A 54,532-nucleotide genomic window follows, 5' to 3' on the forward strand; every position below is an offset into this window, starting at 1 on the left:
TCGATATCTGGCAGCAAGTTAATACGGATGCTTTCGCCAGTCTGCCAATAATTTGACAACTGCAACATGGCAGGGCCAGAGAGCCCGCGATGGGTAAACAGTATTGGCAACTTAAAGGAGATACGCTCATTACTGGCAATCACCGGCAGACTGATACCCGCCAAAGCACGGATAAGATCGCCGGTTTTATCCGTAAAAGTAAAGGGTACGAGGCTGGCATCAGTGGAGATGAGCTGATGGCCAAACTGCTGCGCCAATTCATAGCCCAAGCCGCTAGCACCCATGGTTGGGATAGACAGTCCGCCTGTCGCCACTACTAACGATTCGCAGCGGTAGCCTGTTTGCGGCAGCTTAGCTTGATTGCCTGATTCTTTTCTCTCTTGCTTGTCTTTTTTGCTGAGTTGCTTGGTTGTCAGTAATTCAAATCGGGCATTTTTATCATTTTTAACCGCTTGAACGCTTTCAACCTGCGCATTTAGCTTTACTTGCACACCTACCGCGCTACATTCGTCAAGTAGCATGGTCAAAATATCTTGTGCAGAGTCATCACAGAACAGCTGCCCGTGCTCGCGCTCGTGATAGCGAATTTTGTGCGCTTCCACCATACCGATGAACTCCCAGCTGGGATAACGACTCAGTGCTGACTTACAAAAATGCTGATTGGCACCGATAAAGTGCTCAGGCTCGACGAAGTAATTGGTAAAGTTACAGCGTCCACCACCTGACATCAGGATTTTTTTACCCGCTTTATTGGCATGATCTAGGACCAATACGCGGCGACCACGGCGACCGGCCGTGAGCGCGCAATACAACCCTGACGCACCAGCGCCAATGATGATGACATCATAATAGGTATGAGCTTGTCCTGTACGCTGATTGTCCATTGCGATTGGTTCCATAAAGCGATAAGTTTAAAAAGGTAAAAATAATATGCCCAGCTTACTTTTATAGCTTAGGGTTTTGCCTATATTAGCCAAACATAATCTTTAGAGTGGCTATTGTCCATATTTAACCAGAGGTTACAAGGATTAAATCTCAAGGTCGTTAAAAGTCGCGATAAACACGTTGTTAGAAACAGCAAGAAAAATTGATATCAGCCGTGCGTGATCTATCGATATGACTTTTTACTGACTATAGATTTTATAGCGAGTCACTAATGATAAGTTGTGCAGCGGAATTGTTATGATTGAGCGTTGATGCCTTGCAACCGTTGCGCTAATTTGTCAAACTATCATTGAGTGTCACACATTATGGAAGATGACCCTTATTGCCTCTATAGCTACTCGTTATTGACGATCCGTTATACAGGTCATAATAATTAGAAGAGGACGATGACTATGACTCAAAAATCATTTCCCGTTGCAGCTGAGTTTACCGCTGCTGCCAATACGACAGCTGAGCAATACGCTGCAGACTATAAAAGATCTATCGAGTCGCATGAAGCGAACGACGCTTTTTGGGCTGAGCGCGCTGAGCTGATTGATTGGATCAAAAAACCCACCAAGATCAGCAACGTTAATTATGATTTAGATGATTTTCGTATCAAGTGGTTTGAAGATGGCGAGCTGAATATCTCAGTCAATTGCCTCGATCGACATCTAAAAAACAACCCTTACAAACCCGCTATTATTTGGGAAGGTGATCATCCCTCCCTACACAAAATTATCTCCTTCAAAGAATTGCATGCGGCGGTATGTCGCCTAGGCAACGCGATGCGTAAGCTTGGCGTCAAAAAAGGCGATCGTGTGACCTTGTATATGCCCATGATACCAGAGGCGATGATCGCTATGCTGGCATGTGCACGTATCGGTGCCATCCATTCTGTAGTATTTGGCGGCTTCTCTGCTGAGAGCTTGGGCAATCGCTTGATTGATAGCCAGTCCAAAATTGTCATTACAGCTGATGAGGGGCTGCGCGGTAATAAGCATACGCCGCTCAAAGCCAATGTCGATCGCGCCTTGGATATGGATGGCACAGACAGTGTAGAAAGAGTCGTTGTTGTGCATCGTACGGGTAACTCTGTACCGATGAGTGGTCGCCGTGATATTTGGTATCATAATTTGGTCGACGGTGAGTCAGAGCAGTGCGAACCTGAGGTGATGAATGCCGAGGATCCGTTGTTTTTATTATACACTTCTGGCTCGACAGGTAAGCCCAAAGGCGTGCTGCATACCACTGGGGGCTATATTACTTATGTGCTATCGACCTTTCGAGACGTCTTCGATGTCAAAGAAGATGATGTCTTTTGGTGTACAGCCGATGTCGGTTGGGTGACTGGTCATACTTATGCGACCTATGCACCGCTTGCCAATGGCACGACGACGCTGATGTTCGAAGGAGTGCCAGAGTATCCAACTTGGGCGCGTATTGGTCATATTATCGACAAGCATGATGTGACTATTTTATACACCGCACCGACGGCTATTAGAGCAATGATGAAAGAGGGGGATACCTTCGTTCGGGAGTCGGATCGCTCAAGCTTGCGCTTGCTTGGGTCAGTTGGGGAGCCGATCAACCCCGAAGCGTGGGATTGGTATTATCACGTCGTTGGTGATGGCAAATGTCCGATTGTCGATACGTGGTGGCAGACCGAGACGGGCGGTATTCTCATGGCACCAATACCGGGCACGGTCAATATGAAGCCGGGCGCTGCGATGAATCCGTTGTATGGCATCAGACCAGAAATCGTCGATAGTGACGGCGTGGCACTCGAAGGCTCTGCTGAAGGCAACTTGGCTATTAATAGTAGCTGGCCGGGACAGATGCGTACCATCTATAATGATCATAAGCGCTTTTTGCAGACTTACTTTACAGAGTATCCGGGTTATTATTTTACCGGTGATGGCGCGCAGCGTGACGAAGATGGACACTATTGGATTACCGGCCGTGTCGATGACGTGCTCAATGTCTCTGGACATCGATTGGGTACGGCAGAAATCGAAAGCGCCGTAGTGGCTCATCCTGCGACTGCGGAGGCCGCTATTGTCGGTATGCCGCATGATATCCGCGGTATGGGGATATGTGCCTTTGTCATTCTCAAGTCGGGTGAAGCTTCAAGCGAGTCGCTAAAGGCGGAGCTAAACCGTCATGTGCGTGCAGAGATTGGGCCGATTGCCAACTTGGATGCTATCTATATCGTCGATGCGCTGCCAAAGACCCGCTCGGGCAAAATTATGCGCCGCATCTTACGCAATCTTGCCGCTGGGCAATATGTTGGACTGGGGGATTTGTCTACCCTTGCAGACAGCTCAGTCATCAATCAACTGGTCGAGGTGGTCAAAGCCGAACGTGCGGCATAGTGGTCATGAGCACTTGATAAATAAAATAACATCTACTTTATAAATGTTCACATAAGCCATGCTATTAAAGGTAGCATGGCTTTTTTACGCAGAGGTTATTGATATTAGGGCCTATTAAAGGTTCAATATTATCTAAAAACCAGCCAATCAAAAGTAATATGCTATGCTTATAGATGCTACTTTCTGACGACTTATATTGAATCAACGATATTGTAAAAGGCCTACTGTCATTATGACTGATCATTCTGCACCCTCTGCGCATACCTCAGTACCAAAAATCGCCATTATAGGTGGCGGTTTGACGGGATTGTTTACGGCCACTTTGCTTGAGCGGGAATTGGCTAAGCGTCAAGAGTCAAAGGTACAAATAACTATCTTTGAAAAATCCCGTAGCGTGGGGCGTCTGGCGACTCGCTACCGTACCGATGAAAAGACGGGCAACAACTGGCAATGGGGCTTTGGCGCGCAGTGCTTTACAGTCAAAACAGACCGTTTTAAACAATTTATCCGTCCTTGGCTTGATAGTCGCCTATTGCAGCCGTGGCTTGCGCAAGTGGTTCACTTGACTGCTGCTAATGAAGATGGGCATATGCCTCAAATCGAGCCAAAAGAGCAGTGGGATACAAAGCATGCACGTTATATCAGCACCCCAAAAATGACCAGCTGGGGGCGTGCATTGGCCGATGAGTTGCAGCATACCTGCATAGCATTTAAAACCCGTGTCGCGCCATTACATAAAGCGCATTTTGTAGAAGAAAATAGTGCTGATAGCAAAACGGAACTGTTCGATGAAGAGGGCAACAGTCTTGGCGGCTTTGATTGGGTGATTTGTACCGCGCCAAATGCTCAGGCGCTAGAGTGGATGGCAGATAGCGGCTTTACGAGACAAGCTGATATTACTAAGCCAAAAATGCAGGCGTGTTATACATTGATGCTAGGCTGGGATGAGGTGCCACAGTTACCTGCGATCTTTACGAGTCAGGCATCAGTAAGATGGGATGTAGCTTACGTCAATAATTCGCCATTAGATAGAATATTCATTGAGCATCAAAAGCCTGCTCATAGTGCACTACTGCCAAGCGTGACTATCCATGCGCGTAATGACTGGTCAGAAACCCATGTCGATGAGGATATAGAGACCATAAAAGCGCAATTACTAACAGCGGCCAAACAAGCGCTGAATTGGAGTGCTCAAACCGCACCTACCCAGTTCGATTGTCATCGTTGGCGTTATGCAGCAACGATTGTCGATGATAACAAAAGTCTGGGTATTTTGGTCGATCAGCGGCATCAATGGATCGTGAGTGGCGATTGGTGTGGACACGGCAATATCGAAAGTTGCTACAAAATAGCAGCAGAGACGGTTAGGGCAATCACTAAAGGGATGTAATGATGAGTAAGGTTTGGTTAGTCTAATCAATTAATGAGCAATGCATCATGTCAAAAAAAACTATGTTCGTTAATAAAAGCACACAAAGCAAAAGCTGCGTGCTGATTAAAAATACTCGCATTCATTAACTTATCGAATAGTGCTTTTGGCTGGTTCATAGTAGTTTGATTCAAGGATTTTTACATCGATGTGGTCATGATAGACATCTACGTAAAGAAGAGGATTGTCATCTACTACTATTTTCTTAGCATACTGCGGTATGCTACCTGAGGTGAGAGATTTTTGCATCTTTGCTCGCGCCTCTTTAGTGCTAAACAAGCAGTCTGCCTCATCTTCTCTGTCTTCCTTATTGTAGACATAGAAGTTTGCTCTATCTTGCCTTAGAATACTGGCAACTGCGGTATTGCTATAGTTTTTCGCTAGTAATGCACCGCTTGAATTGTACTTATCACTATCGGAAATTCTGGTGGTGTAACTACACAGGTAATCGCTAGCATAAGAAGGGGTGATAAATACGAACAATGAAGCTAATAAAAGGGCTTTAGTTGTCAGTGATTTCATTGTCTCTACCTCTAATTGATAAGATATACTATTTTTAGCATATAAAAATTAAATTTCCAAACTATATTTGGTAGATGAAGCATTAATCAATAAATTACAGACAAAAAAAGAGCCCACAGAGGAGGTGCTGTGGGCTGAGGAAAACTGATCGTGTAGATGGACTACAGGGCAGTGATAGTAACTTGTTATTATTGGTTTTCTTGTTATTGGTTTTCTTGTTATTGGTTTTCTTTGCTATTGTTCAACTGAGATTAGGGTAATCATTGATAATTCAATGCGTATATATATCCGCTTACAATTCTAAGTGTACAACTGTTTTATTAGCCTCGCTATCATAGCGTAAATAATTCTTATTTGACTCTTTTGGTTACATGACATTACGTTTTTAGGTGATCTCATACATTGTCATGTTTTGAAAAACTTTTATTCAATGAATAGTCTCACTTACTCAATGACAAGTATTTATGGCGTACCAAGGTTAGGTGCAGTACATGGCGCTATAAGCATCTCAGCTTTTGTTAGTCAACAATTGGTGTTCTAAAACAAAGGTAATTGACGTTTTTGAGTATGAAAAAAAACAATACATAAAGAGATGGCATGACGACCTGCTGGAAAAATGCTAAGCTATCCGCCATTATTATGTCTCTACTAAACTGGGTTTGCCATGACTGACCATACGCAAGTGCATACGCAGGAACCGTCAAGTGCACAAAATACCAAAAGTATTTTTAACTTGCCCAATAATCTGACGATTGCGCGTATCTTAATGATTCCGCTATTTGTGGCGATTGCCTACTGGCCACCAGCCATGGGTATCGGGATGCCAGCCATATCGGATAACGTCATCGCCCGGGTTGGTATGAGTGAGTTCAGCGACAGCTTATTACGTCACTTACTATTGACTGGCGTGTTTATCTTAGCAGCGATTACTGATTGGCTAGATGGTTACTTTGCACGTAAGCTGAATGTGGTCTCCGCGTTTGGCCGCTTTTTGGATCCCGTCGCTGATAAACTCATGGTCGCAGCCGCCCTGATTATATTGGTACAGTGGCATCCCAATATCATTATGGCGATTGCTGCGATTGTGATTATCTCACGTGAGATTGCGGTGTCGGCATTACGCGAATGGATGGCGGAGCTGGGTAAAAGTACCAGTGTGGCAGTGTCTTATGTGGGTAAGCTAAAAACCACTTTTCAGATGATTGCTATCACGGTATTGCTACTCAACTGGGAATCGCTCGAAATGATCGGCTATGTATTGATGGTCGCGGCAGTGATTTTAACCTTGTGGTCGATGTTTATTTATCTAAAAGCGGCGTGGCCTTATTTAAAACAAAGCGGTTAGCTTTTTTTGATTTAACAGTCATTTGAGTCTGCACAAAAAACGCCAGTCGCATCGAGCCACTGGCGTTTTTTATTGTTTAAGTTTTAATATAGTGAGCGAAAAGTCATATCGATATATCAGCAATACCGTGGCGTTTTTAGGATATTTTGACCCTATGTGTAGTATCGCCAATTTATTTTAAACTTTGCTTGAATGTATTGTTAAGCTATACTCAAAATAGTAAACAAAATACAAGAGAACTGGATAAAGGTACGATGAAACGTCATCAGAATAAGGAAATAGACATGGCAATATACAAAAAACAGTCGGTCGCTGCCCTTTTATTGCTTGGGTTATTAAGCGGTTGTTCTTCATCGCCAAGCATGCAACAAGAAACAGCCGATGCAGCACAAAGTACACAAGCAGAAGCCTCGCAAGACATGGCTGCAAATCGACAGGCAGAAGCATCGGTACAAGACGCTACGGAGTCAGAGCGCTTGGGCACTCAGTGGGGTGATGATGTGGACTCGGCTGTGACCACTGTTGACCTACGTCGTACCAGTGACGAACCTATCGAGCAGATGCAAGTTGCTTATGCTGACAAAAATTATCAAGGTCGTGCCCTAAATAGTCGATCGTTAGTAGCGGGTAAAGTTGATTTTTCAGTGGCGATGGATACGGGTACTTTGCCTTTATATCGTGACGCTGGTAACTATTATCTGCAAGGAAAAGCAGGCGAAGCCTACCGTCTGGTGTATCGCAATAATAGTGCCAATACTTATGAAATCGTCGCTAGTGTCGATGGCTTAAATGTCCTCGATGGTAGCACTGCCAGCCGTTATGACAGCGGTTATGTGTTAGAGCCTAACGATGATTTAGTCATTGAAGGCTTCCGTAAGAGTCAAAGCGCTGTCGCCTCTTTTATTTTCAGCAAGCCAGATAACGCCTATGCCGCCAATACGGATAGTGGTTCTATAGAAAATACTGGGGTGATTGGCACGGTCATTTATGAGCTTTATGATCCTAAGCAATCGAGACCAAAATCAAAACAGCCACAAGCTTTCCCAGCAGACGATGGCTACGCGAAACCACCGCAATAGTCACGAATACAAGTAATAAAAACGCCAGTCGCATCAAGCCACTGGCGTTTTTTTATTTGTATCTCCAATTATTTTGCTTCTACTTAATCATGAAAATACTACAGCTCGATCGAAAAATTCTCACCTAAGCTTTTTTCGATAGCGGTATCTGTTACCGCTGCCGCCGTCATCTTAAAAGCGCTGGCAATCGCATTACCATTGGCCCAATACTCCGCGCCATGCGGCGTAACTTTTATCAGCTGAACTTTGGGGTCTTCTTTGCCTTGTTCAAAATAAGCGTTATACATAACCGACCATAGCTCATCGAGTTTTTCTTTATCTTCGACCAATTCAGCGGTACCAGAAATAGACAAATACTTATCATCGCCTTTCGTGGTATATGATAAATTTACTTCTGCATTTTGCTTAATGTTATCGACAGTTTCAGACGGCTTATGGCCGATAAACCAAATCTCTTTGGCACCAATACTGGTTTCAGTGGTATTCATCGGGCAAGAATGCAGATGGTTCTCGCCATTGCGTGTGGTCATCATGGTGTATTTAATGTCTTTTACCATCGCTTGAATGGTGTCCATTTGCGCTTGTTTATTCATAATAGTTATCCTTTACTATTTAAGATTTTAGGGTTTGAAAGTTATTAAAAAGTAACTAAAAAAGCGATGCCGATATAAATCGAAACGTTATAAAAATTACTTGTCTTTAACGACATTTCTTATAAATCTATAACCAGTTATCAATATAGCTAAATCAGCTAATAGAACTATACAGGTGGTCTGTAATGGGCTGTGAAGGTTTGTAAGTTTATAACGATAGACTTTTTAAGCACACATGATAATCAAAATTGACCCATAAAAAACGCCAGCAGGCAAAACCTTACTGACGATCAAAGTGCTCATGTTTTTTATATTAATAAAAGTCGTGCTAAGTAAGTTTCACGCTAAATAAAAATATCACAAGGCTATAAAATATTATAAAAGGTTATAGAGAGACGGAAAATTGCTCGCCGATACCTTCAGCAGTTTTGCCATCTTGTAAAGCAGCCGCAGCCATTTTGAACATATTGACAGTAGTGCTACCGCTTAACCAGCACTCAGCACCATGAGGAACGACCTTGATCAGTTGTACCTCTGGATCTTCTTTACCATGCTCAAAGAATGCATTGTAGACTGGCGACCATAGCTCATCCAATTTGGCTTTGTCGGTCGATAATTCAGCGTTACCACTGATAGAAACGTAATTTTTATCATCTTGGGTGGCATAAGATAGACCGACTTTTGGATTATCTTGAATGTCTTTTACCACGTCTGATGACTTATCACCGATGAACCAAATCTCTTTGCCACCAAGACTGGTCTCGCTGGTGGTCATTGGCCAAGCGTGCAAGTCGCCTTTGCTATTGATGGTGCTCATCATGGCAAATTTTACGTCTTTAATGACCGCTTGGATTTTGTCGATACTCTCTTGCTTACTCATGGTACATCCTTATATTTTTAAAATTATGATGGTTTTAAATTGAGGGTCTGCTTTTTATTTTGAATGACCAGTTATTCCGAATGATCGGCTGTTTCGAATCACCCGTTATTTTGAATACCAATCGCTATTAATTATTATCATTATTAGCTCGTTGTAGAATACCGATAGCACGCCACGCATTTATATAGGTTGCCCGTAATGCGATGTGAGTGTTTGTAAAATATACAATGATTGAGTAAAAAGCTGTCTGAGCCGTTAGCGCATTTTGTTGGCAATTTATCCTGCTTTTACCTGCTTATTACAGGGCTTCTTGTTATAATACGCAGACCATTTACTTTGCATGGCAGAGATGCCTTGATCTTACGGATTATGCCTTTATGATGACCATCGCCGGACAACCGTTTCTTACCGATTTTCAGACGCAGCAACTCATCAGTCAGTTCCAGCAAAAAACCAAGCTAAATGTCAGCCACATCCATACTCAGCAAGTTTATGTGCTATCACGGACGCTTGAAGGTGATGAGCAGAAAAAAGCGCTGGACCTGTTTGGCATTAAGCAAGATATCCAACTTGCCGCGCCGCAAGATAACCAATTACAAGTTATCGTTGCACCGCGTTTTGGCACCATATCGCCGTGGGCCAGTAAAGCGACCGATATCTTTAATAACTGTGATATTGAGATTAACCGTGTCGAGCGCGTCATCGTTTATACCCTAACGATTGATGCAAAAACAGACGGTGAGGTAGGTGCAACCAATAACACGTTACCTAAAGCCGCTGAGCAATTATTGTTTGACCGTATGACGCAGAGCTTGGTTTATGATTTAAATGAGGTGAATAAGCTGTTTGATGATGAGCAGCCAGCATCGCTTAATCATATCGATGTGATTGGACAAGGTCGTACGGCACTAGAAGCAGCCAATACAGAATTTGGCTTTGCGCTATCGAGCGAAGATATTGATTACTTGATGAATGCGTACGTCAATGAGCTAAAGCGCAATCCAACCGACGTTGAGCTGATGATGTTTGCACAGGCGAACTCAGAGCATTGCCGTCATAAAATCTTTAACGCTGAATGGACAGTCGATGGTGCAGTACAGCCGAAATCACTGTTCCAAATGATTAAGAATACTTATCAGTCGAATCCACAAGGTATTTTGTCAGCTTATAAAGATAACGCGGCGGTGATGGCTGGGGCAGAAGGGATGCGTTTTTACCCGATTCCTACCGATCCTCAAGATCCTAATTCAGCGCATCCGTATGGCTTCCATCAAGAAGCTATCGATATTTTAATGAAGGTCGAAACCCATAACCATCCAACAGCGATTGCCCCTTATTCTGGTGCGGCAACAGGTGCGGGCGGTGAGATTCGTGACGAAGGCGCGACTGGTCGCGGCGGTAAGCCAAAAGCGGGTCTAACAGGATTCCACGTGTCACATCTGCATATCCCAGAGCTTAGCGAAAAGTGGGAGCAGTCAGGTCAATTGAGTACGCAGGATTATGGTACGCCAGATCGTATGGCAACCAGCCTTGAGATCATGACCGAAGCGCCATTAGGCAGTGCCAACTTCTCAAACGAGTTTGGTCGTCCAAATCTATGCGGTTACTTCCGTAGTTTTCAGCTAGATACCTCTGCGGCAAAAGACGGTAGCGAGATGCGCGGCTATCATAAGCCAATCATGTTGGCAGGTGGTTACGGCAATATCAAACGCAATCTGATTGAAAAAAATGCAATCACAAAAGGCGATTTGCTAATCGTCCTTGGTGGCCCTGCGATGCAAATCGGTTTGGGCGGCGGTGCTGCATCGTCGGTCGATAGTGGTGACCTTGATGAAGGCTTAGACTTTGCCTCCGTGCAGCGTGATAACGCTGAGATGGAGCGTCGCTGCCAAGAAGTTATCGATCGCTGCTGGGCGCTCGCTGGGAATGATGTCGATGCAAGCAACAACAGCGCGGACATTAACCCAATCGTCTCGCTACATGACGTCGGTGCCGGTGGTCTATCAAATGCCATGCCCGAGTTGGTCAATGACCATGAAATGGGCGCGGTGCTCAATCTACGTCACATTCCGTCGTTAGAGGCGGGCATGTCACCGATGGCGATTTGGTCAAATGAAGCGCAAGAGCGCTATGTCTTAGCGATTCGCCCAGAGAGCCAAGCCCAGTTTGACGCTATTTGTCAGCGTGAGCGTTGCCCGTATGCGATTTTGGGTACAGCGACCGAAATCCGTCAGCTTAATGTCGCCGATGAATTGCTAGACGATCAGCCTGTCGATATGCCGATGCAAGTATTGCTCGGTGGTACGCCGCAGATGCAGCGTAGCTTTAACGTACAGGCAAACGAGTTGCCACCGCTTGAGCTTGGCGACGTCAATCTAGCTGAATCCATCAAAGATGTTTTACGTCATCCTACTGTCGCTAGCAAGTCATTCCTCATTAGTATTGGTGACCGCTCTATCACGGGTATGGTGGTGCGTGATCAATATGTTGGTCGCTACCAAGTCCCCGTCGCTGATTGTGCCGTTACCGCTTCAGGTCTTATAGCGTTAGATGGTCAGGTGATGACGGGTGAAGCGATGAGTGTTGGTGAACGTACGCCTGTTGCTTTGATTAATCCAAAAGCCTCAGCACGTCTGGCGGTTGGTGAAGCGATTACTAACATCGCTGGTGCGCGCATTGCACAGCTATCTGACATCACCATGTCAGCGAACTGGATGGCAGCCTGTGGTGAAGACGTTGAAGATGCGGCATTATTCGACGCCGTACATGCCGTCGGTGAAGAGCTTTGCCCAGCACTCGGTATCGCTATCCCAGTCGGTAAAGACTCACTATCTATGCGTGCTAACTGGACTGACAATGCTAACGATAATGGTGAAAACCAAGACAAATCAGTGGTCTCGCCAATGAGCCTCGTGATTACTGCTTTTGCACCAGTCGTTGACGTGGCAAAAACCCTAACGCCTGAACTTATTAACGGTGATAGCGCCTTCTACCGTATTGACTTATCTAGAGGTAAATTACGTCTAGGTGGCTCAATCCTTGCGCAAACGGCAAGTCAATTGGGCAATGAATGTCCTGACCTCGATAAACCAAGCGATTTAATCGATTTCTTCAACTTTATCCAAGCCGCCAGTCATAATGAGGGGGCACAAAGCGTCATCAGCGCCTATCACGATATCGGTGATGGTGGCTTGCTTGCAACGATTGCTGAGATGCAATTCACCAGTCGTCAAGGTATCAAGCTGTCATTAACTGATGATAACTTACTCGGTCAGCTGTTCAGTGAAGAGCTGGGTGCGGTCATCCAAGTCTTGCCTGAAAACGTCGCCGCATTAATGCAATTGGCAGAAGAATTTAACGTTAGCGATATGCTCAGCCTAGTTGGTCAAAGCTCGGAAGAAGACAGCTTAATTATCCAAACGCCTTTGCACATGGGTAATGAAACTCTAAGCTTTAGCCGTAGCGAATTACAACAAGAATGGAGTCAGGTCAGCTATCAAATCGCGCGTCGTCGTGACAATCCAGCTTGCGTACAGCAAGAATATGACTTGATTAGCGATGCTAGCCACCAAGGTCTTATCGCAGCGCCAAACTTTGACCTCAATCAAAAAGTCGAAGCACCCTACTTAAACAGCCGTGCTGATTCTGATAACAGCAAACCAAGAGTTGCTATCCTACGTGAGCAAGGCGTCAACGGTCAGACAGAAATGGCAGCAGGCTTTACTCAAGCAGGCTTTGAAGCGGTAGACGTACATATGAGCGACCTGCTAGAAGGTCGTATTAATCTACGTGACTTCGACGGTCTGGTCGCTTGTGGTGGCTTTAGTTATGGTGATGTCCTCGGCGCAGGCTCTGGTTGGGCAAATTCTATCTTGTTCCATGACGAGTTGCGCATGCAGTTTGTGCGATTCTTTGCCCGTCCGGATACCTTCTCACTTGGTGTCTGTAACGGCTGTCAGATGATGGCGCAGTTAAAAGACCTCATCCCAGGCGCGGAAAACTTCCCACGCTTTATCGCCAATAAGTCCGCGCGATTTGAGGCGCGTACGGTCAACGTCAAAGTCGAGCGCACCAAGTCTATCCTGTTTAAAGGTATGCAAGACAGCATCTTGCCAATCGCTGTGGCGCATGGTGAAGGCTATGCCACACTAGACAATACCCAAATCGACGGTATGGCAAAACATGGTCAGCTCGCCATGCGTTATGTCGATAGCCAAGGTCATCCAACCGAGACGTATCCGCTCAATCCAAACGGTTCGGTCGGTGGTGTCACGGGTCTATGTAGCACTGATGGTCGCGTCACTATCATGATGCCGCATCCTGAGCGTAACCTAAAAGCCTATAACCATAGCTGGAAACCAGAAGAGTGGGACGAAGACGGCGCGTGGATGCGTATGTTCCGTAATGCGCGGGCTTGGTTGCGTTAAGATAATTTGAATCAGTTTAGGTAATAAGAAAGGTGGGCTTCGGCTCACCTTTTTTGTGTTTGGAATTTGTATTGATCTAGAGTAGGTTGGTGTGGAGCTTGCGACACCCAACGATTTTAGGCTAAAAATGGAATGATGCAGTAGGGTAAGTTAGCGATAGCGTAACCCACCATCTGTGTGGCAAACTAACCCATCTACAGCCATTATGTAAATGTCGATAAATTTTTCCCAATAAAAAATTAGTATTAATATCTCAGGTTTTGGATAGGGAGCCATATGTTAGATAATTTCGGTAGTTTCTTAATTAGATTTCGTCCACTATCTCATCATATTAATAAAGAGCTTAAAGAAACCTTGTTTAAAAATGAGGCGTATCTAGATAACCGTTCTAGTTCTATTGAATCAAGTGTAGTTTCTTGGTCAAACTCTTATAAAAAATATCTATTTCTACTAGTAGTTTTATGCTTTGCAGTTGGTGGAAATACATATTTGTGGATGAACTATGTACCAACTTATGCAGGAATTAATTCAGATTCTAGTTGGTTAGGTATATTACTAACTGGTCAGATTACGATTATAGGTCTGATTTATCCGTTAGTTATTTCACTAGTTAGTATTTTATTTCAAGATAAAGCAGGTAAAAAGGTCATTTTTTCTTTATATCAGAAGTTTTCTGGTTTTATGTTTGCTGGTTTGAGTGGTCTATTATTGGCTATTGTACTTTCCTTTAGTTTAATTTTTAATGAATCCTTGTCAAGTCGTATTAGTTTAGTTTTAAATTCAACCTTAATATTTTGGTTTATCTTCAACTTATTTTTAACAATATGGTTTTTTGTAAAAACACTAAGTATTCTAGATGAAAACAAAAAAAATGAGTTTATCTTTCGGTTTGTAACAAATGAAGTGTGTAAATCCGATTTAAAACAGAGAATACGCAAGGTATATCTGGAAGACTTATATCAGAACGGACTATTAAAAGCTACTGATGTCGATGTATTAGACCCATCGAAAAATTCAATGCTGAATCAATATGATAAAGAAATTGGTTACATTACAGGTAAAGATAAAGAGTTGTACGACGTCTCACTATGGAAGTTGAATTTAGCGATATGGTTGCAAACTAAAGTTTTAAAACACTCTATAAACAAAAGAAGTCATGAATCAAGAAATTTTAAACTATACGTTTCTATCCCTGCATTTACAGGTAAAAATAAAAAAGTGACTCTTGCGAAATATTCAGGCTTTGACATAAACCCATTAGTAGCGTTTTTAATAAAAAATTCTGTGAAATATGAAAAGAAAAGCAATAAAACAGACATTAGCATATCATCTGCCTTAGAGGCATTTACTAGTCCTTTATATAATGCGTTAAGTAATAATGACGAAAAAGACTTTATTGAATCATTGGATAGACTAGCAAAGTATCACATACAACTAGCTGATGTTTTATCTTTTGAAAATAATAGCGGTGAGTCTGATAACTGGTTATTGCTAAGTGAAGGTGCTTGGAGTGGGTCATATTTTACAGGATTTATGAGGAATTATTATATTCTGTTGAAGCAAACAGTTGATAAAATTCCGAGTAATACACAATACTTCTATCATAGCTTACGTTTTTATAGAAGCATTTATTCTAGTCGAGAAAATATAAGTCATACCGAAACTAACGCTATTTTTGGAAATGTATTATATTTATGGGTTGCTCTTTTAAAATGGAAAGACCAATCTAATGGTTCTGATGTAATAATTGAAAGTAGTTTCAACGATGCTATACATAATTTTGTATCAGTTTGGGAGCAATGGAAGAATTTATATATTACATATAAATATAAATATAAAGATAAAGATACTACTAAATCGTATCCAGTATTGTTTGAGCATCTAAAAAATACATCTGAAATGGTGGTAGAGTCATTAAGAGTCGATAATGATCAAGCATTCGGTTGGTCTGTCGATATGTTAATTCACTGGAAGAATAGAACTTTAGATGTGCAGACTTATAAGGAAGAGTACTCATGGCATTCAGGAGTTATCGATATAGAAATGCTATTTAAAGAGAATTCTGACTTGTGGATTAAGATTAGAAAAGGAAAAGATGAGAATGTAGAGTCAGCCATCAACATAGCTCTGAAAAATGCCTATGTTGATATAAGATTTTTAACAGTATGTTGCATATTAGCTAACAGCGATGATGTTCCAAGAGTCAAACCTTATATTGATGCATTACTAGAAGAGAAGAGAGTCTATCCTACCGGTACTAGCGATACTATAGTTAAAAGTATCGATCAAGCTAGTCAACTATTGGGTATTTATATTAGACACAAAAAATTTCATCTTGGTGGTATAGAGAGTGAGTTTAACTGGCAAAAAAATCTGCTTGAAAAGTACAATAATAAATTTAGTCAGAAAATGGTTTCTGGCAGAATGTATGCAGGACAGCGTAACGTAAGTATAGATAACGAATTTATTCAACTAATTGTTTCTTATTCATCAAGCAAATGGAAGATATCTGGAAATTGGTTAAATATTTTAAAGTCCAATATCTACAGCTTCTCAAATAGAGAAGATATGATTCGTAGTTTTGAAGCTCTAGTTGAAAGTGCTCAAAAAACGTCTGAATACAAGTTGCTATCTTCTGAAAAAACACACGAAGAGGTGATGAAATATCGTGCAAATTTTGTAGAGTCAATGGAAGAGCTTATTAATGAGATCGATCAGATTAATAATAGTCATATTATAAATTCTGATGTCGACAAAACGATGCTTTCTGAAATCGCTAAAGTAGCATCTAATGACTTCATAGCTGATAAAACGAAATTTCCAATTAATATGTTTAGCGCAATAAAAAAAGATGGAGTTGGATTAATCATTAATAATCAGGTCAGCGTAAGAGATTTTGAAAAATCTTATATCATGAGTGATGATAGACCTTCAATACATAACTTAGTTGAAGGTTGTGGTGAAGGAATGGCAAATGATCTAAAAAGTGTCATACTAAAAGAAATAGTCACTAATAAGCCAACAAGCTATGAGTCATTTGATTCTTTAGAGGATATGTTATTCTTTATTTTAAATGAGATTAAAACACCTGATGCTGTTCTTCTATGTCACCAAAGTATATCTAATTTAATATTTGACTTATTAAGTGAAGATGAACAAAAGCTTGAAAGATTGAAAATTATCAAAAAATATTCAGAAGAGTATTTCTGCAAAATTGGTAGTTGTAAGGTTTATAATAATAGTTTTAATATTGAGAATTCATGTATTTTGACAACTAAAGACAGATTTAAAGATTTAATTATCCAAGATTTTGAAGATGGCAATATCGTCAATATTGTCTTCAATGAGAATGAACAGGATAAAACAAAAGGTGATTTATCGTTTGATTACAAATTAGATATCGAAACTGATAAAACTATACCATTTATCAAACTAAGTTTGGTTCCAGAAAATATCGAGAGTGATAAAGAGGCCGTTGAAGAACATATTGATGACGTTATTCAAGAGGAGTTGCACGAAAATAAAGTACCATCTAAGCTAAATAGGTTTTTAAAACTTCTCTCAACTTATCGAAGATAGATTGCCTACGGTGGGTTAGCAAGCGTAGCTGTAGTGGTCAACTAATTTCAGACAGCGATTCACCTTCTTGTTGTTGCTGACTTTTCTGCTCTTCTTTAGCTTTGGCTTCTAAATACTTCTCAAGCGCTTGTTGCTCATCATTTTGTGAATGGCTCATGACTGACCCCTTATATTATTCATGTTCTGATGCTGCTATCCGATTAAGCATAGCGGCAAGTCTTGCATTATTTTCTTCGATATATTTATCGCCCAGCGTGATTATTTCAGCGGGTGATTGTACGGTTTTAGGGTAGTTGCTAAGCCCATCCTTTATGTAATCAGCTCCATTCGTTACCATCTTGACGAGACTCTCTTTGGTCACTTCAAAATGACACTGCCAGCCTACAACCCAAGTGCCAAGCGCTTTATGCTGTGGTGTTTGATAAATAAACCCTTGATTCACCCAAGCATCCGAAGTGGCAATAGCAGTTGCGCCTTGTGGACAGTCAAAACCATCACCATGCCAATGAAATACCGTAAAAGCTTGCTTAGGTAAATTCTGTAATAGAGGATGTGATTGTCCTTCTGCCGTCAAGCGAATCGGCAACCAACCGACCTCTTTTACGTTAGCTGGCTGGACGGTAGCGCCCAAACAATGCGCGATAAGCTGCGCTCCTAAGCAAACGCCGATCACCGTTTTTCCAGCATCAATAGCTTGTCTGATCAAACGTTTTTCATTGGTTAACCAAGGATATTGTTCCTCATCGTGGATACTCATTGGCCCACCCATCACGATGAGCCAATCAAAACTGTCGTGTGTTGGCAATACATCATTATTGTGAGGCAGGGCGTAGCTCATGCTATGATTTTGATTAATTGCCCACTGCTTGATGTAGCTCAGGTATTCGTAATCGGTATGGAATAGCGCGTGGATGCGTAGCGTCATAATAGATACCTTGTGCATGAAAACAGTCAAGCAAATTGCTTAGCCACAAATCTTCAAATACTGACGCACCACATTATCCATCCCTTGCTCAAGCGACTCGATAGTGAAAGCGTGACCAATCGACACTTCAGCGATATCACTAAGCGCGAGCAAGTTGGCCAGATTCTCTAAATTCAAATCATGACCCGCATTGACGCGAATGCCATTGTCACTGGCGAGGTTGATGCAATCGCTAAAGCGTTGTTTGACCTCATCGAAATCAAACTTGTCATCGCTCTTACCATTACTGTAGGCGCGTGCCCATTCTTCGGTATACATCTCTATCGTCTGTACCTCACTCTCGATGACCGCTTTGATTTGTTCGATATCAGGGTCGATAAATACTGCGCAGCGTGTACCAAAGGCTTGTAGCTCTTTGCTTAACGTTGATAAAAACTCATGGTGAGTGATGATATCAAAGCCATGATCAGAGGTCAGCTGATCGTCGCTGTCTGGCACGAGCGTACATTGATGCGGCTTTACCTCACGGATAATCTTTAAGAACTGCTCGTTTGGATTCCCTTCGATATTGAACTCAATCTCTGGATAGTCCTTTAAGAATGCACTGATATCATAGACATCTTGGTATCTGATATGTCGCTCATCGGGTCTCGGGTGTACGGTAAAGCCTTTGACACCTAGGTCAATCAGCTTTTTCACAAAGGTCAACAGGTTAGGGTAGTCAGTACCGCGAGAGTTACGGATTAAAGCCAATTTATTCAAATTTACGCTAAACAATGTGCTCATAGTATTTCCTTTTTCATTATGTTTATCTAGTCAGTTCAATATAAGAACCATACAGTGTGACTGGAATAAATGTTTCGCAGCCTCTGACAGCGTAGGCACAGCAAGCCAGAAAAATTATTTCAGTCACGCGTTCTAATACGAACTATCTATTTTATTTAGTATCTATTATCAATTAATTATTAAAGCCTAATACCTAATTTTAGTAGAAGTCATCCCGACCAGCATACTTCTTATTCAGGGCTTTTAGGATAGCATAGGTCTCCACATCCATCTTGCCCGTTGGCTGCTGTGGTCGAAAGTGCAACTGAAACGCATAAATCACATCACGGCTTGCTTTATCCCATTCATTAGTATCATTGATTTGATAACCGTAACGGCGAAAGGCTTGCTTGATCTCAGGTACCGTTGCCGCTGCAAACGCGTCTTGATTCATAAAGAACTGTTTATCAAAGGCATCGTACCAAGCGCCGATACCATATTGCTCATATAGCAGTTGCCAAGGGAACTTCGCACCCGGATCAATCTTGCGCGAGGGTGCCATATCGGCATGACCGATGATGTTCTTCGGTGAGATGTCATAGCGCGTGGCAATATCCTGTACCAATTGCGCGACCTTTTTAATCTGCAATTCATCAAACGCCACATAATGCTCGTAAGGATGATAGTCGAGTTCGCCATTCTTTAGCGCGTTTCTATATTGAGGTTGAATCCCTGCATTGACGATTTCGATACCGATAGAGGTATCATTGAGGATGGTTCTGCCCGCAAATCCGCCGTCGCCTGCATGCCAAGCGCGCTCGCTCTCGGGTACTAAGTTATAAATTTTATCATCGTCATTGGCCAAAATTAGATAGTGAGCGCTGACGTCACCCGTGGTCAATGTTTTGATCGAGCGCTCATTGTCTGAGACCGTATAATGTAGGACGATGGTTTTGATGCGCTGGCTTTTGCCCGTGGCTTGGTAAGTATCGCTGTCGATGGTATAACGCGGCGCTGTCGTTGACATGCAGCCAAACAGCGGTAATGTTATGCATAAGGCTAACGCAGCAATCGAGATAATGTTTTTTGCCATGAAATGCTCTGTGTTAAAGGTAAAAGGGTGCTTTGTTTCAGCTTATTTAGCACATTATTGAAGGCTATTTCCCTCATTCACTGGAATGATTCTTTTATAACCAATTGCGCCCAAAATAATAAAGAAGCCTAACAGTATATAAGCATTCAGCGATAACGCTGCGGGTGAAAAGGGCAGCAGTAATAATGAGATAAAGATGATGCTAATCAATACCGAAAGATAATTTAGCAGACCTGCTTGCTTCTTTTTGCGCTCATTGATGAGGTCGGCAGTCGTAACATAAGCAAAACCAACGGTAATGCCTAAGGAAGCCATACTAACGATATCGAGCAAATAGTTTCTGCCAAGCCAAGGTGAGAACAGACATACCAAAGCGATCAGCATCACCGTTTTTGTCTTACTAAATCGATGATTTTTATCGGTAAAAATACTGGGTAATAAAGACGAGTCTCCCATCGATTCTAGCAGCTTGACTGACGATAGTATAAAGCCATTGATACCGCTCAGTATCGAGCCAATCATGGCAATAGATAGCAGCCAAATACCGATGCTACCGATACGATTGTCTATGCCTTCACCTGTCGCCCAATTGCTGTCTTTAATCGCTTGATAATCAAAGTTCATATTGAGGGCGGTAAAGTAATTGATCAAAAAATAGAACAAAACACCAGCGACTAGCGAGATTAAGATGATACTTTTGGTTTTGGTTTTTGAGTCGCTAATCGCTTTGGATATCTGCGGCGTGGTCTCAAAGCCGACGTACGCCCACGGCATCACCGCCAGAATAGGCAACCATGCCAAACTGGTGATAGAGCTGCTTTGCATATCCGTGGGCAAAAATGCTTGTGTCGTTGGCGTCGCCCAAAGCGAGGCAAAAAACAGCGCGCTGACCGACAGAATCATAAATAGGGCGATATATAATTGGATTTTCGCCCCGACGCGCACACCCTTTAAGTTGATATAGCTGAATAAAATGATAGCGGCACTACATAGGAACACCTCGCTGGCGTAGACCTCCCAACCAGCAATCGTGTACAAATAGCCTATTTGTAAGCTGCTCGGTAGCAGATATCTTAACAGCAAGGCGACGGCTGATATATTGAGCGCGACGATGGAGATATAGCCTATTGCCACGCCCCAGCCATAAACATAGGCGTGTTTTCTATTAAGATACTTCTCAATCCAATAGATACCGCCCGATTCGTTCTCTGGCGTTTGGGTCAGTAAATTAATATAAGCGCGCGCCACCATATAAATGGCCAACGTACCAATGATAATGGCAACAGAAGAGCCTAACAGCTGCGACTGCGGCAAAAATAAATCGCCCGGCATGACATAAGCACCCCAGCCGATAATCGCGCCGACGCTAATCGCAATCGCTTGCAGGTAGCTGATACTTTCAGTCTTGTCGCTCATATAATCCTCCTTGATTATTAGAAAATGAGAGCGAAATACCGCTGATTATAAAATGAGTTTGGGACATGAAAAACCTTGCTGTCATTATGAGGGCGTAAGAATTATCGATTCTAAATAAGAAAGTCATCATAACGGTTTTTTCTGAGCAATGCTTTCTCAATCCTTTTGAATTTTTTTAGCCAAAACGCTTTTCCAGCTATCTTCCAAGTACTCAATCGCAAGCCATGGCTCAATGACATCTGCGTCAAATTTTTCTTTTGAGTTCGACAGTTGCCACAGTGCTTCAAGGGTGGCAAACGGATAAGGACGTTCGATGAGATAGACAGGCAAGTCAGCGTCAATCAGCCCATCACGTACCACTTGAAAGTACCAGCCAGCGATACCTTGCTTAGTCACCCATGCAGCGATATTGGGTACTTTGGTGAACTGTCCGATTTGGTCATTGATTTTGTAGCAAGGTCGTCGTGGTTGGACGATGCGTAACTGCACGCTTTCTTCACTGTCTTTTTTGTCTTGATCATATTGCCCATACTGATAGACGTCTCCAATACAAACAGTCGATTCATCCATCTCTGGCAAACCATTCACCGCTTCGGTCGTCAGATTTTCCCCTAAAGTACCGATACGCACCTTTAAGCCAAACTCAGCGTTAATCTTGTCATAAGTAGCGATGGGTAATTGATGCACGGCTTTTAGCGGACCACCATGATGGCGTCGGTCAGCTTGTTCATCGGTGCTTAAGCCCATAAAGTTGACGGTAACGGGCGCTTTGATTGGCGCTTTGTCGATAGCGCTCATCTGTTCACGGGCGAATGGCATGGCTTTGCCAGCACGGACGCAGGTGAGGTTGGCAATATGCAGTGGTAGAGGCTGGTTAAAATCAGAGGTATTTTTTTGGCTAAAGGATTGTATGCTCATGAATTTTCCTAATCTATAGGGGTTTACTAGAGGTATGGCGATGTCATTGTTGGGAGTCATGACGAGTATTATCTTAGCCTAATCATTTGTCTGATTATACGGTTTTAGTATTTTAAAATTTATCAGTGCTTTAGAGTTTATCAACAATCTAAAATTTAAATAAAAAAAGACCAGAATAAGTATCTGGTCTTTTTGGTTTTGCATTTTCTATTGATTAGGTAATAAACACTATCATTTGTTTTTATTGCGGCGACCGGCTGTTTTCTTTTCACGCGGCGTGGCGACCAGCTCAGCCAATTGCTCAGGCGATGACCATAGACCTTCTAAGTCATAGAATTCACGCGCTTGCGGGGTCATCATATGCACGACCACAGCGCCCAAATCAATCAATGTCCAGTCAGAGTCGATGCCGCCTTCGCGACCAAGTGGCATAAAGCCTGCTTGCTTGGCTTCAGCGCCGACACTATCAGCCATCGCGCGCACATGGCGCTTAGACGTACCGTCAGCGATGACGATGCGCTCCATTACGTCAGTTAAGCTCTCGACATCCATTACGGTAATGTTTTTCGCTTTCATATCATCTAGAGCGCTTTGGACAAGGGTTAAACACTCTTGCAAGCGTTCGTCATTCATGGTGTTGATCATAAAATGTAATCTCTTAAATCGTAAATATTAAAAATAAAGGGGTCAATCGTCAATTTGTCATCTCGCACTGAACCGATATAGGCAGTGATGTATGGAGATAGGATAGACAAAAAAACAAAGATAAGGCGATTTTAACGGAATTGAGCAGCAGAATATAGCTGATGGGCAATAATATATTGATAAACAGCAGGATTTAGCCATTTAGCGAATGGATTGAATTCAGTATTGCTAATGATATCATTTATTGGCGGTATAGATGTGATTTGCGTTTCGGCAGCGGACAATATATTTACTTGATGGGCAGCCTGCTGTAGCTGCTGGCGTAACTGTGTACTCGATATGGCTAAGACAGGACGCATGTCTAGATAGATGCGACCTTGATGACTGCTTTTCAAGATAGGACTGTCTGTTAAATGTCGAGTAGGCGGTATCACAAGCTCTGTAACTGAATCAACAATTAAGGATGGCAGCGGCATAGGAAGTTGCGATTTTAATGGGGTTGGTAACGTGGTCTCAGGAAGATTTTTACGAAACTCAGCATTTTCCTCGCGATTAAAAATCCAGAGATTGACATCATCTGTCAGCCTAAGTCCATCTTTCCATTTATCTAAGCTGCGCGCGCTGTCCATGCCCATGATAAATATCAAGCTGTCGTTTGGGTAGCGTCGTCTTAACGTGCGCACACTATCGATTGTATAGACGGGCGGCGTCTGCCACAGCTCAAGCTCACTAATCTGTAGTGGCGACTCTTGCGTCGCTAGCTTTAGCATCGCTAGGCGGTGCTCCGGATTGGTGCTTTTATCCTTAAAGGGCGAGCGGGCATTGGGCAATAATGACACCTGCAGCGCGCGCTGTTGTTGCTTGGCTATCGGGAATAAGTGCTGATAGACGTACATCGCCATTTGCAAATGACCGTTATGTACAGGATCAAATGAGCCACCCAAATAGGCACGAATGGCGGGTGCAGTCGTGTTTTGATTTTCTTTTTTCTGCTGAAGGACTATATCTGACATAGGATTATTAAAATTAAATGGATTGTTAAAAATAATAGGATGGCTAAAAATAAATAGTTAAGAAGAAAATAAGCGACGCAAATGAGCCAGTCTTGCATTGTAGAGGGCAGGCGCACCGTTGTCATTAGCTGATAATAACTTGCTAAGAAACCAATGATTAAGAATAATTGTGACTAGGGTTTATTCCTATTAAAAAAGCCGACTATCATAGTGATAATCGGCTCAATTGCCTCATGATTTTAAGCCAAAGCATGCAATGATTAAATAAGATCGCTATGCGCTTGGATGGCGGTTAGGGCGATGGTATAGACGATATCATCGACTAAGGCACCACGTGACAGATCGTTCACGGGTTTATTCAAACCTTGTAGCATCGGCCCAACACTGACGACATTGGCGCTACGTTGTACCGCTTTATAAGTGGTGTTACCCGTATTGAGGTCTGGGAAGATAAAGACGTTGGCTTGTCCAGCAACAGGCGAATCTGGCGCTTTTTGCTTGCCCACACTCATGACCGATGCCGCATCATACTGTAACGGCCCATCGACTTTTAGATTCGGTGCGCGCTCGCGGACGATTTGGGTGGCGCGGGTGACTTTTTCGACATCAGCACCGGTTCCAGATGAGCCAGTTGAGTAGCTAATCATCGCGACTTTTGGATCGATGCCAAAGGCTGCTGCAGACTGTGCCGATTGGATGGCAATCTCTGCCAGCTCTTCCGCATTGGGATCTGGGTTGATGGCGCAGTCACCATAGACGACCACTTGCTCAGGCAATAGCATAAAGAACACAGACGATACCAAAGAGTACTGCGGCGCGGTCTTAATCAACTGGAATGCTGGGCGGACGGTGTTGGCAGTGGTATGAATCGCACCCGAAACCAAGCCATCGACTTCGTCCATCTGTAGCATGATGGTACCCAAGTACACGGTATCTTTCAGGTATTCAGCAGCGACGTCTGCGCCAGTTTTGCCTTTACGACGTTCAACGACCGCAGCGATATATTTGCTCATATCGAGGGTGTCAGGGTCGAGAATCTCTAGACCTTCTGGCAGGGTTAAGTCACGGTTTTTAGCCACTTGCTCAACGTCTGCGCGCTTGGCAAGCAGCACGCAATTGGCGATACCACGGCTTTGACAAATACAGGCCGCTTCTACAGTACGAGGCTCAGAGCCTTCTGGTAGCACGATGCGTTTTTTGGCATTTTGGGCTTTTTTAACCACTTGATGGCGGAATGCCGAAGGAGACAAGCGCGGCTCATGATTTTGGCTAAAGTATGCTTTAATCCAGCTCAGATCCAAGTGTGCTGCCACATAACGAGCCACTTCTTCCGCGCGTGCCACATCATCGCTTGGAATCTCAGAGCTCATGTGCATGAGGCTCTGTACCGTCTCAAAGCTGTCGCTTTCGACACTCATGACAGGAATGCCAGTTTTGAGCGCTGATTGCCAAAGCTCAGCCACTGTCGGGCTTGGCACGACGCCACCGGTCAATACCAACCCTGCCAATGGGATACCGTTGATACAGGCTAGCCCTGCAGCCAATAACAAATCATCACGATCACCGGGGACGACGATCAGGGTGCCACGTTTGAAGACTTCGTCGATGCGTGCCACTGAGCGTGCGGTTAAGCTGATACGATTGATACGACGTGTTTTTGCCTCACCGACATTGAGCCAAGTAGCGTCAAGCTCGGTGGCGATATCCCAAGTACGTGGCACGGATAGTGAGTCGCTAAATGGCACCACACCGATTAAGTGAAATTGTTCGGTATTAAAAAACGGTGACAGCCGCTGCACTTCTTGTATGAACGTGCTGTCCAAGCTGATTATCGCTTCACCCGGAGCAACCGGCTGGGTCTCAAAAGTATTGGGTACATCGTGGACGCGCATTAAGATGCAGCCCAAGGTACGACTGCTTGCCATACCGCCAAATTCGCGGGCGTGTACATCTAACTTATCGGCTAAGTAGGCAGGCTTGCCAGTATCAGCGGTGCTGACAAATATAATTTTGGCATCTAACGCATGAGCAATCGCGCGGTTGATTTGTGAGGCATAAGAGGTCTCGGTGGTTGATACCAAGCCTTCGCAGATGACCACATCATAATCATCCCCAAGCGTATGATAATTGCCGACGACCTCTTCCATCAAGTCATCAAGGTTGTCATCCCCAATCATGCGTTCGACGTGCTGACGGCTGATAGACTGAGGTGGGTTGAGGCCAAAAGCATGCATGGTCAACGCACTTGAGCTGTCCAAGCTGTGTTGTTTATCCAGCGTGTCATCTTGCAAAAACGGCTTCATAAATCCGGCTTTGATACCGTTATAGTCAAAGGCGCGAATCAGACCAAGCGCGGCTGACGTCACCCCGATACCGCGACTGATAGGAACAAGTAAAATGGTTTGCATAGTGTATCCTACTGTTTATTATATTTTTAAAGCTCAATCCATCCTTGATGGCATGAGAAAAACGTCTAAATGTTCATAAAGCCATCAGACTTATTTTAAACCCAAAGCATGACAGGTTTCTTGGGCGATACGGAGCTCTTCATCGGTCGGTACAACCCACAGCTCAATGGTGCTACCATCACCGTGGAAACTGCCTTCGCTACCACCAACCAAATGAGCATTCTTATCGGCATCTACTTTGATACCAAAATGCGGCATCATCTCCAAAATGCGCGTGCGCGTGGTGAGAGAGTTTTCACCGATACCGCCAGTAAAGACAATGCCCGTAAAATTAGGTAGGGCACAGCTTAAGCTGGCAAGATATTTAGCGACACGATAGCAGAACATCTCGATAGCGAGCTTGGCATCTGTATGACCTTCGTTAGCCGCTTGCTCAATGGTACGCAAATCATTTGATAAGCCTGAAATACCGAGCAGACCACTGTCGCTATTGAGCATTTTATCAATTTCTTCTAGGCTCATGCCCAGTTGACGCTTCAGGTGGATATGTAAGCTTGGGTCTACATCACCGCTGCGCGTGCCCATCATTAGACCTTCAAGCGGCGTCAGCCCCATGCTGGTATCAAGACTTTTGCCATCATAGACAGCAGTCGCTGAGCAACCATTACCCAAATGCGCGGTGAGCCAACCATGTGGACCTTTCGCGCTCGTAATTTCGCTGGCGCGTTCTGACACATACGCATGAGACGTGCCATGGAATCCATAACGGCGAATTTTATGCTCTTCGTAAAGGGCTTTTGGCAGCGGATAACGAAAGGCCACCGGTGGCATGGTTTGATGGAAGGCGGTATCAAACACGACCACTTGTGGAATATCAGGATAAATAGCTTGTACCGCTTCGATACCCAAGGCGTTGGCAGGGTTGTGTAGCGGTGCCAATACTTTTAGACGCTTTACCTCTTCCAGAACGTGATCGTCCACGCGTACGGCTTCAGAGTATTCACGGCCACCATGTACCACGCGATGACCAACCGCAATGAAGTGATACTGCTCAAGGAGTTCAAGGATTTTTTGTAGTGCTAGCTTATGACGACCACCGGGAATAGAGATTTCGAGTTTTTCGCCGTTTAAGGTGGTGTGTTTGATGCGGGCAGTATCGAGGCCTAAGTTTTCAGCCAGACCAGTGATACGAGTCGTTTCGTCATCGCTAATAAGCGCGTATTTGATAGAAGAAGAACCGCAGTTAAGTACTAGGGTAGGATTGGTTAGGGTTGATGTGTCAGAATTTTTATCGTCAAAAGTGGTGGTTACGCCGGCGCTCATACTCTATCCTTAGATTATATTTTATAAGTGGTGAATCATTATAGATTAACACGGGTTAAATAAACAAAAACCAGCCGTATTCACGCTGACATAGGTCAAACAAGAATAGTGCTGATTTTGGTCATTCTCGCACTGCCATACTTGATAAGTGTCGATGAGTCGCTGGCGAGCGCCTCGTCACAGCTGCAAGGTTTGACTATAATGTAACATATTTTTGTGCGTATACCACGACCACGATAAGGTTTAAATTCAGTACTGAGGGTGTAATTGATACAACTGTACACCGAGTATCACTGGTGTTTAATAGCGGCTAAAGCACTAAACCCATTCGCAATATAAATTGTAAGAAAGTTTGTCGAAGAACTTTCATCTCGCTATTTGCTGAAAAAAATCGGTTATCTGACATTGCTTTTAGAGACACAGTTGCAGCTATAGTTAAAATACCCTAAAAACGCGACAGTATCGATGATATCAATTTTTTGTAGCCTCTGTCTGCGCAGGCACAGCAAGCAAGAAAAATGGATATCAGTAGACCTAATATTTGAATGTTCAACAGCCTCTAATATGACTATCAATTCTTGATGGATTTTCGGGTGATACTAATCGATAGATTTCTGAGCGCTAGTGTCAATGCTAGTATGATTGCTACTACATGGTTTATAGTCACTATGCGCACAGCTTTATAGAATAATGCTATGATTAAACCTTGTTGTGTCGTCCCTGTTTTGGTGATCCAATTTTCATTTGGTTTTTTACTTATACGGCTTATTTTAGCGCCTCCACAGCATTGCAACGTTAAAGGTTCTCTACGCTATGTTTATTAAACACCATTTTTTGAAGCCTAAATCTGCTGACGTATTGGTTAGCGGTAGTCGCCGAGCCTTCTATACTTTTCTCATTGGCAGTAGCGTGATGCTTGGCGTATCAGGCTGCGGGCAAAAAGGCGATTTATATTTAGTAGATTCCAGTAGCCAAACCGTGCAAGAAAGTACCGGTAGACTCAATAGTACCAGCAATCCGCAAGACGCTGCTTTCGCTGGTGTCGATGACGATAACTATCAAAAAGAGCGCTACCTAGAGCAGCAGCAAGTATTGCCTGAGCCGAGTACCGATCCTAACGACTATTAGGACATGTCCTCTATTCAATCGATAACCTTTACCCTTGATAACCTGATGAAATTAGAGAAGTTTATATGAGTCATTCTGAGCAACAAACCGGCATCACCGAGTCTACCCTTGGTGAGTCAGTCACGACCCAAACTGAGCAAGGATTGTATGTCGATCCTCAAGCCTTGACCGCCCATTTACCAGCACTGCACTATCGCGACGACGCTTTATATATGGAGCAGGTGAGTGTTGCAGCATTGGCCAAGCATTATGGTACGCCCTGTTATGTGTATTCAAAGCAGGCGATATTAGATGTCTATCAAGCCTATACCGATAGCTTTGCCAGTCTAACGCATCAGGTTTGTTATGCGGTAAAAGCCAATTCTAATCTTGCCGTTCTTGGCGTATTAGCACAAGCAGGTGCAGGGTTTGATATTGTCTCGCGTGGTGAGCTCATGCGAGTACTGGCGGCAGGTGGACACGCTAGCAAGGTCGTTTTTTCAGGCGTGGGTAAAACCAAAAGTGATATCGAATATGCTCTGACCCAAGGCATTGGCTGCTTTAATGTCGAGTCGATTAGTGAACTGACCTTAATCAATGAGGTTGCTCAGCAGTTGGATAAAGCTGCACCAATCTCACTGCGCGTCAATCCAGATGTCGATGCTAAGACCCATCCGTATATCTCAACCGGCTTAAAAGACAACAAATTCGGCATCGCTCACGAAGATGCGGTCGCGGTCTATCAACAAGCAGCAGAGTTATCGCATATCGATATCGTTGGAATTGATTGTCATATTGGTTCGCAGCTGACTGAAGTTGCACCATTTGTTGCCGCACTCGATAAAATTATTGAACTGGTGCATAGCCTGCGTGACAAAGGTATCGAGCTACGTCATATCGATTTGGGCGGCGGCTTAGGGGTACGTTATATTGATGAAACGCCTGTCTCTATCGATGAATTTGCCGAGGCGTTATTGCCTAAATTAAGCGCACTTGGCCTGACGGTATTATTTGAGCCCGGTCGTAGTATTGTGGCCAATGCTGGTATATTATTGACCACAGTTGACGTATTAAAGCCAACTGAGCACAAGAATTTTGCCATTGTTGATGCGGCGATGAACGATTTAATTCGTCCGGCTTTGTACCAAGCTGAAATGGCGGTGATTCCTGAAACGTTACCGAATAAAGGCTTGGATACTGATGGTACGCAGCCGTGGGATATCGTTGGTGCGATTTGCGAGACAGGGGACTTTTTAGCAAAAGACCGTTTATTGTCGCTCGCTACAGATGATGTTTTAGCGATAACGGGTGCCGGTGCTTATGGCTTTGCCATGAGTAGCAATTATAATTCGCGTCCGCGTGCCAGTGAAGTAATGGTGTCCGGAAATCTTCATCAATTGATTCGCAAACGTGAAACCATTGAAGCGCTATATGCAGATGAGACATTGTGGCAAGCTGATTAATATTATTTCCGCGATATTTGAATATTAAAAAACCCACTATCGTGCTGATAGTGGGTTTTTTTATGGTAGAAATTTATCAAGGTGTTGGTTTTAAGGGAGAAATATAACTTAGTATTTGATAGCGCTGATAATTATCATTGTATCTGACAGCGTGCTAATATAACGCATACATAAAAATAGGATAGGACTCAAGGATATGCTCATAGAATTTACAAAAATGCATGGTCTGGGCAATGATTTCATGGTCATCGATTTGGTGACTCAGCGCTTAGACTTGACCAAGGACTTGGTGCAATTATTGGGTGATCGTCATCTGGGCATTGGCTTTGACCAATTGCTCGTGGTTGAGCCACCCATGCGCCCTGACGTTGATTTTAGTTATCGTATTTTTAATACCGATGGCACCGAGGTTGAGCAGTGCGGCAATGGCGCCCGCTGTTTTGCCCGTTTTGTCCAAGCGCGTAAGCTGTCATTTAAGCAGCGTCTGCGTGTTGAGACGGCGAGTGGTATTATTTCGTTGACGACTGATCGCTACGGTTGGGTAGAGGTCGATATGGGCAAGCCGAAATTTGAGCCAAGCGAGATTCCATTTACCCCGCGAGCCACCACCAAAATCCAAAACGCTTTTCATTTAGACGTTAATGGGACGCCTGTGCAGCTTTATGTTGCCAATATGGGCAACCCACATGCGGTGATCAAGGTTGACGATGTACTTGATGCTGACGTTGAAACCTTGGGCAAAGCGATTGAATCGCATCCGGCCTTTCCCGACCGTGTCAATGTCGGCTTTATGCAAGTGATGAACCAGCGCCATATTCGCCTACGTGTCTATGAACGCGGCGTCGGTGAGACCCAAGCCTGTGGGACGGGTGCCTGTGCAGCAGTGGCTATCGGTGTCCGTGAAGGCTGGCTTGATGAAGGCGAAGATGTGCGCGCGCAACTTTATGGCGGTAGCATGATTATTAAATGGCAGCCGGGCTATTCGGTCATGATGACGGGGCCGACCGCCTTTGTTTATGAGGGCGTATTTAGCCCAGATGGCTTAATGGCGCAAGCGGGCATCAAGCCCAATCCAGAAGGCTAATAGACAATGACGACAGCGCCTACAGTAGACTCTAAGTCAAAATCATGGCTATCCGCTGAGCTGGCAGCCACGATAGAGCCAGACGCTGTGCTACGAGAATTATTGGCACCAGTACATCGTTGGCTAAACACTTTGTCAGTGCGCAATCATTCAGCGCATACATTGACCGCTTATTTTGCTGGACTAAACCAGTTGGCGCTGTTTTTACGCGGCAAGCGCCTGACGTGGACGCGCTGCGATAAACGCCAACTGGCCCAGCATATTAGCCAACGACTCGATGAGGACAAACTTGCGCTTGCTAGCGTCCAGCAAGAGCTGTCCGCCATCCGCCACTTTTATGGCTGGCTAATCGAGGAGGATTTGGCGCGTATCAATCCAACGACCGGCTATCAGCTTAAACGCAGTCCTAGGCCGCTACCGTCGATCGCTGACGTGGATTTACTGACGCAATTGCTAGATCAAGAAATCCCTGATACGCCAGAACAAGCACGCTTATGGTTGCGTGATAAAGCGATGTTTGAACTGCTTTATAGCAGCGGTCTACGGGTCGGCGAATTGGTCGCCCTAGATATGGCAGATATGGATTTGTCCGAATTGCGAGTACGAGTAACTGGTAAAGGCAATAAGACGCGCATAGTACCGTTAGGTTTAAAAGCAGCAGAAGCAATTAGCCGTTATCTACCGCATCGTAACCTGTGGGTGGAGCAGATGGACACGGCGCTATTTATCAGTGAAAAATTGGGCACACGCTTGTCAACGCGGGCAGTGCAGCAACGTCTAAAAGTCGCGGCAACGCGGGCAGGCATTGCGCAAAATATGTATCCGCATCTATTACGCCATTGCTTTGCCTCGCACATGCTATCTGGCAGCGGTGATCTGCGGGCGGTACAAGAGATGCTTGGGCATAGCGATATTAGCACGACGCAAATCTATACCCATGTAGATTTTGCTAAATTGACACAAGTCTATGATCGCGCACATCCGCGTGCCACGCATGCGCAGAATGACAAAGATTCAACGTAGAATATGAATTTTCTAAAGGCTAACGTTCTAAAATTTAAAGCTCTAAAAGCTTTCTTCTAAAAGCTTTATTTTAAAATAGACCAGATCGACCCTTAAGCCAAACGATGACAGTCAAAGATAGGCATCTTTTGCCGCCCTTGGGCTTGAGCTTCTTTATCAAAAGTTGCCAATATGACTTCATAATTTTTCTGTTTTTCAGTCACCGCTTGACTATTTAGTTCACTATTATCATAGCTATTTATAATGGTGCCATCATAAGTGGTAATGGTAGTATGTCCCCACGTCTGTCGCGTACTCCCATTTTTATAGACATGATCGCCACCTTGTGCCGCGCCAATCACCATACATTGACTGTCTAGCGCACGTGCACGCAGCAACAGCGACCAGTGTGCTTGTCCCGTCAAATAAGTAAAGGCGGATGGCGCGCTCAATACGTCAGCACCTGCTTGCCGCAAACGCTGCGCCAAAGCAGGGAAACGTAAGTCAAAGCAGACCATCATGCCCAATTGATAAACAGCATCATTTACCTCAATCGGTACAACCACTGTCTGCGTGCCCGGCTCAAACGTGGCGGCTTCATTATAGCGGCCTTGCTTATCTGCTACCGTCGCTGTAAATAAATGAATTTTGTCATAGCGTGCAACCCTTTTGCCATCAGGGCCAAATAACTGGCTGACTTGGCGCAATCTACCATCAGGTACGACCAACCCGTCTGGCCGATAAGCGCAGGGTAGGGATCCGACCAGTACATAAATGCCATAGGTGCGGGCGTAGTTTGCCAACGTCGCTGACAGGACATCAAATTGCTCAGCAGTAGCAAATTGCTCACCCATGCTACAGCAGTTTTCTGGTAACACAACCAGCTGAGCACCTTGGGCGCGGGCATCAATGATGGCGGCTTTTATGTCCGCTAAGTTATTGTCAATGTTTTGCTGACTGTTCATTTGGATAGCAGCAATAGTAAATTGCGCATTATTTATAGAATTATTCATCGTTTGTTTCTCAGTTATTTTTAAGCTGACAAGGCGCTTATCCCATCTTTGTTATCATAATAGGCTTGTCATTATTAATAGATTATATGCACGTAACACTCTATTTATTCAGCCCATCATGCTGGTGACTAAGCGGCTTTGTGGGATAGAAGTCAAAAACTCATGCGCATAGGGTATAAATTATCATAGCAAAATTGTGGCAAAAAATGCTATCTTCATGACCTGATATCATAAAGTCACCGCCTGAATCAGCATAACATATAGTCGGTTTGATATAATTGAGATACCAGAAAGGCAAAGACAGGTGCGTGACACTACGGCCAATAGTAGATGAAGCGAGCCTGACACTGTATCTGATTTATATCGGGTCGACTATACCACCACGATTGGAGTGTAATAAGCTACCCATGAGTATGTCGTTCGGATTGGCGACCACGCTAAGTACGTCACAGAAGCTCACCCCGCAAATGCAGCAAGCCATCAAATTGCTGCAGCTCTCTAGTCTTGAGCTTGCGCAAGAGGTTCAGGCCAAGCTGGATAGTAATCCGCTGCTCGAACGTATCGAGGAGGAGGAAGACGAGTACGAGAGCATTAATGATGCGATGAGGGATGAGTTTAGTGAGCCATTAACCCTCGATACTTGGAACCAAGGTACTGGCGCTGATTCATTTACTGCATCATCTGCCACCTTCTCTTATGACGACGATAGTACGGGCGACTATAGTGATGGCGCAACGGACAGCTTCGATAAGCTGCAACAGTCAGGTGTCGATGATGGCGCGATAGATTATCAGGCACTGGATAACGATGATTACGGTCGCTTAGACACAGACAGTTTTGATGCCAGTAATTTCAGTGCAGGCAGTGCCTCTAGTGCGCTGACACGACCAGATTATGATGAGTTTGATAGCTATCAAGGTGGCACTTGTGCGACGATCCAAGACCATGTGCGTTGGCAGCTCAACTTTAAGCGTCTCTCCGAGACGGACACGCTGATTGCAGAATATCTGATGGACTCGATGGATGATATGGGTTTTGTGCGCCTCGATATTGATGAGTTATTACAAAGCTTTGAGACCATGGCGAGCTTTTATCAATGGGATGAGCGCGTTGAGCATGATGAAGTCATGGCGGTACTGCATATTATTCAATCGTGTGACCCTTTAGGCGTTGGTGCGCGCAATCTGAGTGAGTGCTTAGCGATTCAGCTGGCCAAGCTCGATGCTGATACTCGCTATCTAGAAGAAGCGCAAGCGCTATTGTCCGCCAGTGAGCATCTGGTCAGTAATAATATCAAGGCGCTGACTGAGCACACAGGGTTGGCGCCTGCGCAGATTACCCCGGCGCTTACTCTATTGCGCAGCTTAAATCCTTCGCCAGGTCTACTGTTTCAAAGCTATCAGCCAGACTACGCGCAACCACCTGCCAGCTATGATATCCCTGATGTGCTGGTTACGCCTATCCGTCGCCACCATACTCAGAACATCAGTAATGGCAACAGAGCCGATGCGACTGCGCAAGTCGATGGCTGGCAGGTACGCCTGAATCCTGACACCTTACCAAAACTACGGGTCAATCAAGAATATGCCAATTTGGTCAAGCGCGGCGATGACAGCCCAGACAATCAATACTTGCGTGAAAACCTCACCGATGCGCGGCTATTTATTCGTAGTATTGAAGAGCGCAATCAAAACTTATTAAAGGTAGCGACCAGTATCGTGCGCTATCAGCAAGATTTTTTGCAGTATGGGGCGACTGCCATGCAACCACTAATTCTAAAGGTCATCGCTGAGGAAGTTGATTTGCACGAATCGACCGTCTCGCGCTTGACCACTAGCAAAACTATTTTGACACCACAAGGCTTGTTTTCGCTCAAGCATTTCTTCTCCTCGCATGTCAGTAGTAGCGACGGCGACATCTCATCAACAGCCATTAGCGCGATGATTAAGCAGTTAATAGGGGATGAAGACCCCAAAAAACCGCTGTCTGACAGTCGCATCAAAGACCATTTGCTTTCAGAAGGCATCGATATTGCTCGCCGAACGGTGGCCAAATATCGTGAAGCGATGAATATTGGCTCATCTACCCAGCGCAAGCAAAAATATTAACTGTCGTAATTCAATGACTTATCATTGAAGTCAGGCAACCTTCAATATACCTGATTATAAATATAAAAAATAAAATTTTTTGATTATATAGAAACCTGAAAGAAACAACAGTTTTTATTACATTTAATTACAATTTACTGTCTTGCTACTAACCTGCTTTCATGACAAATTAGAGTCATACCAAGGATCAAAACGAAGCAGATTTTTATTTTGGTAAAAAATTGGCGATACTAAATTGGCAATACAATAATACGTCAGTTTTTACCGAAAATTTTGTAGCGGTCGTTGGTAAGGCAAGATGATAAAGGCAGGAATGCTATCTCATCTGTTGATTGTAAGTCATAAATAAAAGGACAATAATATGAATGTTTCTATCAGTGGTCACCATATCAGTGTTACCGATGCGATGGACAAAGCAGTTCGCGAAAAACTTGAAAAAGTAGAGCGTCACTTCGATCAGATACAAAGTATTAAAGTGATCTTATCGCTAGACAATAGCGGCGCAAGTGATGGTGGTAAAAAAAGCCATAAAGCCGAAGCGATTATGCGAGTCTCAGGTCAAGAAATGTTTGTCCAAGCACTTGAGGATGATATGTATAAAGCCATTAATGAGATGGCAGACAAGCTTGATAGACAAGTGCGTAAATACAAAACCCGTCAAGAGCGTAAAAAAACTCAGGGTGCAGGGCGTGATGGACGCTATGAAGACCTTACTACCGCTGATGTAGCGCCAGCCGTTTAGTTTTATTATGATTGACGCTCAATATATAGTGGCTAATAAACCCATAAATAGTATAGTCATTCCACTATAAAAGTATTACAGCGTTAACCTCGCTTGAAGTATCACATATACATCTACACTCGGTTGCCTTGTACTACTTTTAAATTGAATCGACTATATGAATAAATAATATAAATAGCCCATCGATTGAGTAATGACGTAATAAGCAATAAAAAAGACCTCAAACGTATGTAACGTTGAGGTCTTTTTATTGGCTATCATATCGTCATTCTTTAACGCAAAAGATGGTGTAATTAATAAGGTTCAGTTTGTCTTAACTACTAGTTTTTTCGAGGTGACTATCTTCAAGTGGCTATCTTCAAGTGACTATCTTCAAGTGACTATATTAAAACGACTAATGAATCAACCGCTAGCCGCCACCAACTGCTTGTACCACCTCAATATTCATCCCTTCTACGATACGTAGTTGACCAAGTTCGCTCTTTGGGATCAGATCTCCATCAACCTCGACTGCATAGCGACCTTCGCTAAGTCCTAGCTCATTGATGACCAATTGCACGGTTTGATGGGTGGTCTGTAGGTGTTTACCATTAACACTAATGGTACTCATAAAATGTACTCCTTAATTGGTTGAAATTCCTTTTTTCGCCATATCGTTCAGTGACATCATTGTTATCTATCTTTTTCGCGGCTGTTAATAACTGTGTACGTCAAACAACTACCTTGCTCAAGCGAAACGCCGAAACAGCCAGCCATAGCCAACCTGCAATCATTAAGACGCCTCCAATAGGCGTGATTGCGCCAAACCAACGCGGCGCGCCCAAGGTCATTGCATACAAGCTACCAGCAAATATAATCACGCCAACCTGTAGCAACCATGCGCTCGTCTGAGTCGTATAGTTCAGGCGAATAAGGATGCCAACGAGCAACAAACCAAGGGCATGGACAAACCAATAGAGCGTTGCCGTGTGCCACCATTCAAGCTGCTGAGTATTAACCATGCTTTTGAGACCATGAGCCCCAAACGCGCCTAAAGCAACGGCGACGGCCATATTAATCGCTGCAATAGCTATCCAATTTACCATGCCCAAACTCTTATCATTAGCCAAGCCTATCAATAGTGCAGAATAGAATGTTTGCGCCCGCCTTATTGAATGTCATCGGGCAAAATGACACTATCGATGGTCATAGCATCACGAATTTTATCCATAGCATTTTTTTCGATTTGGCGTACACGCTCAGCTGAGATAGAGTAAACCGCTGCCAATTCGTGCAAGGTAGATTTTTGCTCAGACAGCCAGCGCTGCTCAACGATATCGCGTGAACGATCATCGAGGGTATCCATCGCCGCAATCAGTGCTGATGAGTTGTTCTCTTCCCAATCCGATTCTTCTACCATCTCAGCAGGATCGATACCATCTTCTAAAAACAGCTGCGGCGCATAACGACCGTCATCATCATCGCTAGATTGCGCTTCAAACGAAGCATCATAAGAGGTGAGACGCGATTCCATCTCAAGCACTTGCTTACGAGTGACATTTAAGTCATTGGCAATGGCATCTGCTTCTTCTAATGTTAGCTGATTATTGGTCTTTTTGAGACTGCGTAAGTTAAAGAACAACTTACGATGCGCCTTGGTGGTCGCGACTTTGACAATGCGCCAGTTACGAATCACAAATTCGTGAATTTCCGCTTTAATCCAATGCACTGCAAAAGAGACCAAACGCACGCCTTTATTCGGATCAAAACGCTTGACGGCTTTCATTAACCCCAAGTTACCTTCTTGGATGAGATCCGCTTGTGGTAAACCGTAGCCTGAGTAACTGCGTGCGATGTGAATCACAAAGCGCAAATGCGACATAACGAGTAAGCGTGCGGCTTCCACGTCGCCTTCATCATAATAGCGATGGGCAAGCTCTTGCTCTTGCGTTGGGGTTAAAATAGGGATTTGGTGCACTGTATTGATATACGCGCCCAGATTGACCCCAGGCGCTGATAGATGCGTCGGCATCGCTGGCACTAAGTCACGCGTACTCGTATCTTCAAATGCACTCGCATCATAAGGTGGACGCGCAGCAGCAGCTTTTAGAGCTGCATCGCGCGCTTCGTTTTTTTCAGGCGCTGCGCCATCTTTTTTACGTGTTTTCGCAGCATCATTAGCAGTAGTAGCCATATTCTTGACCTTGGTTAAATAGATAAACAAACAGTCAGATAAAAATCTTTATTGTTGTAATTGTAAAGGATAGCGACGCTTAGTTGCTATCAGTTTTGGTAATGATGAAGTGATATATTGTATCGCAATGCTGGGATGATATGCCATCAGCCAGCGCTTCGTTGATAACTGGCTTAATGTCTTTATTGGTGACTTCGTTAACCATCAATTTTAAGCTGGGAGTCGTTCCAGCCTGTTGGCTTTGTTGACAAAAAGCGGTGATATCCGCTTGCGAGTTAGGGTCAGTGGCCACCACATATAACGACTCGCCCGCTGCCACCTCACGTAATGCCACTTTGGTTTTTAACAATGGCATCGGGCAGGCAAGTCCACGTCCGTCTACCAAGTTCTTTATAATAAGGGGTAGCTGCTTTGAGTCGATCGTAGCACTCAACTCAGTATCACCCTCATAAGAGGCAGACAATAAATCTAATAATTGGCGAATAACATGCTGCTGCGTATCAGACAAACTGGCTGGCAAACAGACAGAATAAGAGCCTGTTACGGTGATTAACTGACTGTCAGCGGACATAAAACCTACCCTTAAAACATTAAAACTGGCGTTTACAACTATAGAGAATTCAATAGCCTATTATTATTAATATTAACTTATCAATAGATTTGAGCCATTAATTAAAAAACAATAATGGCAAAGTCTCTCTACCGTGCATCATTATAGCAAATTGCCGCTATGTAGTTGCAGTTGAATATAGTCATCGTAATGTTTGGCTCACTAGAATAACTAAGCAAGGTGTCTTTTCATGGTGATCTGTGCAGATTGCTAGCAATAAACAGGCTGAAATTCAGCTCTAATAATTACATGGTTATGTTGCACAATAGTGACGCGCAGCCAAGTTATTGGTAGTTAAATGCAGACTAGAATTGACCTTATATAAACAAGCTCGTATAGTCAAAATTACGTTGTTATCAATCGGATAGGATGCGCATTTGTATCACTCTAATAGACAGTCGCTATGTGGTAAACCAGACGTCAATGTCTCGAATGCGTGTTTCATCGTTAAGGATGCACAAGACATGATATCGTCTACACCCAAGCAAAAAACGGCTCGTTTGCTCATGCCCCATGCCATAAAAATTGTCGTATCAGCTGCCTTATTGACAATGGCAACTGTCGCCAATAGTAGCGAAAGTACCGCTGCGCCATTTGCCTATGACTCGTGGCAAGACCCAGCTTCAGAAGCGCTCGATTTACCTAACTTACGCGGGCAAGGGCTGAGCTTTGCGGAGCAATATCAAAATAAGCTACTTGGCGAATGGTCGCTACAAAATATCAATGGTCGTGTCAAAATGGAGCACGATCCTTGGGTGCAAGAAACGGTCAAGGAGATGACGTGGCGGCTCAATGCGCAAGCGCGTCAGCAAGCACCCTTGGGCGTGGTCATTATCGACAATCCCAGTATCAATGCGTTTGCCGCGCCAGGCGGCGTCATCGGCATCAATACAGGGACGATACTGGCTGCGAGTAGTATGGATGAGCTGGCCAGCGTCGTCGCTCATGAAGTCGCGCATATTAGCCAACGCCATTACGAAAGCGGCGTTGATGAACGTAAAAAAGCCATGCTGATGCAAATAGGTGGCATGCTGGCCGCGATTGCCGCATCAGCGGTCGATGGTGATGCGGCAGCGGCAGTGATGATGGGCAGCCAAACGGCGACGATGAATAGCAGCATGGCGTTTAGTCGCAATAATGAGCGTGAGGCTGATCGGGTAGGGATGCAAATCATGACCCAAGCTGGATATGACCCACGGGCGATGCCCAGCTTTTTTGCGACGATGAATCAACAAAGCCAGCTGAATCAGACAGCCAATCGGTTTTTACCCAGTTTTGTACGTTCACATCCCTTGAGCAATGAGCGCTTGAGTGAATCGCAAAGTCGTGCGCAGCAGTATCCAACCATGTCATTAAGCCAGCAACAGCGTCATCAAGCGCTGTTCGATCTGCTTTATTGGCGTGTACAAAGTACCGGTAAGCATGCGTCTGAGACCACCTTGACGGCAGCCGCCAAAAACAGCTTAGGGGCCAAACTGTCACTGATGACTTGGTATAGCGAGCAACAACGCTTTACTGACGCCAATGAGATATTGGCGGAACTTGTTGCGTTACCAGTGGCGCGGCGGCAGGTGTTAGAGCCCTTGTTGTCGATTACCCACAGCCAAATTCTGAGCGAGCAAGGCAAGTGGCAGCAAGCCGCCGAGGTATTAGAGCGTCAGCAGCGTCTGTATCCTGAGCGCCGTGATTTGCGGTTGTATTTGGCTGAGGCGTTGACCAATAGTAATGAGCCGACCAAGGCACAAGCTTTGTTAAAACCTCTGACCCAGCAGCAGCCAGCCGATCGCTACGCTTGGCAAAGCCTACAACTGGCCAATGAAAAAATCGCTAAAACCACTGATTCTGCGCAACTTAAAAATATTGCTACCATTAATGCGCTACGTTATCGCAGCCATGACCAGCTCTGGAATGGACGTTACGAGCGTGCACTTACTTCCTTAACACAGGCCAAACAGTTGGCTGAACGTATGCAAACGACGGGGCAAGCAAGTAGTGCACGTCCGCTATTAGCGAGCATAAATGCAGAAATTAAAGACGTAAAAACCGCCAAAGACTTTAAGCCTTAGGCGGTTATGTGTATCTTTGAATCACCATTTTTAAAATTAGCACACGCCCTAGGCATTGATATTAAACAATGGTGTTTATTACAAAGCTATCAACCTTGCAACGCGTCTTTTACCAGCTTAGAGATGAGCGCTGGATCCGCACGACCTGCGGTTTTATTTTTTAATACGCCCATCACACTGCCCATGTCACGCATAGAAGTGGCGCCTTGCGTTGCAATCTCGGCATTTACCATAGCAGCCAGCTCATCATCATCCATTTGCTTGGGCATGAACTCATTGATGATATCAATTTCGAACTGCTCTTTGGTTGCCAAGTCGTCACGGCCATTTTCGGTAAAAATGCCAAGTGACTCTTGACGTTGTTTTAGCTGCTTTTGCAAAATTTCTAACACGCCTGCATCATCAAGCTCTATTTGACGATCAATTTCAATTTGCTTGATAACGGAGTGCACGTTACGCAATACCTTGACGCGTTCAAGCTCACGGGCTTTCATAGAGGTTTTAATATTGTCTGATAGGGTTTGTTTAAGGTCGCTCACTGTTATTATCCTTATAAGGTAAGTTTGTCGATAGGCAGTCTGCGAAAGCGGTCTTTTTAATGAAAGACGCTATTATCGGCAGTATCGACCGCAATAATAAAAATTGTAGCATAAAAAACGCCACTGATATCGATTGATAACAGTGGCGTTAATGTAGCGCTTGTACTTAACTAATCGTATTATCGATTAGTACATACGAGTGGTACGAATAGTTTCGCGTTGTAATTTTTTCTTATAACGCTTTACCGCAGCTGCTTTTTTGCGCTTGCGCTCTTGCGTTGGTTTTTCATAAAATTCACGTTTACGCACGTCAGATAATACACCGGCTTTTTCACAAGCGCGCTTAAAGCGGCGGATTGCGATATCAACTGGTTCGTTTTCTTTAACCTTAACTGCAGGCATGAAGACTCCTTATGAGGATGAGATATAAAGGCATTAGTTTGGTTGTGTATTAGTATTTAGCCGTAATATCTCAAGATTACAGGCATCAACTCAAACTAGGATAATCTTGTACTATAGCACAAGGGCGAGTATTTTAATAATAAATGCGAATAAAGTCAATGGTTTTCATGCATTTATCTCTCAGTATGAGTAATTGAAAAATATTTGGGCTAGCGCATTTTTTACAACCTATTAGGAAGTTTTTGGGTTTACTTATCTTGTTTATATTTGGTTAAATCCGTCACAGATAATCCAACAAAAAATCCCTACTGTCTATAACGGTTTGTCTTGTCTTTATGCTATGATAATTTCTATATAGTCAGTGACACACTAATGATTTTTGGGCATTTTATTGAGGATGTTGGAATGAAAAAAACAGTACTAAATACGGCTTTAAGCACCGCATTGTTGGTCGCTCTTGGATTTAGCGTGAGTGCTTGTAGCAGTGATAAAGAAGGTGGGTCGCATGAAGTAAAAGCCGTTGATCGGGTAGATGAGGCCGCCAAGCTTGCTCTTGCCAATGGACCTGAAGCTGAAGAGATGGATTTTCCAGAAACCGCACCGATGCCAGCGACAGATATGGCAGCGGACGGTACAGCAGTTGACGGCGCTACCACTGCTGAAGCGGGTGCTGATACGGATATGGCTGACAGTGCCGATGCGACTATGACTGGTACGGATACAGCTGCTACTGATACTAGTGCCGCCCCGCCCGTAGCGGATACCGCAACGACTGACGCTGAAGCAACTGCCAATTAATAGCGCTCAATGTGCAAGGTCGTGACGGATTTTATGCGCTGTAATGACAGCCGCTAAGATGAACCCTTATATAGAGGTATGATCATGAGTAATAAGCAACCGCGTATGAGTTTTGGTAAATGGACATTGTCGGTGTTCAGTATTAGCGCGTTACTGGCGCTTAGTGCGTGTAGTGGTGACAATACAACGGCTGAAGAACCAGCTGCGGTCAGCGAATCAGCTGACGCCGTCGCTGTCGAGCCAGCACCGCCGGTCGCTGAGCCTGAAGTGGTGACGCCCGAGCCTGCCGTAGAGAGCGAGGTCAGTGAAGCGATAGAAGAGCCAGTAGCCGAAGCCGAACCTGAAGTACTGGCTGCGGACGCTGGGGCCAAGCTTTATGAGGCGCAGTGCAAGATGTGTCACGCACAAGGGCTGTTAGAAGCGCCAAAATATGGCGATACCGCTGCGTGGAGTGCGCGCATTACTAAAGACAAAGAGACGCTGTATAGCCATTCTGCTAAAGGTTTTAATAAGATGCCCGCGCAAGCGATCAATGGCGTCACTGAAGCACAAGTGCATGCTGCGGTTGATTATATGTTGGCGTCTGTGAGCTGATGGGGCGTATTGCCATATATTGACCATTGAAATTTGCTAAACTGACCGTCATTGTGACTGACAATGGCGGTTTTTTTATGCACGTTGTTAATGGCATAAGACGAAAACGCTGCAAAAGACGATATGAAGGCAAGAGTATGAAAGTATTGGGTTTAGAGACGTCTTGTGATGAGACGGGACTGGCGATTTTTGATAGTGAGCTGATAGACACTGACAGTCAAGGTTTGCTTGGGCAAGTGCTGTATTCACAAATAGAGCTGCACGCACTCTATGGCGGCGTCGTGCCTGAGCTTGCCAGCCGTGATCATATTCGTAAGCTGGTACCTTTACTTAATGAGCTACTAGAGCAGTGCGATATCAAGAAAAGCGAGATCGATGCGATTGCCTATACCAAAGGGCCTGGACTCATTGGTGCATTGATGACAGGTGCATTATTTGGGCGCAGCTTGGCGTATGGCTTAGAGATCCCAGCGATTGGCATTCATCATATGGAAGGCCATTTGTTGGCACCGCTGATGGGTGCCAACCCTCCTGCCTTTCCTTTCGTGTCATTGCTCGTTTCTGGTGGACATACTTTGCTCATTGCTGCACGTGGGGTTGGGCAATATGAGATATTGGGTGAGTCGATCGACGATGCTGCGGGTGAGTGCTTTGATAAAGCGGCTAAAATGCTAGGCTTACCCTATCCTGGTGGTCCCAATATCGCTAAACTGGCTGAGACAGGCAATCAAAACGTGTATAGCTTGCCAAGACCGATGCTACACCGTGGTTTGGACTTCTCCTTTAGCGGTATGAAAACAGCCGTGCATAACCTTATCAAAGACACCCCACTCTCAGGGGGTTCAGGAAATGGTGCCGAGAGTGATCCACAAGTACGCGCTGATATTGCCGCTAGCTTTCAACATGCAGTGGTCGATACACTGGTAAAGAAATGCGTCAAAGCACTCAAGCAAGCAGACATGAGTCGCCTAGTGATTGCAGGCGGCGTCAGTGCCAACACTCATCTGCGTGAAACGTTAGAAGCGGAGCTGGCCAAAATAAATGCAACGGTGCACTATGCACCGCCTGCGCTATGTACCGATAATGGGGCAATGATTGCTTATGCCGGTTACGAGCGCTTGCAAGCAGGGCAGTCGGATGATTTGGCGGTGAGCTGTGTGCCACGTTGGCCGATGACAGAGTTGCCTGCGGTATAAAGGTGCTATTGATTGGGCGTCATGCCCATGTTGATGCCCATGAAAACTATCTGAAGTAAGGATGAGCTATGCAGTGGATTGCGATTGGTTTGGGCGCCGCATTTGGAGCTTGTTTACGAGGGTGGTTGGCGCGCTTTAATCCGCTGCATCATTGGATACCGCTAGGTACATTAGGTGCAAATGTCTTGGGTGGACTGCTGATAGGGCTAGCGCTAGTATGGTTCGGGCGGATGGGTACTGGCTTATCTGACAACGTGAGACTGTTCGTCATCACTGGTTTTCTAGGCGGACTGACGACGTTTAGTACCTTTAGCGCGGAGGTTTTTACCTTTGTGAATGACGGCCGTTTGCTGGCAGGATTGGCGCTTATCGGTTTACATGTGGGACTCACATTACTGGCTACCGCGCTGGGATTTTATTTTTTTAAGCTGGTTTTATGAGCTTTTATAGGTATTGCTTGCTTGATGGTCTGTTATAAGTAGTTCCATTATATCAGTCTGTTTTGAGTGGTTTATTAATAAGTTTAAAGGGCAAAATAACTGGTTCCCTTGGGGTATACTCAAATCAGGATTTAACGAGACTTAACTGTACGAAATAAGATGATTATGACGACATTGAAATTCATAGGTACTTTCATTCTAAGTGCTATAGGAATCTTAGTAACCGGATGTACAGAGCCAAAAAACCCAAATGAGCTAGTTACCGCTTATATACCAGCAGAAATATCAGATAAGGTATTTGTCGCCACTTTTCCACGTTGTAATAATAATGATGCTGGTGACTTTAATGAGTTTTCGACAAAACATTTGAGACTAAAATTTCAAGCGAAAACATTCTCAGGTAACCCCTCGAATAGTTATCACTGCCCTTCAGAAAAACTAGGTATGGTTTTTTATACAGACTTGAGACCACTTTACAGATTGATTGATTCAAATAAAACTGATGGTGAAATCGTTGAAAAAGTAGTTAGGGGTAAAGACTATTTTTATAATACTTTCCCCCCAGAGTCGCTAATAGAAAAAACGTTAAACATTGAGCGATTTTATGCCGACTCTAGTCAAGAAATGCTAGTAATAGATGATATGCCCAATCAGACCAGTCCATTAAAACTCATGTTTATGAAGTACCCTAATGAAAAACTTAGCTCTTTTCATAATTATTATGACTTGTACACCATACTGGATGATGATTTTTTATTAAAGTATCGAATTAGAATAATGAATGATGACTACAACCAAAGATTTAATCTGAGCGGTTACGATACGCAATTTGCGCAAGCGTTTAAAGATGTCATAGCAGCTGATGGTCGAGTGCTAGATCACCCCAAGATTATTCAAGGTTTTGTCGATAATAATGAGCGAGTCATAGAGTTTTTTAAAGCGCATAGACAGATTGTTACTAAAACCGAATTTAATAAGATCAACGATGCTGATCACACAATAGAATAGTTTTCGAGTAATGGCTTTGAGCCATATTAAACTCATTTACCATAACATTCGTTATGATATGAAAAAGTGACTAATATTTTATAACTATAAGAAAGTAATCAGTAATGAACCTACAACGGCTTCACTATCCCTTCTAGTAAATTTGCGAACCCTTGCATATACGCTGTATCTTGGCTAGATGTGCGCGTTGCTGCATACAACTGACAATGCACACCTGCACCTAACTTCCGCGAGACGACCCAGCCTTTTTTCTCATATTCCGCCACAACCCAATCAGGCAATGCAGCAACTCCGCGCTCACTAGCGACCAGCTGAATAAGCATCGCTGTCAGCTCTGTAGTACGAACATTCTCAAAGCTCACCTGTGCAGGCGTCATAAAGTTGGCGATAATATCGAGACGCTTGGCCTCTACTGGATAAGCAATTAAGGTTTCTTCAGTCAAATCACTGGGTTCAATAAATTCTTGTGCTGCCAAATCATGCGTGGGCGACAGTACCAAGCGACTCTCATACTCAAACAATGGCTGATAACTGATACCGTCTATCGGTAAATCACTGGTGGTAATCAATAAATCAATATCACCTTCCATGAGCAGATGATGCGGCTCAGGCTCAAACCCCGTTGCAAAGTCCAGCTCAACATCCGACCATTCACGGCGGTAATGATTGAGTATCGGCATCAGCCAATCAAAGCAGCTATGACATTCAGAAGCCAGACGCAATCTGCCTGCCTGACCATGCGCTAAGCGCTTTAGATTGGATTTGGTACGGGTAACTTGCGGCATGATGCTATCTGCCAATGCCAGCACAGTCTTGCCCGCTGGTGTAAAAGTCAGCGGACGCGTGCGACGGTTGACCAAGCTAATATCGTAATAATTCTCTAGCTCTTTCAATTGATGTGAGACCGCAGAAGCCGTGACATGCAGTTCATCGGCCGCAGCAGCGAGTGAACCATGCGCTCGTAGCGCGGTTAAGGTATTCAGATGACGAAGCTCGAGCATAAAGTAACCTAACCACTGATTTTAAGAAAAAGTAAAAGAAAGTCGAATGTGAATAAAATTCATTATAACCGTTTTATAGTGATTTTTATTCAAAAATTAGTATAAATCATGCAAAGCTTAATAGCAGCCACTCTTAACATCAGTCGTTAATGACTCATTAGCGCCGACGTAGTAGCAACTGCGAAATGATGACCAATATCAAAGAGGCGGCCAGTAGTAGCGTACCAATGGCATTGACTTCTGGCTTCAATCCTACGCGTACCATTGAATAAATACGTAGCGGTAAAATCTCATAGCTTGGGCCAGTGACAAAGGTTGAAACCACCACATCATCCAATGACAACGTAAAGGCGAGTAACCAGCCTGCCATTACCGCTGGTAAAATTACAGGAATGAGCACGGTACGTACCATCGTTGACTCATTGGCACCTAAGTCGCGTGCCGCTTCCATCAATTTCTCATCTAGACTGCTTAATCGTGCAAAGACAGTGATGACCACAAACGGTAGGCAGAAGGTAATGTGTGCTAATAATAGCGAGACAAATCCTAATTGCAGACCAATTAATAAGAACAGTGCTAGCAATGAGATGGCCAATACAATTTCAGGTGACATCATCAATACGAACAGTAGTCCGTTTAGCAAGCCTTTACCACGGAAATTATAACGGTGTAGTGCTAAAGCGGTGAGCGTGCCTATCAATGTTGAAACGGTCGCAGCGACCAACCCTAATACGATAGAATGCCAAAATGCATCTAGCATGGCTTGGTTATTAAATAGTGATTCATACCACTTTAGGCTAAAGCCGCCCCAGTTATAGCCAATTTTTGACTTGTTAAATGACATCACCACTAGGACAATAATGGGCAGATATAGCAAAGCATAAATCAGTCCGAGATAGCCTTTAGCCGCTATGCTGCCGATGCTAGGTTTCTTGATGTGACGCTTGTTCTTCACGGGTGAGTTCTTTAATGAGTTATTAGACATTAAGCCACCTCATTAAAGTCGGTCTTGCCAATACGGCGGCTACTGGCACGATAGGCGAGTAATAGTACGGCCATCGCAAGGGTCAATAATACGCTGGCTGCTGCACCGAATGGCCAATCACGCGCATCCAAAAATTGATTTTTGATGATATTACCAACCAATAAATTGCGCGAGCCACCCAAAATATCTGCCACATAGAACATACCCATCGCTGGCAATAACACTAATAGCACCCCTGAGATAATCCCAGGCGTGGTCAATGGTAGCACCACGTGCCAAAAGGTCTGCGTTTTTGAAGCGCCCAAATCCTGCGAAGCGAGTAGCATATCATTACGCAAATCGGTAAATACCGCATATAACGGTAATACCATAAACGGGAATAACAAATACGTTAAGCCGGCTATCACCGCGCCTTGGGTGTATAAAATATCAATAGGGGCATCGATGACGCCTATCGTTAGCAGCAATTTATTAATCAAGCCATTATTGGCAAACAGCAGTTTGAGGGCATAAGTACGTACTAAAGAGTTGGTCCAAAACGGCAGGATGAGCATCATCATCAATAGCGGCTGCCAACGTACATTGGCTTTAGAGACCAGCCAAGCAAAAGGATAACCGAGCAGCAAGCAGATGACCGTGGTGATACCTGCCATCCATAACGAATGGACAAATACCTCAAAATACAGCGGATCAATCATGCGTACATAGCTGTCGATACTGACAGGCAAGCTAATAAAAGCGCTGCTATCGCGAGTCAGAAAGCTGACAGCGATGACCAATATATTTGGCAATAACGCAAAAATAAGCAACCAGCCCCAGATCAGCCATAGCGTTGCGGTCCGAAAAGGACTTTTGTTGCCCAAATTGAAACGGCTATTAGCTGCCATTAGCTGACATCCTTTTGCACAGACATGCCTTGATGTTCGCTCGAATTGGCGGTTGACTGGTCGATTGAATCGTCATCTGGTAGCACCCATTCCCAGCCATCCACCCATGAGACCTTGACCGCTTCATTTAACTTGTAATCAAAACTTGGGTCATCTTCATCAAAGAATTCAGAGGCTTTAATAATATGACCGTTTGCGAGTTCAATAATCGAGTCTAAGGTGCTACCTTTATAATTACTCTCGATGACGCGGCCCAGTAATCCAGCGTGGGCGTTATCATTGGGATCATAAATCCGTAAATCTTCAGGGCGCAGCAGTAAGTTTACGATATCGCCCACTTGCACATCATTAGCAAAGTCCGGACGACGCAAATTACGTAATGTCGTCGGTCCGTCTTGCGCTTGCGATTCACATACTTCGACTTCGATACGCCCATTGCTGACTTGTCCATCACGATCTGGCTGGTCAGCGTAGACGCCTTTGACTTCTGCTCTGAATAAATTGGTCTCACCGATGAATTTGGCGGTAAATAAATTGGCGGGGGTTTCATAAATCTCGATAGGCGTGCCAATCTGCTGAAATCTGCCATCTTTCATCACCGCGATACGGTCTGACATTGACAGCGCTTCTTCTTGGTCATGAGTGACGAAGACAAAGGTGATGCCCAGTTCGCGCTGCAAGCGTTTGAGCTCAGACTGCATTTGCAAACGCAGCTTGTGGTCGAGCGCCGACAGCGGTTCATCAAGTAATAATAGTTTAGGACGATTAATCACCGCCCGTGCGATCGCCACACGCTGCTGCTGACCACCGGATAAATCTTGCGGTTTGCGATTGGCCAAATGCTCTAACTGCACCATGGCCAGCATCTCACGCACCCGCGTTTGAATCTCGTCTTTAGGAATTTTTTTAAGTTTAAGACCATAAGCAACATTTTGCGCAACGGTCATATGCGGAAATAAGGCGTACTGTTGAAACACGGTATTGACCGGACGCTTATCGGCTGACAAGCCTGCCATCTGTACACCATCTAGATAAATCGCCCCAGCGTTTGGTTGCTCAAAACCAGCAATCAAGCGCAGCAACGTCGTTTTGCCACAGCCTGATGGCCCAAGCAGTGTCAAAAACTCACCATGCTTGATATCGAGATTGATGTCCTTTAGCACTTCGGTTTGATCGTAGGTTTTTTTTAGACCAGTCAGTTGTAGCAGCACCTTATCGGCGTTCGGCGGCATAGAAGTTCTATGTGTGTTCATAGATGAGTCATTCATAATATAGTTTCCTAAGCGCTCGATAGACTGGGGCCGCGACCAAATAAAATCGCTGCAATTTCGATGACTGGCCTGAGCGTAAGCGTGGTCTGGTTGCTGCGTATTATAACAAACCCTTGATATAAATCAGTGCAAGTTCGTTATAAGTTCGCCATACCATTTTATTATGGGCCAAAAATTCGTTCTGATAACCTTTGCTTTCTTCTTAGCATTCTTAGGGTCTGTTGAACATTCAAATATTAGGACTGCTGATTGCTAAAATCGTCCCAAACCTTTTATCAAATCAGGCGTAAACCGACGATAATGTCGAGACCTTAGCTAGGTTTACAACAACGTTTGGGGTGGTTTTAGCATCAGCCCTTTGGGGCAGAGCTATTTTTTGCCAATACATGGCGAAATTATCTAACCTAGAATGACTAGGCGTCAAAAATTTCACTGCGTATTGTCTAAAAAATAGCCACTGCCAGTGCCACATTTGAATGTTCAACAGACCCTAGTGTCACAGGCTTATTATTGGTTATTTTAATGTGACTGACTGCCGCTTTACCAGCCATGACCATCTTTAAATAACGAGATTAAAAGCAATTTTTTTATGATTTTTCTCCCTTTATTCCTATACAATAATTTTGTGGTTAAGAAATACAGGAAGCCTGATATGTCGGGCAAAACGCTTAGCCAAGCCATGGTCAAAAAAAGAGATTTATTATTCTAATCATTTTATAATCAAGGAACCCTTATGCCTACTGATATCCGCCCAAAAACAGGTCAAGAAGCGCTTGAACTGCTAAAAGAAGGCAATACGCGCTACATGGATAGCCTCACCAACACTGATCCAATGATGCAAAGACGACCAGAACTGGTGAGTAATCAAGACCCGTTAGCCATCATTTTGGGTTGCTCCGATGCCCGAGTACCGGTCGAAATTGTATTTGATCAAGGCTTGGGTGATTTGTTTGTGATTCGGGTAGCAGGTAACGTGGTTGCGCCTTCGCAAATCGGTTCAGTAGAATTTGCCGCCGAAAAGTTCGGTACAAAGTTGGTCGTGGTCTTGGGACATTCGCATTGCGGCGCCGTCACTGCTTGTGTCGATGCACTGATCAACCCTGAGCAAAATTACTCGCCCAATTTACAGTCAATCGTCGATCGTATCCGCCCAAGCGTTTATAACTTACATGAGCTTGCTACTGCCAATGGGCAAGATGTCGATGCTGATGAATTGGTCAATCGCTCAATAAGTGCCAACGTGCGCATGTCGGTCAGCCAGCTTAAGCATGGTTCGCGGGCGCTAGAAGACTTGACCAACAGTGGTCAGTTATTGGTCGTTGGCGCAGAGTATGATTTAGAAACAGGGAAGGTACGGTTTTTAGATAGTTAGTCGTTATAAAGTTAATGGCTATTCTATTGTCAATATTATCAATAAAATAGCGCTAGCCTTACCTTTATTTTGGGTGAGGCTAGCGCGCTTGTGTTTAATAATTGAATATAACTATCCATATAGATTGACTGTATAGATTATAAGTTCTTACAAAATCCTATCATTAGTCCTGCCATTTTTTATTATGATGAGAGAGTTAAGCAAATCACAAATAGCGTGATTTGCTGATTTTTAACTTCCATAACTTGTCAACTATTAGGATAACTATGTCTACGTCAGCGTCCAATTCAACCAATAATAATGAAGCAACGATAGCGCAGCCTGCAAGCAGTGTAAATACCGCTGGCATTCAGCCCATTTCTGCACAGACTTCAGGCTTTACCTTTAACCACACCATGCTACGGGTAAAAGACCCTGTTAAATCATTGGAGTTTTATACTGGCGTGCTTGGCATGACTTTGCTGGCGGTAAAAAAGTTCCCTGATATGGAATTTGATTTATATTTCTTAGCCAAACTGACCGATAGCGAGCGTGAGAATTTACCCGCTGGTGAGGATTTAGAAATCTTTGCCTTCCGTCAGCGCGGTATTTTAGAGTTGACCCATAATTATGGTACCGAGACTAAATCTGACTTTAGCTATCACGATGGTAATAGTGAGCCACAAGGTTTTGGACATATCTGCTTTAGTGTGCCGAATCTTGATGAAGCGGTGGCTTGGTTTGATAAAAATAATGTCGAATTCAAAAAACGTCCCGAAGATGGCAGTATGAAAAATATCGCTTTTATTAAAGACGTTGACGGCTATTGGATCGAGATCGTACAAGCCGATTTGATGGGCTAGTTTTTAGGACCTGACAAACAACAGCGATGGCGTATCATTGACTTAAAAAGTTCACATATCAAAGGAGTGACCCCTGAATGCCTACCTCTGAGGCAGAAACCGCGGTAAGTAGTGAGACAGTTGCTGGATCGACAACGACAGATGCGTTGACGTATCAAAGCATCATCGATTCGGCGAATGGCATCCTGATTGGCTTTGTTGAGCGTATACCGCATTTTGTGGCTTCGCTCATCGTTATCCTGATTTTTTGGTTTTTATCGATTGTCTTCAAAAAAGTCGTACATAAACTATTGGGTAGCCGCAGTCGTCATCAAAACTTAGTTAAAGTGTTTCAGCGGGTAGGCGGTGCACTGATTATTTTCATTGGTTTTATGATTGCCATGGTCATTGCCGTACCAGGATTTACACCTGCCAAGCTTATTGGTGCGCTCGGTATTGGTTCGGTCGCCATTGGTTTTGCTTTTAAGGATATTTTTCAAAACTTGCTATCTGGTATTTTACTACTTATCTCAGAGCCATTTCGTATTGGCGATCAGATTGTCTCAGGGGAGTATGAAGGGACGGTTGAAGACATCAAAATCCGTGCGACGACCATCAAGACCTATGATGGTCGACAAGTGGTCATTCCAAACTCGGATTTGTATACTTCAGCATTGACTGTTAATACCGCCTATAAGCAGCGCCGTCTACAAGTCGCCGTTGGTATTGGTTACGAAGATGATATCGAAGCAGCAAAGGCTGAAATTTTACGGGCGCTGGATAAAGTGGATAGTGTCTCTACTAAAGCCAATCCAAGCGTGATTGCGACAGGTTTTGGTGGCTCCTCAATCGATTTAATGGTGCGTTGGTTCATCGAAGATGGCACCCAAGCTAATAAAGTTGCCTCAATCCATCAAGTTATCGTAGAGATTAAGACAGCTCTTGATGCGGCAGGGGTGAACATACCTTTCCCAATACGCACCATAGATTTGAGCGACCCTTCTGTCACCTCTATTGTTAATAAAATGAACGAGCAGCAAGCGCTAGATGTGAATAAAGCTGCCACAGAATAGTTGGGTTGATACACTGATAAATGTGTCATGCAACTGTTTGAATAGGTCATATTTTTAGACTGCCTAGATTAACACACCAAGTGCAACGCTAAGTAATGGAATAAAACACCTGGTTTGGCGTTTTAAACCCTAATCGTTTTCTTGGTCTGTTGTTTAACCTGTCTTCAATGTTTTGAACCTCATCATCAGATACTTGTCTAAAGTCACATCCTTTAGGCAAGTACTCTCTAATCAAGCCATTGGTATTTTCGTTTGTTCCTCGTTGCCATGAGGCATAAGCATCAGCAAAGTAGAACCCACTATAGAGTCTTTGCTTAATGGCTTTATGATCCGCAAATTCCTTGCCATTATCGGACGTAATCGTCTTAACGTGTAGTTTCACTGGAGTTAGCATTACCACCATCGCATCCGCGACCAGATGAGCACTCTTTTTAGTCACTCGCTTCATCTTAACCAAACCTGTCTTTCGCTCTACCACTGTCACGATAGCTTGTTTATGGTTTTGACCAATGATGGTGTCCGCTTCCCAATCACCGATGCGGGATCGCTCTTTTACTACATGAGGGCGCTCATGAATTGAGATCCTGTCATTAATACGCCCACGAGTCTCAGTGGTAAGCCTTTGACGATAGGGTTTGGCTTTGCGTCTTAAATACTGCCATAGCGTGCCGCCTTGCCTCTTATCCGTCCATAAGTAACGATAGATACTCGTGTGACTGACTCCACTATGAACGCCTGCTATTTGCTCAGGACTCCACTGCAGTTTAAGCTTAGTCACGACCCAGTCCCAGACGTTTAAAATGATGGTGAAGGCATTATTTGCTCGCCTCGCTTTAGCGGTGTTGTCTGCATGCTTTGCCCGGTAGCCTCGTAGGCTTTTATTGCGTCTAAGCTCTCTTGATATGGTGCTGGGACTTCTGCCTAACGCCCCTGCTATAAATTTAATACTATGTTGTGCCCCTCTAAGGGCATAAATCTGATATCGTTCCTCTAGGCTTAGATGTGTATAGCTCATGGTTGCAATCTCACTTTGGCGGTGGATAGTAGCTTTGATGCTAGCGCATCTAGGCCTCTTTTTCACCTGCTCTTTGATATTGCACTTCATGTGTTAATCTAAG

Annotated in this window: 46 protein-coding genes (1 of these 46 running past the window's edge); 21 read left to right on the forward strand and 25 right to left on the reverse strand. The window is 44.1% G+C overall.

Annotation, left to right across the window (positions count from 1 at the left end):
• On the reverse strand, window positions 1-899 hold the 5' portion of the coding sequence (locus W293_RS0107795; RefSeq protein ID WP_227502689.1) for an NAD(P)/FAD-dependent oxidoreductase. The gene continues 418 nt to the left of window position 1, outside the view; 899 of the gene's 1,317 nt are visible here — the first part of the coding sequence; it begins with the start codon at window positions 897-899; the stop codon falls past the left edge of the window.
• 438 nt (window positions 900-1,337) lie between these two features.
• Here W293_RS0107795 and acs point away from each other — a divergent pair, with 438 nt between their 5' ends.
• On the forward strand, window positions 1,338-3,299 hold the full coding sequence (gene acs / locus W293_RS0107800; protein ID WP_025651897.1) for an acetate--CoA ligase: 1,962 nt from the start codon (window positions 1,338-1,340) through the stop codon (window positions 3,297-3,299).
• 232 nt (window positions 3,300-3,531) lie between these two features.
• Window positions 3,532-4,689, forward strand: coding sequence for an NAD(P)/FAD-dependent oxidoreductase (locus W293_RS0107805; RefSeq protein ID WP_025651899.1), 1,158 nt, complete (start codon window positions 3,532-3,534; stop codon window positions 4,687-4,689).
• A gap of 129 nt (window positions 4,690-4,818) precedes the next feature.
• Here W293_RS0107805 and W293_RS16770 read toward each other — a convergent pair whose 3' ends face one another.
• Window positions 4,819-5,250 (reverse strand): hypothetical protein, encoded by a 432-nt coding sequence (locus W293_RS16770; protein ID WP_025651900.1) that lies wholly within the window; start codon window positions 5,248-5,250, stop codon window positions 4,819-4,821.
• Window positions 5,251-5,914: 664 nt separating this feature from the next.
• Here W293_RS16770 and pgsA point away from each other — a divergent pair.
• Together pgsA and W293_RS0107820 are read left to right on the forward strand one after the other, a co-directional pair.
• Entirely contained in the window at window positions 5,915-6,595 is a 681-nt protein-coding gene (gene pgsA, locus W293_RS0107815; protein ID WP_025651901.1) for a CDP-diacylglycerol--glycerol-3-phosphate 3-phosphatidyltransferase, read from the forward strand.
• 284 nt (window positions 6,596-6,879) lie between these two features.
• Window positions 6,880-7,674: a hypothetical protein gene (locus W293_RS0107820; protein ID WP_037025545.1), complete on the forward strand. Its 795-nt coding sequence runs from the start codon at window positions 6,880-6,882 to the stop codon at window positions 7,672-7,674.
• Window positions 7,675-7,772: 98 nt separating this feature from the next.
• On the opposite strand, the gene W293_RS0107825 is transcribed toward W293_RS0107820, so the two are convergent.
• Both W293_RS0107825 and W293_RS0107830 read right to left on the reverse strand, forming a co-directional pair.
• Entirely contained in the window at window positions 7,773-8,267 is a 495-nt protein-coding gene (locus tag W293_RS0107825) for a pyridoxamine 5'-phosphate oxidase family protein (protein ID WP_025651903.1), read from the reverse strand.
• Window positions 8,268-8,652: 385 nt separating this feature from the next.
• Window positions 8,653-9,147 carry a pyridoxamine 5'-phosphate oxidase family protein gene (locus tag W293_RS0107830; protein WP_025651904.1) on the reverse strand — a complete coding sequence of 165 codons (495 nt, stop codon included), beginning with the start codon at window positions 9,145-9,147 and terminating at the stop codon, window positions 8,653-8,655.
• Window positions 9,148-9,524: 377 nt separating this feature from the next.
• On the opposite strand from W293_RS0107830, the gene purL reads away from it, so the two are divergent.
• Window positions 9,525-13,574 carry a phosphoribosylformylglycinamidine synthase gene (gene purL / locus W293_RS0107835; protein ID WP_025651905.1) on the forward strand — a complete coding sequence of 1,350 codons (4,050 nt, stop codon included), beginning with the start codon at window positions 9,525-9,527 and terminating at the stop codon, window positions 13,572-13,574.
• A gap of 276 nt (window positions 13,575-13,850) precedes the next feature.
• The gene (locus tag W293_RS0107840; protein WP_025651906.1) at window positions 13,851-17,153 is read left to right on the forward strand and encodes an MFS transporter; all 3,303 of its coding nucleotides are present in this window, start codon (window positions 13,851-13,853) and stop codon (window positions 17,151-17,153) included.
• 172 nt (window positions 17,154-17,325) lie between these two features.
• Here W293_RS0107840 and W293_RS0107850 read toward each other — a convergent pair whose 3' ends face one another.
• From W293_RS0107850 to W293_RS0107890, 9 genes are all read right to left on the reverse strand, one after another.
• Window positions 17,326-18,078 carry a type 1 glutamine amidotransferase gene (locus tag W293_RS0107850; protein ID WP_025651907.1) on the reverse strand — a complete coding sequence of 251 codons (753 nt, stop codon included), beginning with the start codon at window positions 18,076-18,078 and terminating at the stop codon, window positions 17,326-17,328.
• A 39-nt stretch (window positions 18,079-18,117) separates the two neighbouring features.
• On the reverse strand, window positions 18,118-18,864 hold the full coding sequence (locus W293_RS0107855) for a pyridoxine 5'-phosphate synthase (RefSeq protein WP_025651908.1): 747 nt from the start codon (window positions 18,862-18,864) through the stop codon (window positions 18,118-18,120).
• Window positions 18,865-19,063: 199 nt separating this feature from the next.
• The gene (locus W293_RS0107860) at window positions 19,064-19,936 is read right to left on the reverse strand and encodes an N-acetylmuramoyl-L-alanine amidase (RefSeq protein ID WP_025651909.1); all 873 of its coding nucleotides are present in this window, start codon (window positions 19,934-19,936) and stop codon (window positions 19,064-19,066) included.
• Window positions 19,937-19,990: 54 nt separating this feature from the next.
• Entirely contained in the window at window positions 19,991-21,352 is a 1,362-nt protein-coding gene (locus W293_RS0107865) for an APC family permease (protein WP_025651910.1), read from the reverse strand.
• A gap of 156 nt (window positions 21,353-21,508) precedes the next feature.
• Window positions 21,509-22,270, reverse strand: a complete 762-nt coding sequence (locus tag W293_RS0107870) for an MOSC domain-containing protein (protein WP_025651911.1) — start codon at window positions 22,268-22,270, stop codon at window positions 21,509-21,511.
• A 231-nt stretch (window positions 22,271-22,501) separates the two neighbouring features.
• Window positions 22,502-22,915 (reverse strand): ribosome silencing factor, encoded by a 414-nt coding sequence (gene rsfS, locus W293_RS0107875; RefSeq protein WP_037025541.1) that lies wholly within the window; start codon window positions 22,913-22,915, stop codon window positions 22,502-22,504.
• A 131-nt stretch (window positions 22,916-23,046) separates the two neighbouring features.
• Entirely contained in the window at window positions 23,047-23,928 is an 882-nt protein-coding gene (nadD, locus tag W293_RS0107880; protein WP_025651913.1) for a nicotinate (nicotinamide) nucleotide adenylyltransferase, read from the reverse strand.
• A gap of 260 nt (window positions 23,929-24,188) precedes the next feature.
• On the reverse strand, window positions 24,189-26,336 hold the full coding sequence (gene pta, locus W293_RS0107885; RefSeq protein WP_025651914.1) for a phosphate acetyltransferase: 2,148 nt from the start codon (window positions 26,334-26,336) through the stop codon (window positions 24,189-24,191).
• A gap of 90 nt (window positions 26,337-26,426) precedes the next feature.
• A complete protein-coding gene (locus W293_RS0107890) occupies window positions 26,427-27,659 on the reverse strand; it encodes an acetate/propionate family kinase (protein ID WP_025651915.1) in 1,233 nt (410 codons plus the stop codon).
• Window positions 27,660-28,472: 813 nt separating this feature from the next.
• Between W293_RS0107890 and lptM the strand changes: the two genes are divergently transcribed.
• The 4 genes from lptM to W293_RS0107910 all read left to right on the forward strand — a co-directional run bounded on the left by lptM (window position 28,473) and on the right by W293_RS0107910 (window position 32,336).
• The gene (gene lptM, locus W293_RS0107895; RefSeq protein ID WP_025651916.1) at window positions 28,473-28,787 is read left to right on the forward strand and encodes an LPS translocon maturation chaperone LptM; all 315 of its coding nucleotides are present in this window, start codon (window positions 28,473-28,475) and stop codon (window positions 28,785-28,787) included.
• Between the two features lie 65 nt (window positions 28,788-28,852).
• Window positions 28,853-30,229, forward strand: a complete 1,377-nt coding sequence (lysA, locus tag W293_RS0107900; RefSeq protein ID WP_025651917.1) for a diaminopimelate decarboxylase — start codon at window positions 28,853-28,855, stop codon at window positions 30,227-30,229.
• 196 nt (window positions 30,230-30,425) lie between these two features.
• The gene (dapF, locus tag W293_RS0107905) at window positions 30,426-31,313 is read left to right on the forward strand and encodes a diaminopimelate epimerase (RefSeq protein WP_025651919.1); all 888 of its coding nucleotides are present in this window, start codon (window positions 30,426-30,428) and stop codon (window positions 31,311-31,313) included.
• A 6-nt stretch (window positions 31,314-31,319) separates the two neighbouring features.
• A complete protein-coding gene (locus W293_RS0107910) occupies window positions 31,320-32,336 on the forward strand; it encodes a tyrosine recombinase XerC (RefSeq protein WP_025651920.1) in 1,017 nt (338 codons plus the stop codon).
• A gap of 92 nt (window positions 32,337-32,428) precedes the next feature.
• On the opposite strand, the gene W293_RS0107915 is transcribed toward W293_RS0107910, so the two are convergent.
• Window positions 32,429-33,328: a carbon-nitrogen hydrolase family protein gene (locus tag W293_RS0107915; protein WP_025651921.1), complete on the reverse strand. Its 900-nt coding sequence runs from the start codon at window positions 33,326-33,328 to the stop codon at window positions 32,429-32,431.
• Between the two features lie 407 nt (window positions 33,329-33,735).
• Between W293_RS0107915 and rpoN the strand changes: the two genes are divergently transcribed.
• A complete protein-coding gene (gene rpoN / locus W293_RS0107920; protein WP_025651922.1) occupies window positions 33,736-35,436 on the forward strand; it encodes an RNA polymerase factor sigma-54 in 1,701 nt (566 codons plus the stop codon).
• Window positions 35,437-35,797: 361 nt separating this feature from the next.
• Window positions 35,798-36,178, forward strand: a complete 381-nt coding sequence (hpf, locus tag W293_RS0107925; protein WP_025651923.1) for a ribosome hibernation-promoting factor, HPF/YfiA family — start codon at window positions 35,798-35,800, stop codon at window positions 36,176-36,178.
• Window positions 36,179-36,587: 409 nt separating this feature from the next.
• Here hpf and thiS read toward each other — a convergent pair whose 3' ends face one another.
• From thiS to W293_RS0107950, 4 genes are all read right to left on the reverse strand, one after another.
• Window positions 36,588-36,788, reverse strand: a complete 201-nt coding sequence (gene thiS, locus W293_RS0107935; RefSeq protein WP_025651924.1) for a sulfur carrier protein ThiS — start codon at window positions 36,786-36,788, stop codon at window positions 36,588-36,590.
• 100 nt (window positions 36,789-36,888) lie between these two features.
• Window positions 36,889-37,263 (reverse strand): DUF423 domain-containing protein, encoded by a 375-nt coding sequence (locus W293_RS0107940; protein WP_025651925.1) that lies wholly within the window; start codon window positions 37,261-37,263, stop codon window positions 36,889-36,891.
• A gap of 62 nt (window positions 37,264-37,325) precedes the next feature.
• Window positions 37,326-38,189: an RNA polymerase sigma factor RpoH gene (rpoH, locus tag W293_RS0107945; RefSeq protein ID WP_198015432.1), complete on the reverse strand. Its 864-nt coding sequence runs from the start codon at window positions 38,187-38,189 to the stop codon at window positions 37,326-37,328.
• A gap of 241 nt (window positions 38,190-38,430) precedes the next feature.
• Window positions 38,431-38,922, reverse strand: coding sequence for a sulfurtransferase TusA family protein (locus W293_RS0107950; RefSeq protein WP_025651927.1), 492 nt, complete (start codon window positions 38,920-38,922; stop codon window positions 38,431-38,433).
• Between the two features lie 416 nt (window positions 38,923-39,338).
• On the opposite strand from W293_RS0107950, the gene W293_RS0107955 reads away from it, so the two are divergent.
• Complete coding sequence (locus W293_RS0107955; protein WP_227502367.1) at window positions 39,339-41,027, forward strand: M48 family metalloprotease; 1,689 nt, start codon at window positions 39,339-39,341, stop codon at window positions 41,025-41,027.
• An 89-nt stretch (window positions 41,028-41,116) separates the two neighbouring features.
• On the opposite strand, the gene W293_RS0107960 is transcribed toward W293_RS0107955, so the two are convergent.
• Window positions 41,117-41,566, reverse strand: coding sequence for a GatB/YqeY domain-containing protein (locus tag W293_RS0107960; protein ID WP_025651929.1), 450 nt, complete (start codon window positions 41,564-41,566; stop codon window positions 41,117-41,119).
• 186 nt (window positions 41,567-41,752) lie between these two features.
• Window positions 41,753-41,968, reverse strand: coding sequence for a 30S ribosomal protein S21 (gene rpsU, locus W293_RS0107965; RefSeq protein WP_025651930.1), 216 nt, complete (start codon window positions 41,966-41,968; stop codon window positions 41,753-41,755).
• Between the two features lie 405 nt (window positions 41,969-42,373).
• Between rpsU and W293_RS0107970 the strand changes: the two genes are divergently transcribed.
• The 5 genes from W293_RS0107970 to W293_RS0107990 all read left to right on the forward strand — a co-directional run bounded on the left by W293_RS0107970 (window position 42,374) and on the right by W293_RS0107990 (window position 46,004).
• Complete coding sequence (locus W293_RS0107970; protein WP_025651931.1) at window positions 42,374-42,766, forward strand: hypothetical protein; 393 nt, start codon at window positions 42,374-42,376, stop codon at window positions 42,764-42,766.
• 84 nt (window positions 42,767-42,850) lie between these two features.
• The gene (locus W293_RS0107975; protein WP_025651932.1) at window positions 42,851-43,360 is read left to right on the forward strand and encodes a c-type cytochrome; all 510 of its coding nucleotides are present in this window, start codon (window positions 42,851-42,853) and stop codon (window positions 43,358-43,360) included.
• Window positions 43,361-43,497: 137 nt separating this feature from the next.
• Window positions 43,498-44,556 carry a tRNA (adenosine(37)-N6)-threonylcarbamoyltransferase complex transferase subunit TsaD gene (gene tsaD / locus W293_RS0107980; protein ID WP_025651933.1) on the forward strand — a complete coding sequence of 353 codons (1,059 nt, stop codon included), beginning with the start codon at window positions 43,498-43,500 and terminating at the stop codon, window positions 44,554-44,556.
• Between the two features lie 68 nt (window positions 44,557-44,624).
• Entirely contained in the window at window positions 44,625-44,996 is a 372-nt protein-coding gene (locus tag W293_RS0107985) for a CrcB family protein (protein ID WP_025651934.1), read from the forward strand.
• 165 nt (window positions 44,997-45,161) lie between these two features.
• Window positions 45,162-46,004 carry a hypothetical protein gene (locus W293_RS0107990; protein ID WP_156915627.1) on the forward strand — a complete coding sequence of 281 codons (843 nt, stop codon included), beginning with the start codon at window positions 45,162-45,164 and terminating at the stop codon, window positions 46,002-46,004.
• Between the two features lie 110 nt (window positions 46,005-46,114).
• On the opposite strand, the gene W293_RS0107995 is transcribed toward W293_RS0107990, so the two are convergent.
• The 4 genes from W293_RS0107995 to potA form a co-directional block, all read right to left on the reverse strand.
• On the reverse strand, window positions 46,115-47,005 hold the full coding sequence (locus tag W293_RS0107995) for a LysR family transcriptional regulator (protein ID WP_025651936.1): 891 nt from the start codon (window positions 47,003-47,005) through the stop codon (window positions 46,115-46,117).
• Window positions 47,006-47,162: 157 nt separating this feature from the next.
• Window positions 47,163-47,990, reverse strand: coding sequence for a spermidine/putrescine ABC transporter permease PotC (gene potC, locus W293_RS0108000; protein ID WP_025651937.1), 828 nt, complete (start codon window positions 47,988-47,990; stop codon window positions 47,163-47,165).
• Entirely contained in the window at window positions 47,990-48,877 is an 888-nt protein-coding gene (potB, locus tag W293_RS0108005; protein WP_025651938.1) for a spermidine/putrescine ABC transporter permease PotB, read from the reverse strand. The genes potC and potB overlap by 1 nt, the downstream gene beginning before the upstream one ends.
• Window positions 48,877-50,145 carry a spermidine/putrescine ABC transporter ATP-binding protein PotA gene (gene potA / locus W293_RS0108010; RefSeq protein WP_051395110.1) on the reverse strand — a complete coding sequence of 423 codons (1,269 nt, stop codon included), beginning with the start codon at window positions 50,143-50,145 and terminating at the stop codon, window positions 48,877-48,879. The genes potB and potA overlap by 1 nt, the downstream gene beginning before the upstream one ends.
• Before the next feature lie 736 nt (window positions 50,146-50,881).
• Between potA and W293_RS0108020 the strand changes: the two genes are divergently transcribed.
• The 3 genes from W293_RS0108020 to W293_RS0108030 all read left to right on the forward strand — a co-directional run bounded on the left by W293_RS0108020 (window position 50,882) and on the right by W293_RS0108030 (window position 53,414).
• Window positions 50,882-51,520: a carbonic anhydrase gene (locus tag W293_RS0108020; RefSeq protein WP_025651940.1), complete on the forward strand. Its 639-nt coding sequence runs from the start codon at window positions 50,882-50,884 to the stop codon at window positions 51,518-51,520.
• Window positions 51,521-51,915: 395 nt separating this feature from the next.
• Entirely contained in the window at window positions 51,916-52,362 is a 447-nt protein-coding gene (gene gloA, locus W293_RS0108025; protein WP_413771500.1) for a lactoylglutathione lyase, read from the forward strand.
• Between the two features lie 77 nt (window positions 52,363-52,439).
• Complete coding sequence (locus W293_RS0108030) at window positions 52,440-53,414, forward strand: mechanosensitive ion channel family protein (protein WP_025651942.1); 975 nt, start codon at window positions 52,440-52,442, stop codon at window positions 53,412-53,414.
• Window positions 53,415-53,502: 88 nt separating this feature from the next.
• Here the strand turns inward: W293_RS0108030 and W293_RS16280 are convergent, their stop codons facing one another.
• On the reverse strand, window positions 53,503-54,429 hold the full coding sequence (locus W293_RS16280) for an IS30 family transposase (RefSeq protein WP_037025096.1): 927 nt from the start codon (window positions 54,427-54,429) through the stop codon (window positions 53,503-53,505).
• Window positions 54,430-54,532: the final 103 nt, after the last annotated feature.

The sequence above is a fragment of the Psychrobacter sp. TB67 genome (assembly GCF_000511065.1).
Lineage (GTDB): Bacteria > Pseudomonadota > Gammaproteobacteria > Pseudomonadales > Moraxellaceae > Psychrobacter > Psychrobacter okhotskensis.

Coding starts and splice junctions, on each gene's coding strand:
- W293_RS0107995 (WP_025651936.1), bottom strand. CDS start 47,005: ATGCTCGAGCTTCGTCATCTGAATACCTTAACCGCGCTACGAGCGCAT.
- W293_RS0107975 (WP_025651932.1), top strand. CDS start 42,851: ATGAGTAATAAGCAACCGCGTATGAGTTTTGGTAAATGGACATTGTCG.
- W293_RS0107990 (WP_156915627.1), top strand. CDS start 45,162: ATGACGACATTGAAATTCATAGGTACTTTCATTCTAAGTGCTATAGGA.
- W293_RS0107870 (WP_025651911.1), bottom strand. CDS start 22,270: ATGAGCATACAATCCTTTAGCCAAAAAAATACCTCTGATTTTAACCAG.
- W293_RS0107840 (WP_025651906.1), top strand. CDS start 13,851: ATGTTAGATAATTTCGGTAGTTTCTTAATTAGATTTCGTCCACTATCT.
- rpoH (WP_198015432.1), bottom strand. CDS start 38,189: ATGCCGACGCATCTATCAGCGCCTGGGGTCAATCTGGGCGCGTATATC.
- potA (WP_051395110.1), bottom strand. CDS start 50,145: ATGAATGACTCATCTATGAACACACATAGAACTTCTATGCCGCCGAAC.
- W293_RS16770 (WP_025651900.1), bottom strand. CDS start 5,250: ATGAAATCACTGACAACTAAAGCCCTTTTATTAGCTTCATTGTTCGTA.
- W293_RS0107970 (WP_025651931.1), top strand. CDS start 42,374: ATGAAAAAAACAGTACTAAATACGGCTTTAAGCACCGCATTGTTGGTC.
- W293_RS0107890 (WP_025651915.1), bottom strand. CDS start 27,659: ATGAGCGCCGGCGTAACCACCACTTTTGACGATAAAAATTCTGACACA.
- W293_RS0107830 (WP_025651904.1), bottom strand. CDS start 9,147: ATGAGTAAGCAAGAGAGTATCGACAAAATCCAAGCGGTCATTAAAGAC.
- W293_RS0107915 (WP_025651921.1), bottom strand. CDS start 33,328: ATGAATAATTCTATAAATAATGCGCAATTTACTATTGCTGCTATCCAA.
- W293_RS16280 (WP_037025096.1), bottom strand. CDS start 54,429: ATGAGCTATACACATCTAAGCCTAGAGGAACGATATCAGATTTATGCC.
- potB (WP_025651938.1), bottom strand. CDS start 48,877: ATGGCAGCTAATAGCCGTTTCAATTTGGGCAACAAAAGTCCTTTTCGG.
- W293_RS0107910 (WP_025651920.1), top strand. CDS start 31,320: ATGACGACAGCGCCTACAGTAGACTCTAAGTCAAAATCATGGCTATCC.
- rpoN (WP_025651922.1), top strand. CDS start 33,736: ATGAGTATGTCGTTCGGATTGGCGACCACGCTAAGTACGTCACAGAAG.
- W293_RS0108020 (WP_025651940.1), top strand. CDS start 50,882: ATGCCTACTGATATCCGCCCAAAAACAGGTCAAGAAGCGCTTGAACTG.
- W293_RS0107855 (WP_025651908.1), bottom strand. CDS start 18,864: ATGAGCACATTGTTTAGCGTAAATTTGAATAAATTGGCTTTAATCCGT.
- lptM (WP_025651916.1), top strand. CDS start 28,473: ATGTTTATTAAACACCATTTTTTGAAGCCTAAATCTGCTGACGTATTG.
- W293_RS0107865 (WP_025651910.1), bottom strand. CDS start 21,352: ATGAGCGACAAGACTGAAAGTATCAGCTACCTGCAAGCGATTGCGATT.
- W293_RS0107940 (WP_025651925.1), bottom strand. CDS start 37,263: ATGGTAAATTGGATAGCTATTGCAGCGATTAATATGGCCGTCGCCGTT.
- hpf (WP_025651923.1), top strand. CDS start 35,798: ATGAATGTTTCTATCAGTGGTCACCATATCAGTGTTACCGATGCGATG.
- lysA (WP_025651917.1), top strand. CDS start 28,853: ATGAGTCATTCTGAGCAACAAACCGGCATCACCGAGTCTACCCTTGGT.
- W293_RS0107805 (WP_025651899.1), top strand. CDS start 3,532: ATGACTGATCATTCTGCACCCTCTGCGCATACCTCAGTACCAAAAATC.
- pgsA (WP_025651901.1), top strand. CDS start 5,915: ATGACTGACCATACGCAAGTGCATACGCAGGAACCGTCAAGTGCACAA.
- W293_RS0107950 (WP_025651927.1), bottom strand. CDS start 38,922: ATGTCCGCTGACAGTCAGTTAATCACCGTAACAGGCTCTTATTCTGTC.
- W293_RS0107860 (WP_025651909.1), bottom strand. CDS start 19,936: ATGGCAAAAAACATTATCTCGATTGCTGCGTTAGCCTTATGCATAACA.
- thiS (WP_025651924.1), bottom strand. CDS start 36,788: ATGAGTACCATTAGTGTTAATGGTAAACACCTACAGACCACCCATCAA.
- rpsU (WP_025651930.1), bottom strand. CDS start 41,968: ATGCCTGCAGTTAAGGTTAAAGAAAACGAACCAGTTGATATCGCAATC.
- potC (WP_025651937.1), bottom strand. CDS start 47,990: ATGTCTAATAACTCATTAAAGAACTCACCCGTGAAGAACAAGCGTCAC.
- rsfS (WP_037025541.1), bottom strand. CDS start 22,915: ATGATCAACACCATGAATGACGAACGCTTGCAAGAGTGTTTAACCCTT.
- nadD (WP_025651913.1), bottom strand. CDS start 23,928: ATGTCAGATATAGTCCTTCAGCAGAAAAAAGAAAATCAAAACACGACT.
- gloA (WP_413771500.1), top strand. CDS start 51,916: ATGCTACGGGTAAAAGACCCTGTTAAATCATTGGAGTTTTATACTGGC.
- W293_RS0108030 (WP_025651942.1), top strand. CDS start 52,440: ATGCCTACCTCTGAGGCAGAAACCGCGGTAAGTAGTGAGACAGTTGCT.
- W293_RS0107825 (WP_025651903.1), bottom strand. CDS start 8,267: ATGAATAAACAAGCGCAAATGGACACCATTCAAGCGATGGTAAAAGAC.
- W293_RS0107850 (WP_025651907.1), bottom strand. CDS start 18,078: ATGACGCTACGCATCCACGCGCTATTCCATACCGATTACGAATACCTG.
- tsaD (WP_025651933.1), top strand. CDS start 43,498: ATGAAAGTATTGGGTTTAGAGACGTCTTGTGATGAGACGGGACTGGCG.
- purL (WP_025651905.1), top strand. CDS start 9,525: ATGATGACCATCGCCGGACAACCGTTTCTTACCGATTTTCAGACGCAG.
- dapF (WP_025651919.1), top strand. CDS start 30,426: ATGCTCATAGAATTTACAAAAATGCATGGTCTGGGCAATGATTTCATG.
- W293_RS0107985 (WP_025651934.1), top strand. CDS start 44,625: ATGCAGTGGATTGCGATTGGTTTGGGCGCCGCATTTGGAGCTTGTTTA.
- W293_RS0107820 (WP_037025545.1), top strand. CDS start 6,880: ATGGCAATATACAAAAAACAGTCGGTCGCTGCCCTTTTATTGCTTGGG.
- pta (WP_025651914.1), bottom strand. CDS start 26,336: ATGCAAACCATTTTACTTGTTCCTATCAGTCGCGGTATCGGGGTGACG.
- acs (WP_025651897.1), top strand. CDS start 1,338: ATGACTCAAAAATCATTTCCCGTTGCAGCTGAGTTTACCGCTGCTGCC.